This window comes from Acinetobacter sp. 8I-beige (assembly GCF_902505955.1).
Taxonomy (GTDB): domain Bacteria; phylum Pseudomonadota; class Gammaproteobacteria; order Pseudomonadales; family Moraxellaceae; genus Acinetobacter; species Acinetobacter johnsonii.
This window is the reverse complement of the sequence record NZ_LR732792.1, coordinates 723,437-781,107: the sequence shown is the minus strand read 5'-3', so window position 1 is coordinate 781,107 and position 57,671 is coordinate 723,437. Positions and strand designations below refer to the sequence as shown.

The window sequence follows — 57,671 nt, the reverse complement described above, 5'->3', positions numbered from 1 at the left end:
CCGCGGATGGCAGGCGGTGAAGTGACGCCTGACGGTTTAATTGCTGTGGGGCAAATTGCTAAAGAATATGGCTTATATACCAAACTCACTGGTGGGCAACGTGTCGATATGTTTGGCGCGCAAATTCACCAACTTCCTGAAATTTGGGAAAAGCTCATCGCTGCGGGCTTTGAGTCAGGCCATGCGTATGGGAAATCGTTGCGTACAGTGAAGTCTTGTGTCGGCAGTACATGGTGTCGCTACGGTGTGGATGACTCGGTTGGTTTAGCCATTTTTCTAGAGAACCGCTACAAAGGCTTACGCTCACCACATAAATTAAAAATGGCGGTTTCGGGTTGTACCCGTGAATGTGCCGAAGCGCAAAGTAAAGATGTCGGTGTGATTGCCACTGAAAAGGGTTGGAATTTATATGTCTGCGGTAATGGTGGGATGAAACCACGTCATGCAGAATTATTGGCTTCAGACCTCGATACCCAAACTTTAATTAAATACATCGACCGATTCTTTATGTTCTATGTGCAAACCGCAGACCGTTTACAACGAACTTCGGTATGGCGCGACAACATGGAAGGTGGTTTAGATTATCTCAAAGATGTGGTTGTGCATGATTCTTTAGGTCTAGCTGCTGAACTAGAACGCCGTATGAGCCATGTGGTGGGGACTTATCAAGATGAATGGCGTACGGCTGTTGAAGACCCAGAAGTACGTAAACGCTTCGTGACCTTTATCAATGCCAAAGCTGAGCAACAACAAGATCCACATATTCAGTTTGCAGAAGTTCGTGGCCAGATTCGTCCTAAAACTACGGCTGAACGAGATCGTAGCCGTATTCCAGTGGTTGAAGCTTAACAAATTAGGGTATTCAAACTTCTTTCTTCAGCACTCTCTCAAAAGCAAAGATAGAGGGAATAAATGAATGAAAAAGTTTAAAAAGGATCAAGATGATGACAATTTTAAAAGAAATGAATGAGCTAAATTGGGTTGATGTCTGTGCACTAGATGATGTAACACCAAACACTGGCGTAGGTGCACTTATTGAACATCAGCAAATTGCTATTTTTCGTGTCGGTGCTGAAAAGCGGGTGTATGCTTTGAGTAACCAAGACCCATTTAGCCAAGCTTATGTCATGTCGCGCGGCATTATTGGTGATTTACAAGGTGAGCGGGTGGTGGCATCGCCCATTTATAAACAGCATTTTAGTTTGGCGACAGGACGTTGTTTGGAAGATAAAGATCAAAAACTATTGGTTTTTCCAAGCAAAATTGAAAATGGCCGAGTGTGGATTAGTCCGACACCACAAAAAACCTATATCACCAACACAGGTGCATCTCAGGAAAAAATGAAGTTGGTGCTGGTTGGCAATGGCCTAGCGGGGATGCGTTGTTTGGAAGATTTACTCGACATGGCACCAGACCGTTATGAAGTGACGGTGATTGGTGAAGAGCCTTGGGGGAACTATAACCGTATTATGTTATCGCCAGTGTTGTCAGGAGATAAAACCATTGACGACATCATGTTGCATCCACATGCGTGGTATAGCGACAAAGGCATTCGTTTTATTGCGGGTGATCCTGCGGTACGTATTGACCGTCCTCGTAAGCAGGTCTATACCGAAAAAGGCGAAGTGGTCGATTATGATCGTTTGATCCTGGCGACAGGTTCGAAACCGTTCATTCCTCCAATTGCTGGAGCGGATTTGAAAGGTGTCATTAGTTTCCGAGATATCTACGACATCAACACTATGTTGGATTACTGCAAGACCAAGAAAAATGCCGTGGTAATCGGTGGTGGTTTGTTGGGACTTGAAGCTGCATATGGCCTCAAACAACGCGGGATGAATGTCACCGTTTTACATCTGATGGATCGCATTATGGAGCGTCAATTAGACAGCAAAGCCAGCCAAATGTTACGCCATAGTATTGAACAAAAGGGCATATCCATTATCACTGAGGCCAATACTGAAGCATTGGTGGGTGTGGATGGTCATGTCACTCAAATTCGCTTGAAAGACGGTACAGTCCTAGAGGCGGATCTTGTAGTTTTGGCAGTTGGTATTCGTCCGAACATGGCACTTGCACAAAGTGCAGGACTGCGCTGTAACCGTGGTGTATTGGTGAATGACACCATGCAGACTTTTGACCCAAGTATTTACGCCGTAGGCGAGTGTATTGAACATCGTAGCCAGACTTTTGGCTTGGTTGAGCCACTTTGGGGGCAGGCGTTCATTTGTGCCTCACATTTGGCGGAGCATGGCAGCTTAACGTTCAAAGCACCAACTGTTCCAACACAGTTAAAGGTAAGTGGCTGTGATGTGTTCTCAGCGGGTAATTTTGAACCGAAGGATGACTTTGAAGACATTATTTTAAATGATGAAAAACGTCAGATTTATAAACGCATTATTATTCAAAAGGATAAGGTCGTTGGTGCGGTGTTGTTTGGGGATACTGAAGATGGTGTCTGGTATGCAGAACTTATTTCAGATCAAACCCCAATTTCCTCAATTCGAAATAAACTGTTATTTGGTAAAGATTTTGCATTAAAAAAAGCAGGGTAAAATCTCCTCTTAAAAGGAGGGGATAGATTTTCTAATAGTTAATTTGATACGTGGAAACGTCATTCACAACTTGTTTGAGGTAGGGTTACTTATGAAAATTAATGTTTCTGCGAATAAGTTGGGATGAAGCTGGTATGGGACGAGTTTTGTGAATGACAATGGTTTTGCCTACTTTTCCCAAAAGAAAAGTAGGCAAAACCGAAGGTTAATCATAAATCTAAACACAAAAGAAAAGACGCCGTTGTGAGTGATTCAAAATAAATGAAAGGCAAATAGGAGCGAAGCAGAAATGAATAGTATCCCTGTAATGGAACTGCATAGCTCCACAGAAAAAATGATGACAACTACACAAACCACCTGCCCATATTGTGGGGTGGGATGTGGGGTAACAGCAACTGTTGAAGAAACGGCTTTAGGGCAAAAAGTCTCTGTGGTGGGTGATGCTCAGCATCCTTCTAATTTTGGAAAGTTGTGCATTAAAGGCAGTAATTTAGCCGATACCGTAGGTTTAGAAACACGTGTCTTACATCCCATGTTAGGGCGTAAACCGCAACGTGAGGTAAGTTCATGGGATACCGCAACAAATTTAATCGCCAATAAATTTCAACATTATATCGATCAATATGGGCCTGAAAGTATTGCTTTTTATGTGTCAGGTCAGCTGCTGACTGAAGATTATTATGTGGTCAATAAATTTGTTAAAGGCTACTTGGGTACGGCCAATATCGACACTAATTCACGGTTGTGTATGTCGTCAGCCGTTGCTGCGCATAAACGCGCTTTCGGGGAAGACTTAGTTCCAGCCAGTTATAGTGATTTTGAACACACTGATATGGTGATTTTGGTGGGTTCAAATACAGCTTGGTGTCATCCTGTGCTGTATCAACGCATCATGAAAGCCAAAGAGGAGCGAGATATTTTTGTCGTCGTGATTGACCCGCGTTTTACAGCCACTTGTGAGGCGGCTGACTTACATTTACCGATTTTACCGGGTCAAGATGTCGCGCTGTTCAATGGTTTATTACAGTATTTAGCAACCAATCATTATACCGATACCGATTTTATTGCAAAGCATACTCAAGGCTTAGAACAAGCGCTGGCAAGCAGTGCTTCTGAAGCATCAATAGCGAGTGTGAGCGAACGGACGGGGATTTCTGTTGAAAAATTAGCACTCTTTTTTGAAAAATTTGCTCAAACAGAAAAAGTGATGAGCTTATTTTCAATGGGGGTGAATCAGTCTTCACGTGGAGTAGACAAAGCCAATAGCATTACCAATTGTCATTTGTTAACTGGCAAAATTGGGAAATTGGGCGCTGCGCCTTTTTCGATGACGGGCCAACCGAATGCAATGGGCGGACGTGAAGTGGGTGGCCTTGCCAATATGCTGGCTGCGCATATGGATTTAGATAATCCACAGCATCAACAATTGGTACAGCAGTTTTGGCGCAGCCCAACGATTGCAAAGCAAGTGGGTTTAAAAGCTGTCGACCTTTTTGAAGCAGTTGAAAGCGGTAAAATTAAAGCCATTTGGATTATGGCGACTAATCCTGTGGTGAGTTTACCCAATGCCGATCAGGTGAAACGCGCACTAGAGAATTGTGAGTTTGTGGTGGTGTCAGACATTTGTCTAGATACCGATACCACGCAATATGCCGACGTGTTGCTACCAGCATTAGGTTGGGGTGAAAAAGACGGCACGGTGACCAATTCAGAACGCCGTATTTCCAGACAGCGTGCCTTTCTAGAACGCCCAGTCCAAGCACAAGCGGATTGGTGGTCAGTTTCACAAGTGGCGAAAAAATTAGGATTTCAGGGTTTTGACTTTGAAAGTAGTCATGACATTTTCAAAGAACATGCACAACTTTCAGCTCATCAAAATGCAGAAATCGATTTACGTTCATCGACTGAAACATTTCGTTATTTCAATTTGGCAGGTCTGACGAATCTTTCATTTGATGACTACCAAGAACTTGAACCGACGCAATGGCCTGTGCTTGCACCTTTGAAAAATGGCCAAACCAAGCCAAACACTTTTGCCCAATTATTTAAAGATGGTCAGTTTAGTCACCCAGATGGTAAAGCCAAATTTATTGCAACAACAGCAGTTGGTGCAGTAAATCCAACCAGCAGTGAATATCCATTGGTGCTGAATACAGGACGTATCCGCGATCAATGGCATACCATGACACGTACAGGTTTATCAGCCAATTTAAGCACACATAAAGCAGAACCTTATTGTGAAATTCACCCAAATGATGCCCTGAAATATGGTTTGAAAGATGGGGAACTGGTAGAGATCAAATCGGCTTGGGGAAATTGCGTACTGCGTGCCACGGTCAGTGACAATATCCGCCGAGGACAGATTTTTGCACCGATTCACTGGAGTGATCAATTCGCATCTGATGCACGGATTGGCAAAGTGGTGAATCCTGTAGTGGATGCTATTTCGGGAGAACCTGAGTTCAAACATACCCCTGTGATGATTCATCCGTTTTATACGCAATGGCAGGGCGTGTTTTATGTCAGAACGGGCTTTGAACATTTGGTGCAACAAAGCATTGAACAAAGCATTTGGTGGACCAAAATCAAAACGTCCAAAGCTATTCGTTATGAGTTGGCAGACCGTCGACGTTTTACGGAAACGACCGAACAACTCAAAGCTTTATTGCCTTTTGATGATGAAAGTTTTGAATGGCTCAATGTAGAAGATCAAACCGCTCATATTAGTCATAGTTTGGTGTTACAAGATGGCCACCTCATTGCGAGTCTGTATATTGCGCCCAAAGCCTTATTGCCAGATCGAGACTGGGTGGCAAGTCTGTTTAAGCGCGAACGCTTAAGCGCGATGCATCGGAAGGCTTTATTGGCAGGGCAAGCCATGTCAATGACTAATAGCGATGGCCCACTGGTCTGTAGCTGTTTTAAAGTTGGGAAAAATCGTATTATCGATGTCATTAAAGAAAAAAATATCACCCATGAAAAACAAGTCACTGCATGCTTAAAGGCAGGAGGCAATTGCGGTTCCTGCTTACCTGAAATTCGAGGTCTGATCAAAGCTTGTCAAACGGAGGATGTCGAATGAAAAGAAAAATATTCAAACCCGTGAGCTACCCAGAAACTGAAGTTGTCATTTTGGCGGGCGGTCAGGCGCGTCGTATGAATGGCATTAATAAACTCTTGCAAAAATTTGATGATGAAATTCAACTTATCAAAATTCATCAGCAGTTAAAGTCACGTGCAACCAAGGTATGGGTCAACAGCCATAGGGATCATTCCATTTATGAGCGGTTGATTCCGTCGATTGGTTTTTTTGAAGATGAGACAACAGGCTTTCAAGGGCCTTTGATGGGGATGAAAAGTGCATGGACACATGTGCAATCAGACTATGTGCTGTTCGTACCCTGTGATGTGACTTTTATTCCTAAAAAAGTGTTTTCACGGTTACATCAGGCGATGCAACAAGATCCGAACTGTGGTGTCGTTATTGTAGAAATCAATGACCGTGCACTGTATCCGTTTTGTTTGTTAAAACGGAGCAGTTTACCGACATTGATTCAGCACCTTGAGCAAAATCAGAGCAGTTTAAGGCAGTGTTTTACAGATCTGCACCCACAAGTGGCACGATTTAAAAATCACGCACTGTTTTTTCACAGTATTAACTCGTTGGATGAGTTACAGCAGCATCGGCAACTTAATTTTTTATAAATACCTCAGATATTGAAGAGAGGAGGTTTGTGTTGAGAGCAAAAGATGTTGCTATAAACCGATTTGACTGTTTAAATAAAAATCTATAAAAGAATCAAATAAGTATTCATTTTGATGTTAAATTTATTATAAAACAATAATTTGAAATAAATTTGGAGGGAGTCGTTATTTTATTTAGATTATAAATGTATGCAGCAGTGATCACTCATTGCGGCGGTGAACTGAAATACTCAAAATTTAGAAAGTGCACAAAGTTGGAACAGTTATTGCAAAATATACTTCAGAAAATAGGGTGTGAAATATGAACTGCACCGACACCGCTCAAAGGACGCATAGGCAAGACAGATGAACAGCATGACCCATGTATCCGCAGTTAGAGTATTCCAAGATCAGTTTGGACGTGAAAAGCGCAAATTACGAATCTCTGTGACGGATCGTTGTAATTTTAAATGCGTCTATTGCATGCCCGAACATCCCGAATGGATGAAAAAGCACGACTTGCTCAGCTTTGAAGAACTCTACCATTTTTGCAAATTTATGGTGCAGCATGGCATTGAGCAAATTCGTATCACGGGGGGTGAACCGTTGATGCGCCTAGGTGTGGTACATTTTATCGAACAGTTACAAAGCCTAAAAAAACAGGGGCTGAAGCGTATTTCCATGACCACCAATGGTCATTATTTAAAACAATATGCCGCCGCTTTAAAGCAAGCAGGGCTGGATGATTTAAATATTAGTCTAGACAGTCTAGATGCCGAGCAATTTCAACACCTCACAAAAAAACAACTACATACAGTGCTGGAAGGCATTCATGCCGCACAACAGCTTGGTTTTAACATCAAAATCAATACCGTGCTGATGAAAGGCATCAATGAGGATCAAATTGTCCTTTTGGTGCAGTGGGCAAAGCAGCAAAAGGTAGAACTGCGTTTTATTGAGTTTATGCCTTTAGATGGCGATCAAAATTGGTCGCAAGCCGATGTCGTCACTGAACAAGAGATTTTGTCCCAACTCAGCTCGCAATTTACGGTGCAAGTGCTTGAAGGACAAGGCGCCAATCCAGCACGTAGTTATCGGGTAGATGGTGAGAAGGTTGGGGTTATCTCTACCATTAGCAACTCGTTTTGTGGGGAATGTGACCGACTACGGTTGAATGCGCAAGGTGAGTTTTATAATTGTCTTTTTGCTAAGCAAGGCTTAAATTTAAAATCAGACATTCAACAACTTGCTCAAATCAATCAGCATGAACCCTTTGTTTTAGAGGGGAAACTTTCAACTTATGTTTGGCATAAAGAGCAAGGCTTTTATGCTATTCAAAAACAGCAATTGCATCAGCCCGTGCGAAAAATCAGTATGCATATGATTGGAGGTTAGGATGACTCAGGAATTAAATAACGTGATTAGAGTGAAGATCGAAGCTTTTGGTGCGATTGAACGACAGTTACCCCCCAATTTAATGCTGCAATGTGAGCCTGATTCATCGGTTGCAGCGGTATTAAAGGATGTCGTTGTTCAGTACCCAGCTGTCCATACATTATTGGAGCGCTGTGCCTGTGCAATGGGTGAAGACATTATTCCAAGGCAGACTATTTTAAGTCGAGATTGTACTTTGGTGTTGTTGTCCCCAGTGGCAGGAGGTTGATATGGACTTAAAACAATTTCCGCGGATTCAAACCGTAGTTTTTAGTCAAAATGACTTTGATGGCATCCAACATTTTCCTGAGTGTGGTGGCATTGGCATATTCATTGGTACGGTGCGAAATCATCATCAAGGTAAAGCTGTAAAAGCGTTAAAATATACCGCTTATGCACCTGTCGCTGAAAAAATGATTCGTCAAATTGAACAAGAGATCCAATTAAAATATGGCGTGTCCTACGTTCGGGTGGTGCATCGCATTGGTGCTTTAGATATTGGCGATACTGCGATTATTGCGATGGCGTACGCCGCGCATCGCCGTGAAGCCTTTCAAGCCTGTGAGGAAGCGGTAGAACGGGTCAAACATGAAGTTCCTGTCTGGAAAGAGGAATTTTATGTGGATGGCACCAGTCAGTATGTCGAGGGCTGTTGTATTCGAACAGATCATGAGGCGCCAAAACCTCATAGCCATGAGCATTGTGAGCATGCACATGTTCATCCCTAGCAAATGCATCATGCTATGCCAATATTCACCAGTAACCCCTTTAAGACCTGAATAAAGGAAATTTAGTAATAGTTGAGTATGAATGAAAAGTAGTGAGATAATTGAAAGAAAAATCTTCTGAAAACTTTATGAAAAATAATGCTTAGGTTAAGATGATCCATTCTTATATTTGAAGTCTTTTGAATCGCTATGCAACCATTTGTTCTATATAACTCAGAGCAACGCAAAAAAGTAGAATTCGTACCTCGTGTTGAGGGACATATTGATATGTATGTCTGCGGTATGACGGTTTATGACTACTGTCATATTGGACATGCGCGCGTGATGGTTGCATTTGACTATATTATTCGCTTCCTGCGTAGCCAAGGTTGGAGCGTGAAATATGTACGTAACATTACCGACATTGACGACAAAATCATTAAACGTGCCAATGAAAATGGCGAGTCGATTACTCAACTGACAGACCGCTTTATTCAAGCGATGAATGAAGATGCTGAAAATCTAGGCTGCCTACATCCAGACGAAGCACCGCGTGCAACGGATTATATTGATCAAATGCAAAGCATGATTGGTAATCTGGTTGAAAAGGGCACAGCTTATCCATCTGCCAATGGTGATGTGTATTTCCAAGTGGAAAAATTCGCTAAATATGGTCGTCTTTCAGGACGTAAACTGGAAGATATGCAGGCGGGTGCATCTGAACGTGTCGATGTCGAAGTTGAGAAAAAACATCCCTTTGACTTTGTACTTTGGAAACATGCCAAAGAAAATGAACCTGCATGGGCTTCGCCGTGGGGCAAAGGTCGTCCGGGCTGGCATATTGAATGTTCTGCAATGTCGACATGCTGCCTAGGGAACCATTTTGACATTCATGGCGGCGGTTCAGACTTGATGTTCCCGCACCATGAAAATGAAATTGCACAGTCTGAGGCTTCAACCGGCGAGCAGTATGTTAACTACTGGATGCATGTCGGTTTCATCAACGTTGATGGCGAGAAAATGTCGAAGTCATTGGGCAATTTCTTTACCATTCGTGATGTGATGGATAAGTTTCACCCTGAAGTGATTCGCTACTTCATTGTGTCATCACACTATCGTAGCCCTGTGAACTTCTCTGATGTTGCTTTAAAAGAAGCAAAAACAGCGCTGTCACGTTTCTATCATTCATTCAAAGCTTATCAACAAGCCTATGGCGATACACAAGTCGATACCTTAGATGAAACATTGCTTGAACGTTTCAATAGTGCCATGCGTGATGACTTCAATACCGCTGAAGCCATTGCGGTATTGTTTGAAGTGAACAAAGAATTGAACCGTGCCGTGAAAGAGCAACAAGCGGAACAAGCGGCGATTTACTATGCAACTTTGCGTCATTTAACCAATACTCTAGGTTTGGTTCAGCACAATGTTGAAGAATTCCTGAAGTCTGATATTGGGCAAGAGGCTTTGGCTTTGTCTGAAGAGCAAATTGAAGATTTGATTCAACAACGTCAAGATGCGAAAAAAGCCAAAGAATTTGCCAAAGCGGATGAAATTCGTCAGTCTTTGTTGGATCAAGGTGTGGTTTTGGAAGACACTCGCCAAGGGACAATCTGGCGCCGTGCTGATTAATTCAGCAATTGCATTATAGAGTGTTGACAGTTTGATGAAACTCTCTATAATGCACATCCATATTGCGGGAATAGCTCAGTTGGTAGAGCACAACCTTGCCAAGGTTGGGGTCGCGAGTTCGAGTCTCGTTTCCCGCTCCAAAATTTAAAAAGCCTCAAGTTCAACTTGGGGTTTTTTTATGTCTGTAATTTGAGTGTATTGAAAATAATTCATTTAAATGTGAAATTATCTCGGCATTTCAGCCCATAATTTTGACAAAAATATGCTTAAATTATTCATCTTCATTTGTGAATAAAATTGTGTTTCTTCAACCCCATAGCACTGTAGTACCGACCGAAGCTCGAGACTATCCTGAATGGCATTTGGGACGAGAACGCTATGCACTTTGGTATATTGAAGTGGATGATCCCGTTTTGATCAGCTATTTAACAAAGCTTCGTGAGCAGTTCTCAGATTTGCTTTATCAACCAAATCAACGGCAGTTTCATATCACTTTATTTGTTGCAGGTTTTTGGGTAGAACAGGCGGCACAGTCGGATGACTTTAGTCGAGTGCAACTGAATCAGCAGCTTGAACGCCTTAAAAATTTAAAACTAGAATCTTTTCAGTTACAGATGGGTGCATTAAATAGTTTTGAAAGTGCCTTATTTTTAAAAGTGGATGATACCGCAGGCGTGTTGGATCAAATTAGAAAAACATTGCTGCAAACCTCGCAGGAAGTCGCGGCATTGAGTTATTGTCCACATATTACATTAGGTCTATACCGTGAAGCAGTGTGCAGTGATCATGTATTGGAACGTATGGCTGAAATTGAAGATATCAACTCTAGCTTAAACATCTCAAAGCTCACGTTTGGTTTTTATCAGGCACATGTCCTACAAGGGCTATTGTTTTCACATGCACAAATTGAGTTGGGGAATGCGCAATGCAGCTGATTTTAGGTGGTGCACGTTCGGGGAAAAGCCGCTTGGCGGAGCAGATTGCACAACAGTTGGTGCAGCCTGTGGTTTATGTGGCAACTGCACAAGCCTTGGATGGGGAGATGCAAGTGCGCATTCAACACCATCAGCAACAACGACCCGAAGATTGGGGGCTGTGTGAAGAACCCATTTATCTTGCAGCGCAGTTGCTCAAATTAGATCGCCCAAACCAAACCATTTTGGTCGATTGTCTGACTTTATGGATGAGTAATTTACTGATGCATGATGACCCAGATTTGCAAGTTCAAGAATGCCAGAAGTTGTTAGATGTTGTCGGAAATTTACAGTCCGAGCTGATTTTAGTGAGTAATGAAACAGGCCTAGGTGTGGTTCCAATGGGACAAATCAGCCGTCGCTTTGTTGATGAAGCAGGGCGATTGCATCAGCAGTTAGGTCAAATTGCAACAAAAGTGGTGTTCTGCGTAGCAGGATTTCCAATGATTTTAAAAGGAGAGCAAGTGTGAGTTGGTGGTTAGAAGCATGTCAAAGTCCGAGTGAGTCTGTATTGGCTCAAGCCCTAGCACGCCAGTCACAGTTGACCAAACCGACAGGCTCGTTGTCGGAGCTTGAATCGGTTGCAGTGACTTTAGCCAGTTTGCAAAACACTGTAAAACCCAAGATTGACCGCCCATGGATTACGATTTTTGCAGGTGATCATGGGGTGATGGAAGAAAATATTTCTGCCTACCCACAAGTGGTGACACGTCAAATGTTGCAGAACTTCGCAACTGGCGGGGCGTGTATTAGTGTGATTGCCAAAGAGTATCAAGCCAAGTTACAAGTCATCGACTGTGGTTCAGTCGGTGAAGCTTATGAATATGTCGGGGTTGAACGCCACTGCATCCGCGCGGGGACGGCTAACTTTGCTCAAACCCAAGCCATGACTGAAGCTGAATGTGAAGCAGCTTTTGCTTTGGGGCAAAAAAGTGTGGAAGATGCCATCGCTTATGGGGCAGATATCTATGTCGCGGGGGAGATGGGCATTGGAAATACCTGTTCAGCCTCAGCTGTCGCTTGCTTTTTATTGGCTGAACCCGCTGAAAAGCTCACGGGTGTTGGAACGGGTATCCGTACTGAACAATTAATACATAAAAAACAGGTGATCGACCAAGCACTTGCATTGCATGCACAATATGTCGGGAACGATCCGTTTAAAGCCTTATGTGCCGTGGGTGGACTTGAAATTGCAGCCATGACAGCTGCGTATATTCGCTGTGCACAATTGGGTCTACCGATAGTGGTGGATGGGTTTATCAGTACTGTTTCGGCATTGCTCGCAGTACGCTTAAATCTACAGGTTCGTGCTTGGATGCTCTTTGGGCATCAGTCGGCTGAATATGGTCATGTACGTTTGTTAGAAGAACTTAAAGCGATGCCTTTATTGAAGCTGAATCTGCGTTTAGGTGAAGGCAGTGGAGCAGGGGCCGCACTGGGGTTGATCAAGCTAGCCTGTCGCTTACATAATGAAATGGCGACATTTGCTGAAGCAGCCGTGATTGGTGAGAAAGTTTAGAGATGTTGTATTTAGATTTTCTGCGCCACGGCGAAACCAGCTTAAGTCATACTCTACGGGGTAAAACGGACGATGCTTTGACGGCGAAAGGATGGATGCAAATGCAGTCTACTATTGCTCATGCTGAGCAGGTTAGTCAGGCGTGGGATGTCATTTATAGCTCACCATTACAGCGCTGTCGTCTGTTTGCAGAGGAGTGGGCGGAGCAAAAACAGCTCCCTTTGTATATAGAACCGAATTTGCAAGAAATGGATTTTGGAGAATGGGAAGCTCAGCCGACCGAGCGACTCTACCAACTCTTTCCAGATGAATTGGCTCAATTTTGGCAAACGCCGTTAAGTTTTACACCGCCTCAGGCAGAAAGCTTATTGGCATTTAAAAGCCGTGTTCTCGAGTCTGTAGAGACCTTGACCCAGCAAATGCATAAGCAGGGCTGGCAACGGGCGTTGATTATTTCTCATGGCGGCGTAATCAAATTATTAAAATGCCAAGCGCTGAAGCAAAATGATAACGATCTTTTAAAAATGTCAGCAGAGTTGGGACAATTGAACCGCTTTGTATTCGATCAAGGACAACTTCAGTTTATTCAAAGTGAGGATGTGTAATGACACCTTTTTGGATTGCACTGCAGTTTTTAACGACGTTTCCAGTTCGTTTAAGCACAATGCCAACGCCTCAGCAAAATGCGCAAGCACTGTTATTTTATCCTGTGGTGGGTTTGCTCATAGGAGCCATTCTGTATGGGATAACCCTGTTATTGTATGCTTTGCCACTTGTGCTGTTAAGCAGTGTGATTCTGGTGCTATGGATTTGGCTGACGGGTGGTTTGCATCTGGATGGTTTGGCCGATACCGCAGATGCTTGGGTCGGTGGTTTTGGCGATAAAGCACGCACACTTGAGATCATGAAAGATCCGAGTTGTGGGCCGATAGGTGTACTCAGCCTTGTCATTGTATGCATATTAAAGTGGTCTGCACTGTATGTGTTATTGCAGCAGCAGTGTTATAGCACACTCATTTTATTTCCTGTCTTAGGGCGTCTTGTGCCGCTATTTTTCTTTTTAAGCACAGACTATGTGCGTGCTAAAGGACTCGGCAGCCAGTTGGGCCAACATTTAGCACGACCAATTGCAATGGCACTTTTACTGCTGATACCTTTGGTGGCTTTGTATTGGACATGGATTGGTGTTGTGGTGATTGCCACTTTTTATCTGGTATTATGGTATTTGCGGTATAAATTTATACAGCGTATTGGTGGTGTGACGGGAGATACCATTGGTGCCAGTATTGAAATAATTGAATTAGCGACATTGTTTAGCTTTGTGGTGGCTACTTTTTATTTCACTTAAGTTAAGAAATTAATAAGAGCCTCTCAGCGTGAAAGATGTGCAGTCATACGTGGTCGAAAGAAAAAATAATAAAAAGGGAGCGAGCTATATGCACTTGAAACAAAGGTCTTCCATCATCAGCAAAACACATTTGTAGATATGTTGTGAAAATCCAAAGATTTCCACGCTAGTTGTCTACAGAGATATGATAAAATTGCGAAAATTATTTTTTATGTGCTGACGTTTCATTTCGTCACACGGTTCAGGTAAAACAACGTTGAATTCTGAAAATATGTCAAATCCCATTGATTTCCAAAAAGTTGCTTTAGAAACACTAGAGATAGAGCGTCAGGCACTCTCGGTACTTGCTAAGCAAATCGATGATCGTTTTAGCCGTGCTTGTGAAATTATCTTAAAGTGCAAAGGTCGCTTAGTCATTACTGGCATGGGTAAATCAGGGCATATTGGCCGAAAAATGGCAGCTACATTTGCCTCTACAGGTACGCCATCATTCTTTATGCACCCAGGTGAAGCGGGGCATGGTGATTTGGGGATGTTGGTTGCAGGTGATGTGCTGATTGCGATTTCAAACTCGGGCAAGAGTGATGAAATCATGATGCTGATGCCTTTGATCAAATATTTGGGTGTGCCTTTAATTACCATCAGTGGTGATGAGCGTGGGCCGATGCCACAAAATGCTGATGTGGCACTGACATTGGGCAATATTCAAGAAGCTTGTCCATTGGGGCTAGCACCAACATCGAGTACAACGGCGACTTTAGCTTTGGGTGATGCATTGGCTGTTGCACTATTAGATGCACGCGGGTTTACTTCCGATGACTTTGCACGCTCGCATCCTGCGGGTGCTTTGGGTAAACGCTTGTTATTACATGTGAAGCATTTAATGCACACTGGAGACGAACTACCGAAAGTGTCTCCAGATACAGCAATGAACAAAGTTCTGTACGAAATCTCTAACAAACGCCTAGGTTTAACCACAATTGTGGATGAAAATGACTGTCTATTAGGAATTTTTACTGATGGTGATTTACGCCGTTTGATTGATAAACAGCAAGGATTTGATGTGAATTTGGCGGTGTCTGATGTGATGATTAAGAGCCCGCTGACGATTTCACCGGAAGCACGTGCTGTTGAAGCATTAGAGCGAATGAATGAAAAGAAAATTAACCAATTTGTCGTTGTTGATGAGAGCAATAAAGTCATTGGTGTTTTGAGTATGCATGACCTGATTCAAGCTGGGGTAAATTAAAAAATGGCTTCTTATATTTTGTTAGAACAAGCGCGTTATGTAGAAGCTCTAGTTTTGGATGTTGATGGTATTTTAAGTGATGGTTTTGTGACTTTGACCAATTCTGGAGACGAAATCAAATCTTTCGATATCCGTGATGGCTTAGGCATGAAACTGGTTCAGCAAGCTGGTGTGAAAGTGATTATTATCACAGGGCGTAAAAGTCAGATCGTAGAAAAACGGATGTCTGATTTGGGTGTGGACCTTGTCTATCAAGGCCGTGAAGACAAAGGTGTTGCACTGCGCGAGGCTTGTGCAAAATTTGGTATTTCACCCGAAGATTGTTTATACATGGGTGATGACTGGCCAGATCTATCTGCATTTGCCATTGCAGGCATGAAAGTGACCGTGCCAAATGGTCATTTAGAAGTACGTCGTCGTGCCGATTTGGTGACTCAAGCGATGGGTGGACGTGGCGCGGTACGTGAAATCTGCGATATGATTTTACAAGCCAAAGGTGTATACGAAACTTTACTTGAAAAGTACACCGCAGTCCCGCATTAATCTGTATGCATGCATGAGAGTTTAGTTAACATTTATGGATACTAAAGTTTTATATATCACTGCTGTAGCCATTGCGGCTATCAGTAGTGGTTATTACTATTACAGTGGAAAAGGGCAAAAGCTCGAGGTCGATGGTGCGCAAAGCATGACCTATTCTGCTGAGCAGATCCAACTGACTCAAACAGATGAGCAGGGTAATTTATACGTCCGCGCAAAAGTAGACCGTCTTGAGCAGGATATGCAAAAGAAGACCTCTAAGTTAGAGAACTTAAATGCTGAGATGTATAAAGATGGAAAAGTGGATGCGACTTTCTATGCCAAGCAAGCCAATGGTATCAACGACAACGAAAAAGTCGTTCTGACAAACCAAGTGGTTGCAAAGAAAATGTTAGATCAAGGTCAGATGCAGTTTGAGACCGCAGAGCTGACTGCATTTCCACAGACGCGTGAACTTGAATCTCAGCATCAAGTGGTTGTTACGACACCACAAGCCGAATTTGTTAGTCAGGGCTTAAAAGCGAATTTAAATACGGGTCAATATGACTTTTTCCATATTCGAGGGAAGTATGAACCATAATCCAAAATTTTCTATTTCGAAAACTTTCCTCAAGCAAACACTTGCACTGAGTTTAGGTGTGGCTGTTTCAACTTTTGCTTTGGCGCTACCAAGTGACCGTAGTAAAGCGATTTCGTTGGTGGCAGATCGTGCGACTTTTAATGAAAAAACGGGTGTTACGACATACACAGGTAATGTCATCATTGAACAGGGCACGATGAAACTACAAGCGGATTCGATTGTTGCCAATTTAAATCAAACTCGCCAAATTAGCACCATTACGGCCAATGGTAAGCCTGCACGTTTCCAGCAGCAAGTCAGTACCAATAAAGGTATTGCCAAAGGTCAGGCGCAAAAGATTATTTATAATGCAGAAACAGGCATTATTACCTTATCGGGCAGCGCACTTTTAGAACAAGATGGTGCCAGTATTCGCGGTAATACATTGCGCTATAGTATGAACAAAGGTGATATCGAAGCGATTGGCACACCAAACAACAGTGGTTCGTCGAGTGGTCGTGTTCAAATTGTGATTCCACCTTCAGGTTCTCAATCCTTCCCAGGAGCGCGTGACTAATGGAGCAAACTCTCAATCAGCCACAAACCCTATGTATTAAGCATCTCGCGAAAAACTACAGTAAGCGTTGGGTAGTGAAAGATGTATCTTTTAGCATGCAAAGCGGACAAATCGTAGGTTTACTTGGCCCTAATGGTGCAGGGAAAACCACCAGCTTTTATATGGTGGTTGGACTGGTGCGTATGGACAAAGGTGAAATTCATCTTGATGACCTAGACATGTCTGATTTGGCCATGCATGAACGTGCGCGTAAAGGCATTGGTTACTTACCTCAAGAAGCCTCAATTTTTAGAAAACTCACCATTTCTGAAAATATTATGTCGATTTTGGAAACGCGTAAAGACCTGAACAAAGAACAACGTAAACAGCGTTTGCATGAGTTGCTGGCCGATTTTAAAATTAGCCATATTAAAGATTCATTGGGTATGAGTGTGTCTGGTGGTGAACGTCGTCGTGCTGAAATTGCACGTGCGCTGGCAGCCGATCCAAAATTTATGTTACTCGATGAGCCTTTTGCTGGGGTTGACCCAATTTCAGTGGGTGACATTAAAGATATTATTCGTACTCTAAAAGACCGTGGTATTGGCGTTCTTATTACGGATCATAACGTTCGTGAGACTTTGGCGATTTGTGAACGTGCTTATATCGTGAGTGAAGGGGCGGTGATTGCTGAAGGTTCTCCAGATGAAATTTTAGCCAATGAAACCGTGCGTCAAGTTTACCTTGGTGATGACTTCACTGTATAAGCTTTTTCTGCGCCAAGAAAATAATTGGCGCAGATATCCCTCTCATATTTTTAATCCATCGCTTTGCATTGAATTAAGAATAGGGCATTCCTTTATATTCAAACTACGTGCTCTACCATCCTTTTGAAATCGCTTCTTTCAGCATGCTACATAGTATGCATATCTGTTTATTTTGTATGGGCTTAAAGCGAAAAGTCATTTTCATACGATAGCTGATTGAAAATACGTTATAATTTTTTGTGAAATTTTTAAAATTACGCTATGCCATTTACCATCTCTAGTTTAGTGAGTTATGAAGAAGACATTAAGAAAAGTCGTTTTCAAGCTTTTGCTGTGCCTGTTGAAAATGAACAAGCCGTTAAAGATTTTCTAGAGCAATATAAAGATATCAGCACCACGCATCAGTGCTGGGCATGGAAAATTGGCCATAATGTTCGTTTTAATGATGACGGTGAACCCTCAGGTACTGCAGGTCGTCCTATTTTAGCGACCATTGAAGGCAATGAACTGACCAATGTTTTGGTTTTAGTCAATCGTTGGTATGGTGGTGTCAAGCTAGGCACAGGCGGGCTGGTACGTGCTTATGGTGGAACAGCAGGACAGTGTTTACTGTTGGCTGAAAAAATAGAGCTCATTGAGAAGAAAAAAGTGCATTTTGCCTGCCAATTTAATGAATGGGCGATTTTCCAGTATGAGCTGAATAGCCAGCAGATTGAGTTTAATGAGCAATATACTGCGGATGGCGTGCTTGTAGAAGCATTATTACAAGTGCATCAGATTGAAGTGCTCAGACTTAAAATACAAGACGTAACCCGTGGGCGTGAAGTGTTAAAAATTGTGGATGACCATCATGACTGATCCCTTATTAAAATATCGTGAGCAGCATAAGCACCGTTTAAACTATATGCCCTGGTTGTATTGGTCGCTCAAGCCTAAAAACCGCGTGTGGGCGGAAGTATGGCAGCAAGAATACCAAACTTATTTAATGGAAATGGAAACCGTTGAAATTGGTCAAAACTGTTTTATTTCTCCATTGGCACACATTTTTGCAGAGCCTGGTCGCCAAATTGTCATTGGCGACAACACGTTTATTGCTGCCGATTGTACTTTGCATGGGCCTTTAGATATTGGCAGCGAAGTCGCGATCAACCACCATTGTATTTTAGATGGTGGTCGTGTGGGGATTAAGTTACATGATCAAGTGCGTATTGCGGCTTATTGTCACTTATATGCCTTTGACCATGGTATGGCACTTAGCGATCCGATTTATCAACAGCCCGTGCGTTCACAAGGGATAGAAATTGGACGGGATGTTTGGTTAGGTGCACATGTGGGCGTGAAAGATGGGGTGAAAATTGGTGCACATGCAGTGGTGGGAATGAATAGTATGGTGACCAAAGATATCGCCGAGCAATCGATTGTTGCTGGCAATCCTGCTCAGTTTATTCGTTTACGTGATTAAGATATCAAAGAATATTGAACATTTATCAATACTTAATTACATAAAAACCTGCCATCAAAAAAAAAGATATGCTAAGTTTAGAACAACAATGAGACCTTATACCAAATGCGGTGTAATGAGAGGCGATAATGAAACGAGTCATTGCATGTATTGATTCTTCCCCTTGTATCAATGCTCTAGCAGAAGCTGCGGCATGGATTGCAAAACAGACGGGGCGGGAATTGGTCCTTTTACAAGTTTTGGATTATTATCCTGCAAGTTATCACTTAGGTGAAATTAGCGGGGTAATTGGATTTGAAAGCAATGCAATGTTGCTCAAAGAGCTGGCTGAATTAGAGCAAAAACAAAGTGAACTTGCGCTCAGTTATAGCAATAATCTACTCGATCATATTTCTAAACTCATTCTCGAAACGCATGGCCTACATACAACGCATATTCAAGAAAAGGGTGACTTTCTAGAGCAAAGTTTTAACTTATTGCATGAAGATGACATTGTGGTGATTGGCCGTGTGGGTGAGAAATCGGCTGAACGCAATAAACCGTTGGGCAGTAATGTTGAGAACTTTATCCGCGGAGCAAATTGTACCGTCATGACGGTAGGCGATAGCTTTAAGCCACCTACGCGCTTTATCTTTGCCTACGAGTATTCACCGACGTGTGTGAAGATGATGAAGCGGATTGCCCAAAGTGATCTGCTGCGCCTCTTACAATGCCATTTGGTCTATGTCGGTGATCATCCTGAAATTTTAAGAGAGCCTGAACAATATCTGAAAGATGCGAATTTGGATGTGATTACAGAATATCGTTATGGCGACGTGGCTGAAAATATTCTGGAATACCAAAATGAGCATGGCATACAACTGATTGTGCTCGGTGCGTTCAGCCACAGTAAGATTCATCAGTTCTTCTTGGGCAGCATTGCAACCACCATTTTTAGAAATGCCAAAGTTTCCTTACTGGTTGCCCGTTAATTTAGAGTGATTTCTCTAAATTGGAACTGTTTTATCCATAGTTATCCGCATTAATTGTGGATAACTATATGGACAGTAAATGTAAGTTTATAATTTATATAAGCTTAAATTAATCGATTGTTTTTTAATCTAATTTTTAGCTTATTTTACAATGGCTAAGGCAAATCCATCATGTCCTTTGCTGCCGACAGTTTGAAGTGCAGTGCACGACAAAATTTTCGGATGGTTTTGCATCGCTTTGAACATATCTCGAATTCCTTCAATACTTGGTTTATGATTTTCAGGATTGATAATATCGCCTGCACGAATCACGTTATCGAGGAAAATCAAAGTACCTGAATGAGATAGGTTCAGGCTTAATTCTAAATACTCTGGGTAGCTTTGTTTATCGGCATCAATAAAAATAAAGTCGAAAGGTTCAATGTCTGCAGGCAGTGATTTAAGGATATCTGCTGCACGTCCACATTTGAGTTCAACGGTTTGTTTAAGCTGAGCTTTGTCGATATTTTCTTGGCCCATCGCGGCATGCGTATCACGTCCTTCAATCGTTAAAATATAACCATCTTCAGGTAAGGCGCGCGCTAACCACATGGTGCTATAGGCGGCAAAAGTGCCGAGTTCTAGCACACGTTTACACTGATTCATTTGAATCAACATCTGTAAAAGCATACCTTGGTTGGGTGCAACAGCTAAGTGATCTGGAAAACCATGCTTCTCAGTATTTTCTAAAGTTTGCAGTAGAATTGGGTCTTCAGGAATTAAATGTGCATCGATATAGTTATCAATCTCTGTCCACATTTGTTGCATAGCATGTTCACCTTGGTTGCGATGAGGAGCATTTTAAACTTTTATTTTCAGAGTGCAATTTTTCCGACCATATTTGTTGAAATCAATGCTCAAAAAAAAGAGGTCATATTGACCTCTTTTAATTTTTAAAAACTAGTAACTACACATCGAAGAATTGCGACTGAGGTCTGGGCCCCATGTACGATATCCTTGGGTATCAATGTGAATCTGACCGGAAGCATATAAACCTAAGCCCATGTTCAAGCTCTGTCCATGTTGGGTCCAAAATTGGCATAGACGATATTTTGTATTTTCAATATAAGCATAATCTTCAGGTTGCGGGTTTTCAGACCCAATTCGAAAATCGATGGCAGAATTGAATAAGTGGCGTGACGAGTTTGCACCGCCAGCACATTGGTTTAAAGGCAGATCACGATAAACCGAAGTGACTTCAAAATCGGTCAGTACTTTGGCTGCAACTAAATATTTAAATACTTTTAAGGTCGCAATTTGGTTTTTCCAAAGTTCACGGTTCGGGATCATATATTGTGAACGACCACATTTTTGCCAGTCACGTGCTGTTCTGAGCAGTTCAAAGCTTGGGATGATATTTCCCACACCATTGCGTTCAAGAAAAACTTCATACTCACGTACGCGTGCTAGCGTGTCACCGACAGACATCCAAGCATTGTAGGTATAAGGAATAATTTTAGGTGGAGCAGGGCGGTCAAAACTAATTTTCTCTTGCGGGATAAAAATACGTTTTCCATCAGGCGTTGTGATGGTCTGACCTTTGTGGGATGACGTCGTACAGCCAATCATCACCAAGGGGATTATGCTAACCGCAAATAATCCCTTTAAAAATTTCTTCATTATAGAAATCAAATATTTAAAAAATACGCCTATTATTTTAATCCAAATTTGTGAGGAAAAATTGGAAATATTGCAATCAAATGTGTGTTTTAGGTATAAAAAAAGATCAGCTTATGCTGATCTTTTTCTGGCTTACTTTTCTAAGTATTGTAACTTATCTGCTTTACCGTTCCATTCTTCACGGTCAGCAGGTTGGTCTCCAATCTGGGTAATGTTCGGCCAAGTTTGTGATAACTCAGCATTTAGTTCAATAAATACTTCTTGACCTTCTGGCAGTTCATCTTCAGAGAAAATTGCATTTGCTGGACATTCAGGTTCACACAGTGCGCAATCGATACATTCGTCTGGATTGATCACTAGAAAGTTTGGACCTTCATAGAAACAGTCTACTGGACAAACTTCTACGCAGTCTTGATATTTACATTTAATACAATTTTCAGTGACAACAAAGGTCATGGCGAAGGCTACCTAAAAATATGGTTCTAATAACTAATGTGTATTTTAGGCAAAAACAGCACCAACTAACAATTGCTTTTATTGATATTTGTTATATGCACGGCTGTTAAATTTGATAAAAACTGAACATTCTGCTGAAAACTGCTTTTAACAATAAAAAAGACCGTCATTTTGACGGTCTAGATGAGTTGCGAAAATGCAAATCCATTATGAATGTAACTGATCTTTCAATGCATAAAGCTGCTGTAAGGCTTCACGTGGACTTAAATTATCGACATCAATGCTCTTGAGTAGTTCAAGTGCGGCAGAAGGTTTCTCAATTTCGACCACACGTTCAATGATTTCAAGTTCAGGCATTTCTATTACAGCAAACAAATCATTTTGAACGACTTTAGGTTTTTGCAGTTGTTGCTTCTCTAAAATTTTCAGACGATTTTGTGCTTCTTTGATCACACTGGCAGGAATACCTGCTAATTTTGCTACTTGTAAGCCGTGACTTTGGCTTGCAGGTCCATGTTGGACTTTATGTAACAAAATGAGGTTGCCGTTGAGTTCTTTTGCGGTGACATGGTAGTTATCAATAGCAGTTTCTTTGGCCAGCTCGGTCAGTTCAAAGTAGTGCGTGGCAAATAAACATAAGCATTTAATGCGTTTGGTTAAGTCAAGTACGCAAGCCCATGCCAAAGATAAACCATCATAGGTACTGGTGCCACGACCAACTTCATCCATCAAAACCAGTGACTGATTGGTTGCATGATGCAGGATTTGCGAGGTCTCGGTCATTTCCACCATAAAGGTCGATTTGCCTGTAGATAGGTCATCTGCAGAACCAATACGGGTAAAAATTCGGTCAATTGGACCTAATACTGCCGATTGGGCAGGTACATATGAGCCACAATAGGCCAATAGGCTAATTAAAGCCGTTTGACGCATAAAGGTTGATTTACCGCCCATGTTAGGACCAGTAATAATGGCCATGCGGTGGTTGAAATCAAGTGTCGTGTCATTCGGTGTAAATGTAGCTTTGTTCAACGCCTCAACCACTGGATGACGTCCCGCAATAATTTTAACCCCAATTTCTGGACTATACTCAGGACGTAACCAATTGCGTAAGCGAGCCTGATGTGCAAAGTTAGCTAAGAGGTCGATCTGCGCAATAGCACTGCTCATCATTTGTAAATGACCAATATCGGCTCGGAGTTCATCTAAAAGCATTTCGAACAGCATTTTTTCGCGGGCTAATGCACGGGACTCACTCGAAAGTACCTTGTCTTCAAAGGTTTTCAGCTCAGGCGTGATATAACGCTCAGCATTTTTCAAGGTTTGACGACGAATGTAGTGATCAGGTGCTTGCTCGGCTTGCGCGCGGGTCAGTTCAATGTAATACCCACTGACACGGTTATAGCCAATTTTTAAGGTCGAAATTCCAGTATTTTGACGTTCTTGAATTTCAAGGTCGATCAAGTACTGTCCTGCATGATCACGGATTTTACGGAGTTCATCGAGTTCATGATCAAAACCTTCCGCTATCACATTTCCATCTCGTAAAAGCACAGGTGGATGTTCAACGATGGCAGACATTAAACGTTGATGTAAGCCATGGAAATCACCCAATTCCTCATTCAATTGGGTAATGAGTGCGGACTGTTTGCTTTGGATCACGGGCTGAATGGCATGACGTAAATAAGGGACTTGTGCACAGGCTTGACGCAGCTGCACTAAGTCACGTGGACGGGCACTGCCTAAAGCCACACGGCTGAGAACACGTTCAATGTCTCCAATCTCTTTTAATACTAAACGGACTGGTGATTCATGGTAGCCATCTACAAGACTCTTGGTGGCATCTAAACGTGCGTCTAAGAGCTTGGTATCACGTAACGGTTGCATCAGTGTACGGCTAAGTAAACGTCCACCCATTGCAGTTTGACAGTCATTGATGAGTTGGAATAATGATGTGCCGTGTTCAAACAGAGGCTCAACCAACTCTAAGTTTTTCCGCGTCACAGGATCAAGCGCAATGAAATCACTGCTTTGTTCAAGCTGAATAGAGCGAATATGCGGTAAGGCTGTTTTTTGCGTTTCTTTGGCATAATGAATCAGGGATGCTGCTGCTGCTTTAGCAAGCGGCAAATGGTCAATACCGAAACCAGCTAAAGTCGATACAGTAAACTGATCGCATAAGGTTTTTTGTGCGTTGTTTAGGTTAAAGTCGACATTCGGACGGCGTGTTACAGGGCAGTCGAGCAGTTTTTTAATGTGTTCAATAATGTTGGGGTCGACAATATTTTCATCGACCAAAATTTCACTTGGCATGAGGCGAGACAGTTCAATACCCAGTTGCTCAAGCTGAAACTCTTGTTGTTGAACTTTGAATAAACCTGCACTTAAATCTAACAGCGCAATACCAATTTCGTTTTGTTGTACGCAAAGCGCGACAAGGTTCGAACTTTGATGTGCCGTCAGTAAGGCATCGTCAGTTAGCGTCCCTGGTGTAATAATCCGGACAACGCCACGTTCAACAGGTGCCTTACCTGTAACTTCACCAATTTGCTCGCAGATGACGACGGTTTCGCCTTTTTTCACCAAGCGAGCAAGGTAGCCTTCAGCTGCATGGTAAGGAACACCTGCCATAGGGATGGGTTCACCATTGGCTTTGCCACGATGGGTCAGAGTAATTCCGAGAAGTTTAGCGGCCTTGTGTGCATCTTCAAAAAATAGCTCGTAGAAGTCACCCATACGATAGAACATCAAAGAGTGCGGATGTTGCATTTTGACGCCCATGTACTGTTGCATCATGGGAGTGAGGGTGGACAAATCAGTGATGATTCCCGAATTGCTCATGTAGGTGAAATCCTTAAATCTTTGAAAATGCACAATATAAAAATAGACCGAGCGACACCGCTTACCGTGTGTATTTATGCGCTATGAACAGCTATTGTATGAATGGCAATATCTTAGCAAAATTGAAAACGACTAAACAATAAATCATCTATAAAGCGAACAGTTGTTAAACAGCCAAGTGATTATTGCTGTAGGCGTTAGGCGTTAGGCGTAAAGCAAAAATAAAAAAGCCTAAACATCTGTTTAGGCTTTTAAAGATTTAAGGCTTATACAGACCGAGTTCAGTCAGGTGCAACCGCAGGATACGACGTAACTCAAGAACGGCTTCAGGCGTTTCTTGAATAGAATGTCCCCCTTTAATAATCTTCTCAGACAATGCACCATCTAGATGGGCACTCGTATAAGGCACGACATCATCTGTAATGATATTGAGGTCATCACTTTTAGTCGCATTCCCCATGATGCTGTGGAATTTCATGCCCTTGTATGGAACGACGTTTTTAGTTAACCGAGTAAAGTTAGAGTTTTTGCTGAGATCACTTGGCCCATTTTGAATGAGTCCATTATCGACATCTTTAATGAAGGCTTGTAGGTCAGGGTCACTACTTTGTATAACATCGGTCAGTGCCCCCAAAAACGCACCTGGTAGACGAATGACTTTACGTGCCGCAAGGGTAAACCAGCGGTCAGCAAACTCTGTCCCACGATGTGGTGCTGCCAAGAAAATGGCCCGACTAAAGTTTGGAATCGGTTGAATGTCGAGGCGTGATTTAAATAGAGGGTCATTTTTAAATTGTTGCACACGTCGATTGGGTAGCAGTTTCATTGCAGCAGGGGTTAAGTCAGCATCGCTCACTAAAAGCCGCGCAATAATGCCGCCCATACTATGACCCACTAGCACGGCATCCTTTTTGGCAGGTGCTTTGCTGTCGACCAAATTAAAACTTTGTTGAATGATTGCATAGATTTGGAAACGACTTTCTAAAATTGGCATATTGGTCGAGTAGAACACTTGCCAAACTTGATAGTGCTCACGTAGCACGGGGTCGCCCATGACATCATTCGTCAAACGAATCCATGCCTCTGGACTGCTGGCTAGACCGTGAACGAGCACCACCACTTTTTTATTTGGGTTGTACGGCTCAAGCATGTATAGATGCGGCATGGTGAGGCGTGCATCACGATCAATCAGTGATAAATACGCGGCTTTACCTAAATTGTTTTGTGCCAACCATAAGCCATAAGGCGCAGAAAAGTTTGCAGCAAGAGGGTAACTTTTGCCTGCAATTTTCGCAGATTCAAACTTATAGGGATCATAAGCTGAGATTTCAAACTCAGGGTTGTTTAAGATCTCATCGATACTAGATGCAGAGCGTGGCTGTGCGGTAATAGTCGCTGCTAAATAACGGGCATTGTGAATGTTGGGATTACGACCATTGGTGTACTGATAATGCAGTGGATCGACAATATATTTGGCTTTTTCGGGTGAGGTGTCGTTGTGCTCGGGTGGGAGGACAATCAGAAACTCTGACCCAAAACCATCGCGACGTGTGATAGAGCGCAGGCCTGAGAAGTTCATATTGTAAGTTGACATCAGTTGTTCAACTTGACGGTTTTTTAAAAGTGGGTAGTTATCATAATTTATGCGGTAAATACTTTGTCCCACTTTTATTTGATTACCGACTTCAGATGGTCCATGGCGTAAGCCATAACTATTTACAAGCTTAGCGATAGCTTGGTTATAAAAGTCACGCAGTTGGACTTGTCGGTTATCAAAAATACGGTCTTGGGGGCCACGTTTGGTGTTAAACATGTAGGCATAACTGTAGCGAATGCTTTTATCCAGCATACCGAGTTGTTGATCTAAGCAGCTTTGGTAGTTTTGTTTTTGCAGCGCCTGTTTTTCTTCAGACTGGGTCTTGGCTAAAATACTCACTTTACAGGCTGATGATTTTTCTAAGGAAAGTGCTTTAGCGAGATACAGTTCGCTGGCAGTAGAGAGGAGCTGTTCATCCTGAATTTGTGGAATCTGTTTGAGTTCGCTGACACATTCTTCAGGTTGCTCTGAACAGATTTTTGCTTCTCGGCCTGTCATAGACAGCACGTTTAGACTCGCTTCACTGAGCTTATCCCGCGTTAAAATACTCTCACGCTCATTGGTAATCGTGACGTTCAGTGATTGATTTTTCACACTGACCACTTGGCAACCACTCAAAAGCGAAACGAGAGTGGTCATCATCAAGGTGCTACGGATGTATTTAGGCATAAAAAGCGTCGACTACCGTTTATTCTTTTGAATTTTTTAAATCATACGATAATTCTCGGATTTATCAATTCGCCTAAAATAAAAATAGACCGAAAATTCGGTCTATTTTTAGGTACATCAGAAGTGATGGGATTATTTTGCAGTATTTAGAACTTGCCAAACATTCCAACGACCTTGTTTTTCTATTTCATTAATCAGGCGATCCGCAACTTCAGCTTCTTGCGGATATTTCAGCTTGTAGTTTTTCAAGGTTTGTACCGCATTTTTCTTTTGTTCCATCGCGATGTAGTTATTTGCGGTCGCTAAATAGGCTTCTTGAACACCAGCTTTCATTGCTTTATCGAGGTATGGCATCGCTTCGCGTTGACCACCACCTTCAGACAAAGCAAAACCGAACCAGAAGTTTGCTTCAGGGTCTTCTTGGTTAATTTTTAAAATACGCTGTGCATATGCCAAAGATTTGGTGGTATAGACTGAACCGAGGTCTAAATTACGTGCCATAACGCTGGCTTTGAACGCACGAACCAGCACATCAAATGAAGCATTGTCTTTCGACGCTAACGTATCGAGCTGTTGTGTCACTTCTTTTAGTTTTAACTCAAAACCTTTCCGTTCTTGGCGTTCTGTAAAGCGTGGTGGGTAGTGACGCGCTTTGCCTTCAACCAACTGTAAAAAGTCATCAATTTCAGTAATGTCGACTTCATTGTCGCCTGCCAGTACGGCAAACTTCAACTGACGGTCTTTGCTGTTTACGGTTGGAATAATCAGTTTATTGGTGTCTAAAACCAGTTTTTTAGATGGATCGTCAGAGCGAGTCACTTCCATTTTAGTTACGGGTTGAGCTGCTGCTTTTTTTAAGTTAATTTCAAATGGAGGTGGCGCATCATAATTAAATGGATTGAGTGCATAAAATGGTGCGGTTAATTCAGGCTCTGTAAAAACGATGGTATCACTATTGTTCTTCGTTGGGTTTGAGCTACACGCTGTTAAAAACGAGACAGCAAGAACAGCAACCGCTAAGGGTTTAAGCATCATAAGGTTCTTCCATTCATTATTTTAAGAAGTGGTATAAAAGGCATGTTCGTCAGTCTAAAAAAACTCTGATGAACATGCAAGGTTTGCTATAGGCAGGTTTTCAAAAACTAACACTTTTCATGTTTAGTCGTTGGATGGCAGGCTTTGAGCTTCACATTCGCGGCGTACATCTTCCAAAATTTTCAATTCTTCAGCACTAAAAGGTTGTTCATTTTGTTGTTGCTTTTTAAAAGTTGGATCAAGCAAAGACAAGCGTTGGCAAAGAGTATTCATCCGTTTTTCATTCAGCTGAATGCGGTCAAGTAGAACACGCATACCTTCAAGAATTGGATCAGACTGGTCTTGCGTTGCAGCATAAGGTTGGAAACCAATACTTTCTGCATAATCGCGACGACGTGTTTCTGCTTCATCTTTCGGTTTATCTTTAGAAATAAAGCGCGCAGGGTTACCAACTGCGGTCGTGTCGGCTGGAACTGCTTTGGTGACGACTGCATTTGAGCCGACTTTCGCATTTTTACCGACAGTAAAAGGGCCTAAAATTTTAGCACCAGCACCAACCACCACGCCGTCTTCTAAGGTCGGGTGACGTTTGCCTTTATTCCATGTAGTTCCACCTAAAGTGACACCGTGATATAGGGTCACGTCGTCACCAATTTCAGCGGTTTCACCAATCACGACGCCCATGCCATGGTCAATAAAAAAACGACGACCAATTTTAGCACCTGGGTGAATTTCAATACCTGTTGCAAAACGGCTAAAAGAAGACAATAAACGTGCTGAGCCTTTACATTCTTTTTTCCATAACTCATGCGCCATACGGTGCATGATCAAGGCATGAATGCCTGGATATGTGGTTAGAACTTCTAAAGTGTTTCGTGCCGCAGGATCGCGCGCGAATACAGCTTGTATATCTTCTTTGAGCTGTTTAAGCATTAGATTGATCCTCTGTTTGATCCGTATTTGACTTTTTCCATGTGCCGTTATTTAAAGCTTGTACACGACTAAAAATACCACGAAGTAAATGATATTCCATACGATCTAATTGTATACGTCCAAAAAGACGACGCAAGCGTAAAGGCAGTAATCGAGGATTTTTTGGATCTAAAAATTCAATCTCAGCCAACATTTTTTCAATGTGCGGGTAGAACTGTTCCATTTGCTCATGTGTGACCAAAGGCTCATCCCACTGCATAGACTCAGTATCTGTTACAGGCATGGTTGCAGCTTCATTTTCAGCGCTTTCCACAGCAGCCAGTGTGGCCATACGCATTTCATAACAAATCACTTGAATGGCTTGAGCCACATTTAGTACACCATAGTCTGTATTTACAGGAATGGTGACATGGTAATTGGCCATGGCGAGTTCTTCGTTGGTCAGTCCGCGGTCTTCACGGCCAAATACAACAGCAACGTCTTGCTGATCATTCACCACTGCTGAAATTGATTTTTCAGCTGCGGGACGTGCGTCTAGCAAAGGCCAAGGAATGGTACGACTACGCGCACTCGTGCCAAACACTAAATGGCAGTCTTTGATGGCATCTGCAAGGGTTTCAACGATTTCAATCTGCTCGATTAAATCAGTTGCACCCGCTGCCAAAGCATCAATATCGGGATGTGGATAGGTTTTTGGCGCAACCAACACTAGCTTTGAGAGTCCCATCGTTTTCATGGCGCGCAGTGCGCTACCAATGTTCGCAGGGAGTGTGGTATTGACCATGACAATACGCACATGGGAGAGATGCGCTGAAACAGCGGCATTGTCAAATTGGCTCATGATTTTTCCAATGAATCTTTAAAATTTAAATAATTAAGAGAATTGACCGACTTCAGCCTGATATAAGTCCATGGCATCATCCATGCTCATATCCGCAGGGGGCGGTGGTACATCTACAGGTTTGGCTTCTTCATAGCTCACCGCTTTGGCTGCTTTGGATTTGACTTGATATTCCACATGAAGATTTTCTTTACCAAAATAGTCACGGAGTTTAGAAAGTAGTTCATCCTGCGGCGCCACTTTCCAATTAATCCCTAAGTGTAATTCAGCCGTGGCATACGGGTAGTCCAACAGCAATTGCAGCGGGATGTGATTACACATATCGACATTACAAAAGGGTGCAAGAATATTTTTTAAATCTTGGCTCAGTGTTTTTGTGCTGTGTGTTGGGTCGAGACGAATTTGAATACAGTTGGCGCGTTTTTGACGAATTTCATTTAGGGTAAATGCTTTGGTTAAGCGACCCATTGGACGGTCAAAACCTTCACGCTCGTAAATTTCGCCCTCAATTACCACCACTTTTTCATTTTGAATGATGTCTTTAAAACGCATAAAGCGTTCATGGTTTGCAGAGACTTCGATCCGTGAGGTACCATCATCTAAGGTCACCATCATTCGGTTCGGGAAGTTAGCTACATCAACCACGAGACCAGCAAAAACGGTAGTGACGCCACGACGAGTTGGGGTGAGTTCATTAATTTTGTTTGGAATAAACGCTTTCAACTCAGTGCGATAGACATCAATTGGGTGACCGGTTAAATACAACCCTAGAGTGTCTTTTTCACCTTTGAGACGGACTTCATCTGACCAAGGTTTAACAGGTTTGGCGGGTTTACGTTGTACTTCTTCAACCTCACCAAACAAGTCCATGATGCCTGTTTCACGGTTTGAGCGAGCTTGATCCGCTGCTTGTACCGCTTCAGGTAGCTGCGCCATTAGACTTGAGCGTTCAATGCCGAGGCAGTCTAAAGCACCTGAGCGAATCAATGCTTCTAAAGTCCGTTTATTGATTTTTTTCAGATCAATACGATGGCAGAAATCAAACAAGTCACGATACGGCCCATCTTGAATACGCGAGTCAATGACCGACTGCATCGCCGCTTCACCGACGCCTTTAATTGCACCGAGTCCATAAACGATCGTTTTGTCGTCCGAAGCATGGAATTGATAGATAGACATATTGACCGAAGGCGGCAATACCTCTATATCATTGTGTCGACAGTCATCAATCAAGAACACCACGTTATCGGTGTTTTGCATTTCCGATGACATCACCGCAGCTAAGAATTCAGCTGGATAATGCGCTTTGAGCCATGCCGTTTGATAGGCCACTAAGGCATAAGCTGCGGCATGCGATTTGTTAAAGCCATAACCTGCGAACTTTTCCATATAGTCAAAGATATGGTTGGCAGTGGCTTCATCAATATCTTTTTTGGCTGCACCTTCCGTGAAAATTTGGCGCTGTTTGACCATTTCTTCGGGCTTTTTCTTACCCATCGCACGACGTAGTAAGTCCGCACCACCCAAGCTATAGCCCGCACAATACTGTGCTGCCTGCATTACCTGTTCTTGGTAAACCATAATGCCGTAAGTCGGTTCAAGTACACCTTCAAGTAGGGGATGGAGATATTCAAACTCGCCACCATGCATACGGTGGATAAAGTCAGGAATCAGGTCCATCGGACCCGGACGGTAAAGAGATACGAAGGCGATAATTTCTTCAAATTTGCTTGGACGTGCTTCCTTGAGCATTTTTTTCATGCCCACGGATTCAAACTGGAAGACCGCTGTGGTGTTGGCATTGGCAAAGATGAGGTATGCATCTTTGTCATCAAGCGGAATGAAAGCAATGTCTAAAGGCACATCTAGCTTAATGCGCTTATTGATATTCTTCACGGCATCTTCAATGACCGTTAAGTTACGCAGACCCAAGAAGTCGAACTTCACCAGACCTGCAGATTCAACATCGTCTTTATCGTACTGCGCAACACGGCCTGTACCATCTGCATCACACAGCACGGCAGAAAAGTCGGTAATTTTAGTCGGGGAAATGACCACGCCACCTGCGTGTTTACCTGTGTTACGGGTAATGCCTTCGAGTTTTAATGCCATTTCCCAAATTTCAGCCGCATCGTCATTATCTGGGTTGGATGGGTTAGTGACAATGTCTTTAAGCTGTGGCTCTGCTTCAATCGACTCTTCGAGGCTTAGACCTAAAGGCTTGGTTGGAATCATTTTTGAGATTCGGTCTGCCAAACCATAGGATTTACCCAAGACACGTGCCACATCACGAATGGCACCTTTGGCTGCCATAGTACCGAAAGTGGCAATTTGTGATACTGCATCGCGTCCGTATGTACGCGCCACATAGTCAATCACACGATCACGACCAGCAATACAGAAATCGACGTCGAAATCGGGCATTGAAACACGTTCTGGGTTTAAGAAGCGTTCGAACAGTAGTCCGTATGGGAGAGGATCTAGGTCCGTAATTTTTAAGCTGTAGGCAACAAGCGAACCTGCACCTGAACCACGGCCTGGACCAACGGGAACGCCATTACCTTTGGACCATTGGATGAAGTCCATGACAATCAAGAAGTAGCCCGGGAAACCCATTTTAAGAATGGTCCCGATTTCATACTCTAAACGATCATCATATTCTTTACGTTTTTCAGGCCAGTATTCATCACGCGTTTCAGGTGGGTACAAAAAGTCTAAACGTTCTTCTAAACCTTCTTTAGATAAATGTGCAAAGTAGGTGTCGATGGTATGGCCTTCAGGAATAGGGTAGTCAGGCAGGAAGTATTTACCTAATTGCAGCGTGACGTTACAACGTTTGGCAATTTGATAAGTATTTTCAATTGCAGAGGGAATGTCTGCAAATAACTCCGCCATTTGTTGGCCAGATTTAAAATATTGCTCTGGAGAGTAATTTTTTGGTCGGCGGTTATCCCCTAATACATAACCATCGGCAATACAGACCCGAGCTTCGTGTGCCTCAAAGTCAATTTCTTTCATGAAGTGCACATCGTTGTGCGCAACTACACCAATATTGTATTTTTTAGCCAGTTTTAAGGCTTCATAGTTGAAGTCATCTTCACCTGAGCGTTCTGTTCGACATAGAGCCAAATAAACACGATTGCCAAATTTTGCAATCCATTCTTCGAGTAAAGGTTCGGCTTTTTGCGGATTCGATGTACAGAGCATTTTGCCGACATCAGATCGCATGCCAAGTAGCGCAATCAGGTCATGGTTTTGTTCTAAAATCCAGTCTTTTGCAACGCAAGGAATATCAAGCTGTTGACCACGGATAAAACCTTCTGAAACCAGTTCGGTTAGATTACGCCAGCCAACATTGCTCATTGCTAATAAAGTCACGCGATGTTCAGCATCGTTCAAGCGAACTTCTGAACCCATAATCGGTTTGATGCCATTATCTAAGCATTTACCATAAAATTTTACAGCAGCGTGTAAGTTAGATAAGTCAGTAATGGCAAGGGCTGGCATACCTTCTGCCTTAGCAGCTTTGACTAAATCAGGTATACGTACAATTGATTCTGTGATTGAAAATTCTGTATGAATACCAAGATGTACAAAGTGCATAAGTGAGTCCCTGCAAAAACCGCTGAATAGTTTAACATGCTCTGCCTTCATTCTGAGTGCGATTCAAATGAATTGGCAAAATTTAATAGGCCGCAGTGTTTGGACTGTTTATTTTATTGTCAGTAAGTTTAAAACGACTTAGAAAAGGCAATTTTAGTCGCATTGTTTCTTGGCATAAAAGCCTTCAGCAGGCCACTGCTTGCTGAATGGCAAAGCTGCTTAACCGTCCATTCTTAAAACCAAAGTTGAGATAAGCCGTGTAGGGTGGGGCAAAGTCTTGTGGTTCTTTCAGAAAGGCTTTGATTTCATTGGGCTGCAAGAGCAAAACTTGGGCTTCACCTGATGCTGCCATGCCTTGTGCACTGTATGTAAAGTCTTGTTTAAACTGCTGCAAAGTATAATTCGGTGTGATCTGAATATTTTGCACGCGTATATTTTCGCTCATCGTTTGAGTGCTTTTCCAGTCAAGCCAAACACGGCCTTTGGTTTGACCGAGTTGTTTTAAACTCGTTTTGTCTTTATAGAATTTTTCAGTCAGAATCTTTGGATTATCTTCGTTAAAAATCTCAAACTTTAGGCTTTTGGGCTGGGTACTGGTAATACTGTATTCATAGTTGCCTGTACATTCGGCATGTTGTTTGCTGGTTTTTCCATTCGGAGGAGCGAGTAATTGACTGACTTGATGTGCTGTCACAGGTGCATTGAGTTCAACCTGATTCACTTTCACACTGGTGACGTAGTTATAGGGATTTGAAGCTGCATGGCTGAGCATCGGCAAAAGACTTAGACTGATCAATAGAGTTGTTATTTTCATCGTTATAGCTTTTAAAAGTTTTGTTTGCCGCATTATATAAAACTTAGACCTGAAAAAAGCTCCCAATATTGAGAGCTTGATTTTGTTAGCGTAGTTTAGACAGCCAATCCCCAACGGATTGTACAATTTGTACCATGATCAACAGCACAATCACTGTGAGTATCACGACACTAGTGTCAAAACGTTGATAACCATAAGATATAGCAAGGTCACCAATACCGCCTGCACCCACTGCACCGGCCATCGCGGTTGCACCAATTAAGCTAATCGTGGCTGTGGTTAAGTTCAAAATCAATGAACTGCGTGCTTCAGGCAGAATAAATTTGAAGATGATTTGTAGTGGCGTTGCACCCATTGCTTGTGCAGATTCGATAATCCCCTCATTCACTTCAAGTAATGAAGTTTCCACCAAACGACCAATATATGGTCCAACATAAATGGTGAGCGGAACAATCGCAGCCCACGTGCCAATCGATGTGCCGACGATGAGTTTGGTCAAAGGTAAAACCGCAATCAGCAAAATAATAAAGGGCAGAGAGCGTAGAGCATTCACAATCGGGTTCAGGCTGTGATAAATCGCTTTGTTGGGCAAAATACCATCAGGACGTGTGACCAATAAAATGATGGCCTGAATAAAGCCCCAAATACAGCCGAACAGCATTGCAAAAAACACCATATGAAATGTTTCTTGCAAAGCAGTAATAAACTGATCAATCGATAAAGAGCTTTTCCAAAAAGGTGCTGTGATTTGAGTTAACCACTGGACAATTAAATCTCTCATGCCAGCTCTCCTGATTGTTCAACAGCCACACCATGTTGTTTTAAAAACTCAACCGCTTCAGCAATCAGGCTTTCATTACCCAAGAGCTGAACAAACATTTGTCCAATCACATTGCCATCAATTTCAATCATGTTGGCAAACAGGATATTGAGACTAATATCAAACTGTTTAATTAAGTTTTGAATTACTGTTTCGTGTGCAGAGTTACCAAGGAACTGTAAGCGGTAAATACTATGATGATGCTTATGTTCGAGGTTATTCAGAAGTTTAATTGGTAGCTGTTGATGCAAAATCGTTTGAATAAAATTCTGTGTCGTTGCATGTTGCGGACGACTAAATAAGTCCACCGTTTTTCCAGTTTCAACTACTTTGCCAAGTTCCATCACGGCCACATGTGAGCAGATGCTTTGAATCACATCCATTTCATGTGTCACCATGACGATGGTAATGCCTTGCTCTTGATTGATTTTTTTGAGCAAGTCTAAAACAGACTTGGTGGTTTGTGGGTCTAGTGCAGAAGTCGCTTCGTCACAAAGTAATATTTTAGGATGGTTGGCAAGCGCACGTGCAATACCGACACGTTGTTTTTGACCACCCGAAAGTTCGTCTGGATAAGCTTCTTTTTTGTGTTTGAGATCAATAAACTCAAGTAGCTCATTCAAACGTTTTTCACGTTCAGCTTTGCTATAACCTAAAAGTTTCATGGGCATTTCAATATTGGCTGCAACGGTTTTGGTTTGCAGTAAATTAAAATGCTGGAAAATCATGCCAATATTTGCACGTTCTTGACGTAATGCTTTTGCATCTAATGCAGTAAAGTCTTTCTGATTGATAATTACTTGTCCTTCGGTTGGACGTTCAAGTAAATTGATCAAACGAATGAGGGTACTTTTACCTGCACCACTATAGCCAATAACGCCAAAAATACTGCCTTCTGGAATGTCCAAATTGATTTGGTCCAGTGCAGGAATGATTTGGCCTTTCAGCTGATAGTGCTTTGAAATGTTTTTAAATTGAATCATATCGTCAAAAACTACACAAAAATGAAAAAACAGGCAAAGAGACTTTGCCTGTTTCGTTGATTTGATTATATTACTATTTAGCTTGAGTAAGGTAGCTTACTGGCTTGTTCACATCAATTTTTGTGCCGCCAAAATGTTCTTGAACATATTTGCCTACTGCAGCGACATGGTAAAGCTCACCGACTTTTTTCAGTACAGGGTCATTTTGACGCGCTTCAGCCACCGCAAGTACGTTCACATTCATTTTTGTGGTTTGATCGATTGGCTCATAGTAAATCGCATCTTTCAATACGTTTAGACCACCTTCCATTGCAAGGGTATTACCCAAAACAATTGCATCAACTTCGTCTTTCACACGTACAGCTGTTGCCATTTGAATAGGCTTGATGACGAGAGCTTTGTTGTTTTCAACGATGTCTTTCGAAGTGCCTTTCACGAAGTCAAAGTCATTTTTTAACTTCACTAGACCCGCAGATTGTAATAATAACAATGCACGTGATTCGTTCGCACCATCATTTGGAATCGCAATCGTTGCACCATTTTTAAATTCAGCCAGTGTTTTTACTTTGCTTGAATAGATGCCCATTGGCTCTAGGTAGGTCGTTGAAAGAGGGGCAATCTTCGCTGTGTTCGCTTCATTATATGCTACAAGGTAAGCATAAGATTGGAATGCGTTGACATCGACTTCATTGTTTGCAACAGCAGTGTTCATTGCAACATAGTCAGTGAAGTTTTTAATGTCTAACTTTAAGCCCGCTGCTTTAGTCTCTGGCAAAGTTGCAATGTGGCGCCAAATATCAGCATCAGAGCCAGTCGATGCGATGGTTACTGTTTGCTCAGCTGCTGCTGTATCTGTTTTAGCCGCATCTGTCGCAGGTGCTTCGGGTTTGCTACAACCCGTTAAAACAACAGATAAACCCAGCGCAATTCCTAGAATTTTTTTCATTTTTTCTTCCCGATTAAGCATCTAAACGAGGCTTAACTTAGCTGAACAATAGAGAGATCAATTGATTTTAAATCAGGCATACCTGATTTGATGCATATGACTGTAATGTGAGTTTTGCAAGTGTGCAATTCGATATCAGTCGAATATGTGCTTTCACTTTGGAAAAGATTAACTTTTTCAACTCACTAGAAACATCTCTGCTCAATCGTTAAATTTTGCACATCATATCAACAAAGTAATATTCGATATAGAGCATAAAAGTTCAATACTTATCTTATTTAAAGATTAGTGATTTGCATTTTGTTTGTAATTTTATAATGAAAACAATATATTATTTTTAATTAATCTATTTAAAAATAAGAATTTGCATAAATTTTGTGCTTTATAAGATTTTATCTAAACTAAATACAAAAAATAGATATAACTAATTTATCTAGCGAAATAGTCTATGGAAGAGAAGTAATCCTAAACAGTCAAAGACGCTTAGCTGCTCATTGAGCACAGCTAAAAGGAATGCCACAAGGTAAGCATAAGGGCTTTTATCGTAGATTGTGAAAACCGATGATCTATCTGTAATTTCTAAGTGTTATGGAATAATTAAAGCGATATAAAAATAATACCGCTTTAATTTGAGCTATGTACTGAAACATCAACGCTTGAGTTCACATTTCAAGATGCTATTACTTTAAAAAGTTAGCCGTTTCGTATGCAGGATTTGGGTAATTATAAAAACCTTTACCTGAAAACATACCTAAATAACCCGGTCGAATAAATTCTGCATCTAGCTTTTCTAAAAGTGGTGCCATATTTGGGTTGGTGTCGACATTTAATTTTGCAACATTGTAAACAGTGTTAATCCCAATAATATCTAAGATTGCAAATGGGCCTAGTGGTGAACCAAAAGATTTCATCCATGCTTTATCAATCATCTCAGGATCAGAAACTTCTTTCACCCAAAGCTCTGTTGCAGAAATTAAAAATGGAACTAGCATTGAGTTGAGAAGGTGACCAGGTTGTTCTTTATAAATTGGTAAAGCCAACATACCAATGGCTTTGGCAAACTCAACCAAATTATCGAACACTTTTTTATCCGTTTCAGCATGTCCCATAATTTCTGCCATGTTATTGACCCAGATTTTATTGGCAAAGTGTAGAACCACAAATTTTTCTGGTCGGCCAGTTAGGTCTTTGAACTGACTCGGGAGCATAGTCGATGTATTTGTTGCAAATATGGTTTTTTCAGGTGCAACTTGGCTGAGTTGCTTGTAAAACTCTGTTTTAATACCTACATCTTCAGGTACGGCTTCAATCACCAAATCAGCATCTTTTACAGCCTCTGCCAAATTTGAACAATAGCTGAGGTTATTAAATGTGTTGTCCAATTGCTCTTGAGTAGCATTCAAATCATGCTTATAACATTCGCTTAATTCAAAAAACTTAGCTTTTACTTTAGCTAGTACATCATCATTGATGTCATAAACCGAAACTTTAAAGCCATGAAATGCTGTTTGAAACGCGATTTGATAACCGAGTACACCACTGCCAGCGACAGTCACATTTTTAAAATTCATTCTATTTTCCTTGTTTTATCCTTGACTAAAAATGTAGCGTCCATATCCATGTGCTACATTTGTTCGCGCCATCGTTTTGTGTATTTGATGTGCAAAATCTATGAACAAATAAATTACTCATAGGGACTATTCTGCCGTGGCTTTTTTATGCTAACTTGACGTAATGAGTCAATTTTTTGACGTATTGAGACAAGGATTGTTGGAATGGATCAGGAAGATTCACTCGCAGTTGAGTACCCGAAAAATATCCATGAGGATATGGTGCATAGTTCAGGGCTACGTGGCTATTTAGAGGTAATGCAACAATTGGGCACCGACCCAATGCCGTTGTTGAGCAAGCATGGAATTCAACTTGCACAATTACAAGATGATAATGCATGGATTTCGCATACAGCACTAATCCAACTTTTAGAAGAAAGTGCGCAACAGGCCAACTGTGCAGATTTAGGTTTGCGGATCTCACAGTATCAAGATATTGGCATTTTGGGTGTACTTGGGCTGATCTTACAAAGTGCATCGACACTGCGTGAAGTGATTAAATACAGTTCAGATTTACTGTTTTTACATGGTTCTGCTTTACGTTTATATATCAATGACCGAATGAGTTCTGAGCTGTTTGGACCGCATGCAGATATTGTAGAGCTTATTTTTGATATTCAATTGAACGATGCTACAGATATTGTGAGTAAACGACAGGCCATGGATTTGGGGCTCGCTGTTTGTCATCGGGTGCTTCGTTATTTAAGTGGTGAGCAATATCAGCCGCTTAAGGTTGCATTACCCCATAGTCCCATAGCATCTTTAAATGTATATAAACGGTTTTTCCATACAGAAGTCGTGGCAGACCAACAACATGCGGCATTGTTTATACATAAAGATATGTTGAATATTACTATAGATAGTATCGACCATGGCTTACGTGAAATTGTAGACAGCTATTTGGAGCAGAGTTTTCGCAGTCACCGAGGCTCGTTTAGCGATCGTGTGCGACATGCGATACGCATTCATTTATCAGGTCCAAAAGCCAATAAAACAGATATTGCAAATATGCTTGCGATGCATCCTCGAAGCTTACAACGAAAATTAGATGAAGAGGGTACTAGCTTTGAGCAGATTCGAGATAAGCTCAGACAACAACTGTTGTTACAATATTTAGCAGACTCAAAAGCATCGATGAGTCAGATCGCTTCTGTACTGGGTTTTTCCGAGCAGTCCGCATTAAGCCGTGCCTGTAAGAATTGGTTTGGTGTAACACCGAGACAACTAAAAAAGCTTCGCAGCGGTTTGCAATAAAAAAACCCGCATTTAGCGGGTTTTTAAAGTATGAATGTTTTTAAGCATTTTCACGCGCAATAGCACGATAACCAATATCTGTACGGTATTGCATACCCGTAAATGTGACTTGACCACAAACCTCTAAAGCATTGACTTGCGCTTCAAGTACGGTATCACCAAGAGCTGTGACACATAAAACACGACCACCTGCAGTCAAGATGTGACCGTCGGCACTCATTGTTGTGCCCGCATGGAAGATTTTTGTGTTTTCAGGAGATTGGCCAAGACCAGAGATGACGTCACCTTGACGAACGGTTTCTGGGTAGCCTTCAGCTGCAAGAACAATACCAATTGATTTGCGTTCATCCCATTCAGCTTCTGCTGGAAGATTACCTGCAATACCAGCTTCAACCAGATCGATCAATGATGATTTTAAACGCATCATAATCGGCTGAGTTTCAGGGTCACCAAAACGACAGTTGAACTCGATCACTTTTGGTTGACCTTTGTCATCAATCATCAAGCCTGCGTATAAGAAACCTGTATAAATGTGACCGTCTTTTTTCATACCTTCAACGGTAGGACGCATCACTTCATTCATGGTTTTTTCAAATACATCTGCAGTCACCACAGGAGCAGGAGAGTAAGCACCCATACCACCCGTGTTTGGACCTTGGTCGCCTTCAAAAATACGCTTATGGTCTTGAGATGTTGCCATTGGTAAGATGTTGTCGCCATCAATCATACAAATGAAAGACGCTTCTTCACCAGCAAGGAATTCTTCGATCACAACACGAGAACCAGCATCACCAAACTTGTTGCCCGCCAACATGTCATCAATCGCATCAAAAGCTTCTTGATTAGTCATGGCTACAATTACGCCTTTACCCGCAGCAAGACCATCGGCCTTGATCACGATTGGCGCGCCATTTTTTTCAACAAATGCTTTCGCTGCATCGACTTCAGTAAATACATCGTAGAACGCAGTAGGAATGTTGTGGCGTTTTAAGAAGTGCTTAGCAAAAGCTTTTGAGCCTTCTAGCTGGGCAGCAAATTGAGTTGGGCCCCAAATTTGAAGCTCAGCCGCGCGACAAGCATCAACTACACCATTTACAAGCGGTGCTTCTGGACCCACAATAATCAAATCTACTGCATTATTTTTTGCAAAGTCGATAATTGCAGCATTGTCTAAAATGTTGAGAGCAACATTTTCACATTTGTCTTCTGTTGCAGTTCCTGCATTACCTGGTGCAACAAAAACTTTTGCAACTTTTTCATCTTGCGCGATTTTCCATGCCAACGCATGTTCACGACCGCCATTACCCAAAACTAAAATGTTCATCTAAAAATCCCTCAAAGAAAAGAATCCCTCCCGACCTCCCTTTAAAAAAGGGAGGGGATCACGCATGAAAACCAAGGTTTCTTACGTGAAAAGTCCCCCTTTTTACAAAGGGGGATTTAGGGGGATTAATAAATATGACTTCTAATCAATTAATGACGGAAGTGACGCATGCCAGTGAAGACCATTGCAATACCTGCTTCATCTGCAGCAGCAATGGTTTCTTCGTCACGCATAGAACCGCCCGGTTGGATAATACATTTAATACCTGCTTTTGCTGCATTATCAATACCATCGCGGAATGGGAAGAATGCATCAGATGCCATTACAGCACCTTCAACCACTAAGCCTGCGTGCTCCGCTTTAATGGCAGCAATACGCGCTGAGTTAACACGGCTCATTTGACCTGCGCCTACACCAATGGTTTGACGACCTTTAGCATAAACAATGGCATTTGATTTTACGTATTTCGCAACTTTCCATGCAAAGATCAAATCATCAATCTCAGCATCCGTTGGTGCGCGTTTCGTCACGACTTTTAGATCATCTTTGGTGATCATGCCTAAGTCTTGGTCTTGAACCAATAAACCGCCATTTACGCGTTTATAGTCAAGTTGTGGCGCACGCTCATCAAGTGCAGGTAATTCACCACAAATGAGAACACGAACATTTTTCTTCGCGCCAGTGACTTCAAGCACACCTTCAGCAATACTTGGTGCAATGATCACTTCAACGAATTGACGGTCAACAATTGCTTGTGCAGTTGCAACATCTAATTCACGGTTAAATGCGATGATGCCACCAAAAGCTGATTCAGGATCTGTCGCATAAGCCAAGTCATATGCCGCTTGAATGCCATCCAAAGACACCGCAACGCCACATGGGTTGGCATGTTTAACGATGACACAAGCAGGTTTTGCAAATGATTTCACACATTCAAGTGCGGCATCTGTATCTGCAATGTTGTTATAAGAAAGTTCTTTACCTTGAAGTTGTTTCGCTGTTGAAACAGAGGCTTCAGTTGCTGTGCTTTCTACATAGAATGCTGCTGACTGATGCGGGTTTTCACCATAACGCAAGTCTTGAGCTTTATTTAATTGTGTATTGAAGGTACGTGCAAACTTGTCTGCTTGACCTTCTTCCTTGCCTACGCGAGCGCCTAGGTAAGAAGCAATCATGCCGTCATATTGTGCTGTATGTTCAAATGCTTTAACGGCTAAGTCAAAACGAGTTTCGTAAGACAAAGCACCATTTGTTTTTAGTTCAGCAACAACAGTGTCATAGTCTGTAGCATTTACCACAATACCGACAGATGCATGGTTTTTCGCAGCAGCACGCACCATAGTTGGGCCGCCGATGTCGATATTTTCAATCGCATCAGCAAGTGAGCAGTTTGGTTTAGCTACAGTTGCAGCAAATGGATAAAGGTTTACAACGACAAGATCAATCACATCGATATTGTGTTCAGCCATCACAGCTTCGTCTAGACCGCGACGAGCTAAGATACCACCATGAATTTTCGGGTGTAGCGTTTTTACACGACCATCCATCATTTCTGGGAAACCAGTATGCTCTGAAACTTCGACTACAGCGATATTGTTGTCTTTTAACAACTTATATGTACCGCCAGTAGATAAAATTTCTACCCCTAGAGCAACAAGGTTTTGAGCGAACTCAACAATGCCAGTTTTATCGGAAACAGAGATTAAAGCGCGTTTAATGGTCATGATCTTCGTCACAGTTATCAAGAATTAAAACAAAAAGCCAAAAATAGCAGGTAAAAAAAATGCCCGCGGAAGCCGCAAGCATTTTATCATTTATTCACTCATTAAACCGTGAGCTTTTAACTTTTTACGTAAAGTTCCACGGTTAAGTCCTAGAATCTCCGCAGCACGTGTTTGGTTACCGCGGGTATATTCTAAAACTACAGATAGAAGAGGTTTCTCCATTTCTGCCAGCACCATGTCGTAGACCTGAGATGGTTGCTCGCCTTGCAGTTGTGCAAAATAGTGGCGAACTGCGCGATCTACGTGAATACGAAGAGCGACATCAGACTGTGCAGTAAAAATAGGAGATTTGCTATTCATGCGAAGTAATCCGAAAAATCTAAATATCACTTGGGTAAAGTGACATATATAAAGTGGTCTAAAATTAAAATGAACTTCGTTTTAGATCCTAAAACGACTAGTTCTAAAACTGTACATTTAGCATGCCACAATATCGCTAAGTTGGTCGAAATATAAGCGTAACAATAGTTAAATATTTGTTACCGACCTTTTTTAAACAAAAAAATCTGCTCAATACGCGATATTTCGATAACGCGCATTTTTGCTGATGTTCTATTTGTATTAAAAGACTGAGGAGATTGCAGCACTAAGCTTTTGTGGCGCGTATCATACCATTGTCTAAGAAAAAGTGAGCAAGAAAACTGCATTTTTTTTCACTTTTTTTACATTTTTTTTAAATTTTAGGGCTGGACTATTTCTAAACTGTAATGATTGAAGCTTTTACGGCTGACTGGCAGGCTAAATTTGAATTTGAACGGACTATTTTTAGGAATTCGTTTGATTCCAACCAGACTATCAATCAAATATTCATTTGCATGTAGTTGATAGGTTGAATCGACTTCACCATCCACTTTTAAAATGACCTTAAGATCTGGTAGCGGAAGACTGGTGTCATGATAATTGATCAGTTCACCTGAAAATTGAGTTTTCTGTGCGTCTACACGTTTTACTTTTAATTTATTAATGCTGATCAGACTATAACGTTCTTGTAGGCTGCTACAGTTCAGTACGAAACAAATTTTATTATAGGTTGCACCTAATGCGGGGCTGTTATTGAGGATATGTGGGTTAAACCATAAGTATTGGAAACACAATAAAGCCAATAAGCTGAAGTTAATCATACCCCAAAGCATATAGTACATCGGGCTTTTTTGCGGTTTCGCTGGATTGTTGTCTGCCAAATTCATGGCAGGATAGTTACCAATCGGGTCGGTACTAAAATAGTTTAAATTGTTTAAATAGGTTTTGAGGTCAATGTTGGAGTGCTCAACTTTCAGGTTGAAAATATCAAGCAAATTTGATGTCGACATTGAAAGCGCAGCAGATTGTGATAAATCAAAATGAATGCTGTCTACACGAGGAGAGGAAAATGCTGAATTTGAAGACAGGCTCTTGTCATTCTGATTCGACGATCTTTCCTCACCTGTGTCAAAAGTATGACCCGTGGTTAAATGCGAGAGCGCATTAAAGGTCATCGAACACTTTGGGCAACAAACCATACCTTGCGCAACAGTGAGTTGTGCAACACTTACTTTGTAGATGGTTAGGCATTTAGGGCAAGAGGTTTGTTTGTCGCTCATAGTGTATTAAGAGTTCATTTAAAGGGTGTGGCGTTTACCCGAGATTCGGCACCAGTTTTCATCACGTTTCTCGACCTCTAATATATCAAAAAACTCAGAATAAACACTAGAAACATCAGAAACTTGCTCTTCAATTACACCTGCAAGTGCGAACTCTCCCTCAGATTTGACTAAAGTTGCGAATTCCGGCGCTAACATCATAAGCGGGCCTGCCAAAATATTTGCAACAAAGACATCTGCTTTTTGGTCAGCCAGCTCTAAATTAAACTCATCTGGTAAGCCGACATAAAGGTTCTCAGCCACGCCATTGAGCGCCGCATTTTGTTCAGTGGCTAAAATTGCTTGAGGGTCAATGTCTGTGGCATAGACTTTTTTTGCACCTAGAAGTAGAGCAGCAACACCTAAAATACCTGAACCACAACCATAGTCGATCACGATTTTATCTTTAACATCAGTTTTACCTAACCACTGCAGGCAAAGAAAAGTAGATGCATGGTTCCCCGTACCAAACGCTAAGCCTGGATCAAGTTTAATGTTCACTGCATCTGGTTCTGGTGCTTCCATCCATTCAGGCACAATCCAGTATTTGTCAGCAATTTGAATTGGTTCGTAGGCATCCATCCAGGTGCGTTCCCATTCTTGGTCTTCAAGAAATTCGCTACGCATCGGTGCATCAGGCATTTGAGTGCGAATAAACGTTTCTAATGCATTGACATCAATTTCTTCATCGTCTTCTTGCGCATAAATACCTGTCACAATGACTTTATTCCAAAGTGGCGTTTCACCTGGAAGTGGTTCAAGTAAGTCTTGGTTTTCTGCATCATCTAATGTGACACTGACTGCACCCAAAGATTCTAAAAGGGTTTCAGTAAAATCGACTTGCGCTTGATCAACCGTAATATGAATTTGTAGCCACTTCACAGGAATAACCTAATATTTATGTATAAATAAATATTGTAGCGGAACGGGGGACAGTTCGACAGCATTCCTCAAAATAAAAAAGGATGCCGAAGCATCCTTAGACCTATATCAGTTCTAGGCTTGTTCTGTGCTGGTTTGAACCGATGGGGCATAACGGTTGAGTAATGTCCCAAAGATGGCAGCAAAGATATACATAAAAATAGAATAGACAGCTGCGGGCATGGCAATGGTGGTACTGGCCATCACGGTGAGTGCAATGGTCATGGCAAGGGTACTGTTATGAATGCCAATTTCAAAGGCACAGGCCCGAGCTTGAGCACTGTTGATCCCCAGTAGTCTCGGTACAAAATAACCAATCATTAAACTACAAATACAGAAAATGACTGTGGCTAAACCGACCTGAGTCAGATACTCCAGAATATGTGCGCGTTCTTTGGCTATTGCTCCAACAATGATTAAGACCAAAAATACAACAGAAAAAATACGTAATGGCTTATTCAGCTTCTTGGTAAAAGAGGGTGCATAGTGGCGAATCAACATACCAATACAGACAGGGATAAGAATAATTGAGAAAACTTGTAAGATTTTACTAAACTGCATACTGACGTGTTGTCCATCCTGCATAAAGTATTGAATGGCAAAGTTGACAATTAGCGGCAAGGTAAACGCTGCAATAACGGAGTTAATTGCGGTTAAGGTAATATTGAGCGCAATATCACCTTTGAACAAATAGCTAAATAAGTTTGCAGTACTGCCACCAGGAGAAGCGGCTAAGAGCATCAAGCCGACGGCAAGCAGTGGCGGTAAGTTGAGTACTATGCAAATTACAAAGGCAATCCCAACAAGAAGTACCAACTGACAAAATAAAGCAACCAATACTGCTTTGGGATGCTTGCTGACGCGTGCAAAATCCTTCGGGGTTAACTCTAAGCCCAAGCCAATCATGATGATGGCAAGAGCTAGGGGTAACATAATAGTTATAATTCCTGAATCCATAGGTGCATATTCTCCTTAAAATTATATAAATCATGACCGTGAACTTATTCAGCTACGGTCTCTTTCTTAAAAAATAAACTGTCATTTCTTCGCGAGATTAATAGGCCTAATAACGCAGCAAATACAAACATGAAAATAGAATAAATACCGGCAGGAATGGCCATGGCAGTGTTGCCTAAGACTGACAGGGCAACCGTAATGGCAAGTGCGGTGTTATGAATGGTGATCTCAAAGGAGCAAGTTAAGGCTTGCTTTTCTGGAATATTGGCAAGATGTGGCACAAAAAAACCAATAAACATGCTACAGAAGCAGAATAAGGCTACGGCAGGCCCAATCTCAAACACATATTCGACAAAATTATGTCGCTCTAAGTACAGTGCGAGAAAAAAGATAAAAAGAAGACAGCTTGCAGACAAAATACGCATTGGGCGGTTTAATCTGTCGGCAAGTTTTGGAAAGTAATAACGTAAAAACATGCCCATACTGACTGGAAGTAGAGTGATGAAAAATACCTTCATCATTTTCATGGCGGGCATGTCAACAGGTTGTGATGTTTGCAGAAAGTACATCAGTGAAAAATTAATAATAAAAGGCAGGGTTAGTGTTGAAATGATGGAGTTCGTGGCTGTAAGAGTAATGTTGAGCGCAACATCACCTTTAAATAAATAGGTCAATAGGTTTGACGTTGGCCCACCTGGTGAAGCTGCAACGAGCATCAAACCAATCGCGAAAATAGGCGCTAAATTTAAAAACTGGCAAATGAGGAACGCAATGCCCACCAGCAGTACCAACTGTGAAAATAACGCGATGAAAATGACTTTAGGGTGCAGGGTGAGGCGATAAAAATCGGCTGGGCGTAGGTGTAAACCAAGACCCATCATCATCAATGCCAAAGTCAAAGGCAAAAAAACTGTAAACAATTCCGAATCCATGGAATACCTTTTTTATTCGTTTTTATCTTTTGTGTTTTTTGAGTGTATACAGAATTCAATAATTTACAAGGTAGAAAAAAGGGTAAAAAATGGACTATTTTTTACCCTCAATACAGCATGAAATTTAAGTTGTTTTGATTACATTCTTGGTTTAGGTGCTACAAAACCAAGGGCACATTTGCCTTTGATTTCTTTACCTTCGATATTGATTGATGTCGCATTAGAGTCACCTTGACAAATACTGGTTAACTCAGCTTCATCACCATGAATATTGGCATTTTTTGAGCTTGGGAAAAATTGGGTTTCACAGGTACCATTCCAAATAATGCCTCTATAGGCAAAACTAACCGCTGTTCCTTGTGACTTACCTTTACAGACTTGTTGATAACGTTGACTGTCATAAACCTTTTCAACTTTGTCGTTGGCTGATACAAAAGGCGAAAAAAATAAACCGCAGAGAATGGATGAAAAAAGAATTTTCTTATTCATAATGCTTACCTTTGGTTGTTGTTTGATCAACTTATAGGATAAAAAATGATCAAATTAATACAAGGCTTTTCAGGTAACAAAACGCATCCTTTGTTGAGTTTTTGCTACTGCTCTGCAAGTAAAATTACATAAACCTAGCGCTGGCGCAGTAAGCACAGCACCGCATATACAATAAATTCCACGGAATCTGTCAACTTACAATCGAAAATTTGCTATAATCTTTCGTTATCATTTTTTAATCTCCTTTACCACTATGCATTATCCTAAAGTTTACGATGTCATTGTTATCGGCGGCGGTCACGCAGGTACAGAAGCAGCATTGGCTGCGGCACGTATGGGGCGACAGACTTTACTCTTAACTCATAATATTGAGACTTTAGGGCAGATGAGCTGTAATCCAGCAATTGGTGGTATTGGTAAATCGCATTTGGTGCGTGAAATTGATGCCTTGGGCGGTGCAATGGCATTGGCTGCCGATAAAGGTGGTATTCAGTTCCGTATCCTAAACTCACGTAAAGGTGCAGCCGTTCGTGCAACACGTGCACAGGCAGACCGTATTCGCTATAAAGCCGCGATTCGTGACACTTTAGAAAACCAAACAAATCTCGATATTTTCCAACAAGCCGCAGACGACCTGATTGTTGAGGGTGATACTGTCAAGGGCGTTGTAACTCAAACGGGTATTCGCTTTGATGCGAAAACAGTTGTACTCACCGCAGGGACGTTCTTGGGTGGTGTAATCCACGTTGGTCTTGAAAAATCAAGTGGCGGCCGTGCAGGTGATCCACCTTCAATTTCACTGGCACACCGTTTACGTGAATTGAATTTGCCAGTCGGTCGTTTAAAGACAGGTACGCCACCACGTATTGATGCGCGTTCGGTTGATTTTTCTGTGATGATTCCACAGCCGGGTGACTTCCCATCACCGACCATGTCATTCATGGGTGATGCGTCTATGCACCCTGAACAAGTGAATTGTTATATCACACATACCAATGAAAAAACCCATGACATCATCCGTGGTGGTTTAGATCGTTCTCCGATGTACACTGGTGTTATTGAAGGTGTGGGGCCACGTTACTGCCCATCCATTGAAGACAAAATTCACCGTTTTGCCGATAAAGACTCACACCAAGTATTCTTAGAGCCTGAAGGTCTAGATACACATGAGCTTTATCCAAATGGTATTTCAACGTCACTTCCGTTTGATGTGCAGTTTGAGTTGGTTCGTTCAATTCGCGGAATGGAAAATGCGCACATTTTACGTCCGGGTTATGCCATAGAATACGATTATTTCAACCCGCAAGCGTTGAAGTTTACTTTAGAAACCAAAGCCATCAATAACTTGTACTTTGCCGGCCAAATCAATGGTACGACAGGTTATGAAGAAGCGGGTGCACAAGGTTTACTTGCAGGCTTAAACGCTGCGCGTCGTGCGTGGGATCAAGAACAATGGACACCAAAACGTGATGAAGCCTATATGGGCGTATTGGTAGATGACTTGATTACGCTCGGTACGAAAGAACCGTACCGTATGTTTACTTCACGTGCCGAATATCGCTTAATGTTGCGTGAAGACAATGCGGATCAGCGCTTAACGCCAGTTGGCCGTGAAATGGGCTTGGTGGATGACGAGCGTTGGGCTGCTTACTGTGAAAAAATGGAAGCCGTTGAACAAGAAACAGGCCGTTTACAACACCTTTGGGCGGCACCAAACAACCCAATGGGCAAAAAGTTTGTCGAAATGACTGGCGCAGATTTGTCGAAAGAGTGTTCTGCGATTGATTTGTTAAAACGTCCGAATATTTCATTTGCTCAAATTGCGGAGCTCACAGGTTCTGAAGTCTCTGCACAAGTGGGCGATCAAATTGAAATTGCGGTGAAATATGCAGGTTATATTAACCGTCAGCATGAAGACGTCGCGCAAATGAAGCGTTTGGAAGAAACTAAAATTCCTGCCGATTTTAATTATGATGTGGTTTCAGGTTTATCTCGTGAAATTACTTTAAAATTGAAAGATGTACGTCCTGAGACATTAGCTCAAGCAAATCGTATTCCGGGGGTAACACCTGCAGCAGTGCAATTAATCATGATTACGATCCGTAAAAATGCACAAGCGAAAAAATCTGCTTAATCTTTGAAAGTTATTGAAAAAGTCCGCTTTATGCGGGCTTTTTTTTGGGTAAAATCTGTGCAGGGGAAATATACAATAAAAAATAAGGTGAATTATGTCATTACATTATAAAAGTGGAGAAGAGATTCGCGCGGGTGATGTGGTTATCTGGCTCAATCAAAGTAGTGAGTTTTATCAATTTGATCAAGCCATTATGAAAGTTTGGGAGGTTGCTAAAACCAATGATGGAGAACTGGTTGGGGTAAATTTAATGCCACCAGAAGCAGAATCTCCTATGCAGATGCTGAGAGCATTGGTTCGACCCGAAGATCCTGAGCCATCTGCTGATATTGTGAAAATGAAAGATGTTCCGGGACTCTATACCATTACACGATGGTTTTTACCCTTGGAGCAGGTGTCTAAAAGTTTGGGATTGATTGAACGTATTGATTATTTTGCTGAATATAAAACAGGACATGGAGCGTTAATCCTTCAATTAATTAGAGGTAAAGCCGAGCAATATCGGGGTATTTATCAATATTATTTGGCAGATCAAGCCTACCAAGAGCGTGAGTTTCAGCTCTATATTGATTTACTACGTCAATCTGCTCAGTCGGGTTATACCCCTGCGATGTGTCAGTTAGCGCAGCAATTATTCATTGGTGGAATTTTACAAAAAAGTCTGGAAGGAAGTTTTAACTGGTATCGAGAAGCCGCAGCCAAAATGGATAGCATTGCGCTATATCAGTTGGGGGGATGTTATGCACGAGGTCATGGCACCGAACAAGATTTACAAAAAAGTTTGCAGCTCTTGGAGCAGTCCTCTGAACAAGGTTGTTGGGCAGCCACATTGGGGTTGGCGGCTTATTATCGTTTTGGCTGGTTAACGTGTTTCTTGGTCAATTCAGTTTATCCAAATTATGGTGTGGTGAGCGAACATGTGATTCACTCGGCACGAGCATTCTATCTGTATCATCGAATCTCATCACAAGCACCTGAAACTGAAAAAGGTGTTTTAGCAAATGCTTATTATCATTTAGGCTGGATGTATCAAGATGGTATTGGGACACAACAAGACTACGAGCAGTGTGCATTTTGGTATCAAAAATCTGCTGATCTGGGTAATCCCGTTGCGATCAATAATTTAGCGGATAAGTATGAGCATGGTTTAGGTGTACCACTGGATTTAGATATGGCTATTGGACTGTATCAACAAGTAGCAGGTCAGGTCATAGCGGCAGATTTAAGTTTGGGTCGTATGTATTTAGAAGGACGAGGTGTTGAGCAAGACTTCGAATTGGCTCGAAAATATTTAAATGTCGTACTGGATGCACGCATTGAGGGTATAGATGAAATGCAGGCAGATGCGATGCAATTAATCGCATCCTTTACCGAAGAAAGTCCGCTGCAACTGGCTCAACACGTTCTCAAAAATGCACGGGACTACTCAATTGATCAGATTAATGAACAGATCCGAAAGATTGATTCATTTCTGCATATGGATGAAGCCAAACAACTATTCTTCAAACTATTTTTACTGAATGCCCAAAAAGGAGAAGCTTCCTCACAGTACCAAGTGGGTTATTGGTATTTAAATGGCTTGTACACTGAGAAAAATTTGGAAGAAGCCGTATATTGGATTCAAAAAGCGGCTGATCAAAAAGACCAATATGCGGAATGTAAAATTGGCTATTTGTATGAAAAAGGGCTCTATTTTAATGCCGATTTAGACGTTGCACAAAAATGGTATGAGCGGTCATTACGAAAACCTTGTACATCGTATACGCCTGAATATATCGGAGAGCAGTTGAATCCTGAGTATTTAAAAATGTATGACAGAATCAATAATGAAGCCCTCAAAGGGTTAGTGCGTATTGAAGACAAGCGGCCTAAACGTAGCAAGTGGCAATTTTGGAAGAAATAAACGCGGATGATTTGTAACGATTGCTGATGAGGACGGTTTTTGCGATCGGCATTTGGAAATGCAGAAGGCTAATCATAAGCCTGCTGACCATAAGGCCTGCTTTTTGTTTTGGCAGATAAACAAAGCAAAATAGTTGTTTAAGATAAAAACAGATAAAAATAGCCAATCATGTTATTTCACAAAAGTATCGCCGTCTTTTAAATTGATTTTACGTTCTTAACATGAGGTCAACACCATGACGATGAAATCGATCCGTTTTAACAGTGGAGAGCTTGCATGCCAATGCTAGTTTGTATCAATCACCAAAAACAGCGCACTTATCTTGGTTTAGGGGAGGCATTAAACCAAGATGAGCAATGAAAACGACAAACCCAAGCAATTCAAATATCTAATACCAAAAAGACTGTAAAGCCCCTAATACTTGGGGCTTTTTTTATTTTAGTCGGTGATAGTTTGATTAACTGCATCACGAACTTCTTTTGGTTCAATGTGACTAATTTTATGCCCAAAACTACGTAACCACCACACCAGTTGATTGGTAAAAGGTACGGTAGCATGAACCAAGATTTGCCCATTTCCGAGCGGTTCTAAAATCTGATTGGTACTGAGTTTGGTTTCTTCCAAATACAGCGCATCTATTTCAGTCATAGTCAGGGTAAGTGCAACGGTTTCTGTAGGTTTTGAAAAGTCTACACGGAAACCTAATGCACCTGATTCGATGTATTCATCGATATCGAAATTGACTGGGTGTAAGGCACGAGTGTTTAAAACCGTCGCTGATTTGAAACGGTGAAGTGCAAAGGTTTGAATATCGGTTTTATCGTGACGGGTACAAATCAGATAAATAATTGCACCTTTTTGAACCAGTGCCAGAGGGTTGAGCGTATAGGTTTTTGCTTCAGCCGCTTGGTTTAAACCTTGATAAACACATTCTAGCTGTTTGTCTTGGAGCAGTCCTTCATAGATGGCTTGCTGTGCTGTTTTCTCCACAATAGGAGGAATCAGCGGTTGTGTAGCAGGAACAATGCGTACACGGTTAATCCATTGGCGCACATTGTTTTGGGTAGAGAGGCTACGACGTGCTAAGTCAAACCATGGATTCATTTCTTCAATTAAGCTTGGAGGAAGAAGATGTTTAAGGTGTTCTTCAACCATCATAAACGTCACCGCCTGAGAGCTGGTCATGTGCGGTAAGCTTTGAATCGGGGCATCAGAACGCCAACGCCAACCTTGAGGTACAGCGCCATTGTTTTCAATCGGGAAGCGTTGAGAGATTTGATTTAAATCACGTTGAATGGTTCGCAAAGTAATATCGATGCCTTCACGTTGTAAAATCTCTTGCAGCTCTCGAGTTCCCATCCATTTTCCAGTGGAAAGACGAGACAAAATTTGCCATTGGCGGTAGAGACTATTGGACGTTTCTTTTTCTTGTATAGACATAGTTTAATAAAATATAGGAGTCGAAATTACTTACTTGAATGTGAACACAATAAGAAAACTCATTCGTTTAAGCAAGCTTTGCTTGAAATTTTTCAGTTATATTTTTTGACACAACTTAATGCGAAATAGAATTGAAGCAATGTGTTTTTTATCGATTAATAAACAAAGCATCTTTAGAAATCCATGGCATAGATATTGCTACGTATGGGTTACATATCGATAACAATTGAGAGGTTTGTATGTTTAAAGAAGATAAAGATACAAATGTAAATACGATGTTGGACGGATATAAGCTTAACTCTCCTGTATTAAATCCGATTCACTCTCATGATCGTCTATCGAGCCAGTCTGTTGGATTGTTTCATCAAATGACCTCGAATTTCTTTAATGAAATGACAGATGACCAAGCGATGTCTGGTGAGGCTTGTGCACGTATTGAGCACTGGTTGTCACAGCATAGTGTGCAAGAACTCGAAGAACTAAACCAAATTGCCAAACAGCATTTTTTATATGAAGGTATTACGTTTACTGTATATGGTGAATCTGAGGGCATTGAGCGTACCATCCCTTATGATTTAATTCCACGTGTGATCGCTAAACAACAATGGAATAAAATTTCCCTTGGCTCTGCACAACGTGTACGGGCTTTAAATCTATTTTTACATGATATTTACCATCAACAAGACATTCTCAAAGCGAGAATTATTCCAGAGCTGCAAGTATTGACGCATGAAGCTTATCAACCGCATATGTATGAGCACCGTTTAAAAGGTCAGATTTATAGCCAAATTAGTGGGATTGATATTATCCGGGATGGGCAGGGTGAGTTTTATGTACTCGAAGATAACTTAAGAACGCCGTCGGGTGTGTCTTATATGCTTGAAAGTCGTAAGATTAGTGAAAAACTCATGCCTGATTTAATGCAGAAGAACCATATTTTAGGCATAGAACAATATCCACAATTACTTAAACAAATCTTGGCTGAAAATGCTTATGTCGATCAGCCTTTCATCGTGGTGTTGACACCGGGGCGTTTTAATAGTGCCTATTATGAACATGCTTTTTTAGCCCGTGAAATGGATGTGCCTTTGGTGACATCGCGTGATTTATTTGTGGAGCATGATAAGGTCTATGTCAAAACCATTCGGGGCCGTCAACGAGTGGATGTGGTTTACCGTCGCTTGGATGATGCATACCTTGACCCACTGTGCTTTATGCCGAATAGCACTTTAGGTGTCGCAGGGTTGATGTCGGCTTATTTGAGTCATAACGTGGTTATTGCGAATGCACCAGGCACAGGAGTTGCTGATGATAAGTCGATTTATCCTTATGTCGATAAAATGATTCAGTTTTATTTAGGTGAAAAACCTATCTTAAAAAATGTTCCGACATATCAATGCCGTAACAAGCAAGATTTGGCTTATGTACTCGAGAACCTTGAGCAGTTAGTGGTCAAAGAGGCGCAAGGTTCGGGTGGGTATGGTATGCTGATTGGACCGCAAGCTTGTAAAAGCCAAATTGAGCAATTTAGAGATAAGCTCATGGCGACGCCGCATTTATATATTGCCCAGCCCACTTTAGAGCTTTCAGTCAGTCCAACCATGACTGAATCGGGTGTGTCTGAGCGTCATATTGACCTTAGACCGTTTGTACTCAGTTCACCGTATCGTACCGAAATTGTCCCTGGTGGTTTAACACGTGTTGCGATGAAAGAAGGTTCGTTGGTGGTCAACTCATCCCAAGGAGGAGGAATTAAAGACACTTGGGTCGTGGAAAATTTACATTCATAAAATAAACAAATATGAGGGTAGAACTATGCTTTTATTAAGCACCAATGCTGAAAATATTTTTTGGTTAGGGCGTTATTTAACACGTACTCAATATTTGTGTGCTCAGTTTCCTTTTACCCAAGACCAGCCTGCAATGGATTATGCGCATGCATTTTGCTTGCCTGCTTTTGATGCGTGCTCACTGAATGAGCTGATTTTAAACCCAAACAATCCTGCTTCATTTAACCAGCAATTTCAAAGTGCCAAGAGTAATGTGCAAGACTTGCGTGGGATTTTATCTGCAAAGGCCTATGCGGAACTGAATCAATTTATCAAAAATGCCACTGAAAACACTGCGTATATTTGTGATGTGGTTGGAGAGTGTCAGGATGTACTTGAGTCAGAAGCCAGTGATGTCTTTCTATTCTTTAGTTTGGGGCAAATGATTGAGCAGCTCGACCGTCAAATTCGCCTGAAACAAGATGCACAAAATACTTTAGTTGAAATAGAAAACATCGTCATATTGTTAAAAGAAATGGGCTGGCTAAATCTGGCACAAGCTTGGCTAGAGCTCAAATCGCAACCTGATGCGATGAATTTTTATCATTTTAGTGATTATATTCAACAATTGTTTGAGGTTGATGTATGAAACTTATGATCAATCATCAAACGCATTATCAATATAGTGAATTGGCGCTGAATAGTATTCAATATATCAAAATGACACCTACGAATAATTCACACCAAAAGGTATGTCATTGGCATGTGAGTGTGCCAGGAGAGCGTGAAGAAAAACGGGATGCCTTCCAAAATATTTGGATTACCAGTTCGCAACGTGAAGCCTATCAACAGCTGACCATAATGGCGCAGGGCATTGTTGAAATTAATAGCTTGGCAGAACATGGCATACAAGATCGGCTGAATCCCAATTTATTTTTACAGCCGACGCCCAATACCCAGTGCAATGCCGAAATGAAGGCATTTGCACATCAGTATGTGCCTGAGCTGAATCGGGAAAGTTTGATGAAACTGTCAGAAGCAGTTTTAGCGCATATCCCTTATGTACCTGCTGAAACCTCGGTGCTAACTTCGGCAATTGATGCATTCAATGGGCAGCAAGGCGTATGTCAGGACCATAGTCATGTTTTTATTGCCATGTGTAAGCATCTTGGCTTACCGGTACGTTATGTATCAGGGTATTTGCATGTGCCTGAAACTTCACACCTTGCCAGTCACGCGTGGGCCGAGGCGTATATTGATGATGCGTGGTATTGTTTTGATACCAGTAATCAATTGTTCAAACCACAGTCACATATCTATGTAGCTATTGGGCGCGATTATTGGGATGTAGCTCCCGTTCGTGGCGTACGTGAAAAAGGTGGGGTGGAATCGATGCATTCCATGGTACAAGTTTTAAGTTGTTAAGGTTTAGCTGAAAAAGGATGTTCTATGACCTATTGTTGTGCACTTCGTCTGCAAGATGGTTTGGTTTTTATAAGTGATACGCGTACGAATGCAGGTGTAGACCATATATCTGTGTTTAGGAAGCTGTATACCTTTGGTGTAGAGGGTGAACGCTTTATTGCGATTCAAACCTCAGGAAACTTAGCAACGACCCAAGCGGTGATTGGACATTTAAAAAATCATCTGGAGTTAAGCCAAGAACCCAATTTATATAGTGTCAATACCATGTTCGAAGCGGCTGAGTTGGTCGGGCATACTTTGAAAAAAGTCTTGGCGGATATGGCACCGGACACGCAGGAACAGAGTAATTACTACTGTAGCTTATTGGTCGGTGGACAAATTAAAGGGGCAGAAATGCAACTTTATAATATTTATCCGCAGGGGAATTTTATTTGTGCGACCAAAGATACGCCGTATTTTCAAATTGGTGAAAGTAAATATGGAAAGCCGATTCTAGATCGTGCATTACGGTATGACATGCCCTTAGATGAAGCGGTGAAGTGTAGTTTGATTTCTTTTGATTCAACCTTACGCTCCAATGTTTCTGTAGGTTTGCCCTTAGATGCTTTGGTGTATACAAGAGATAGTTTACATATTCCAGTGGGTAAGCGGATTGATGAAGAGGATCCGTATTTTTCAAGCATCAGTAAGCAATGGTCGGATACCTTAAGAAAAGGATTACAAGAATTGGCAAAGCCGACGGATGACTATTTAGTATAAACGTGTTAGATGCTAAAAATAATGAAATCAATCAATTGGGGAAGTCTATGCGGCAAATTTGCTATGCAAGTACTTCAACTTCGGATCAGGTGCAGCTTCTTCAAGATGTTCGGGACATTTTAAGCGAAGCGCGTGATTTTAATGCAGTACATAATATTTCAGGCGTTCTTTATTATGCAGATCAGCATTATTTCCAG

52 protein-coding genes and 1 tRNA gene (2 of these 53 running past the window's edge) are annotated in these 57,671 nt (G+C 41.7%); 30 read left to right on the top strand and 23 right to left on the bottom strand.

Annotated features, from left to right (window positions below; all coding sequences use genetic code 11):
- The 22 genes from nirB to GVX98_RS13965 form a co-directional block, all read left to right on the top strand.
- A protein-coding gene (gene nirB, locus GVX98_RS14070) for a nitrite reductase large subunit NirB (RefSeq protein WP_159128439.1) crosses the window boundary here: on the top strand, positions 1-849 show its 3' portion. 1,698 nt of this gene lie to the left of the window's left edge; the window shows 849 of its 2,547 coding nt (coding positions 1,699-2,547); the start codon falls outside the window, past its left edge; the stop codon is at positions 847-849.
- Between the two features lie 95 nt (positions 850-944).
- A complete protein-coding gene (gene nirD / locus GVX98_RS14065) occupies positions 945-2,555 on the top strand; it encodes a nitrite reductase small subunit NirD (protein ID WP_159128726.1) in 1,611 nt (536 codons plus the stop codon).
- A 289-nt stretch (positions 2,556-2,844) separates the two neighbouring features.
- Positions 2,845-5,637, top strand: coding sequence for a nitrate reductase (locus GVX98_RS14060; protein ID WP_159128438.1), 2,793 nt, complete (start codon positions 2,845-2,847; stop codon positions 5,635-5,637).
- On the top strand, positions 5,634-6,260 hold the full coding sequence (locus tag GVX98_RS14055) for a molybdenum cofactor guanylyltransferase (RefSeq protein WP_159128437.1): 627 nt from the start codon (positions 5,634-5,636) through the stop codon (positions 6,258-6,260). Before GVX98_RS14060 ends, GVX98_RS14055 begins: the two co-directional genes overlap by 4 nt.
- 345 nt (positions 6,261-6,605) lie before the next feature.
- A complete protein-coding gene (gene moaA, locus GVX98_RS14050; RefSeq protein WP_159128436.1) occupies positions 6,606-7,634 on the top strand; it encodes a GTP 3',8-cyclase MoaA in 1,029 nt (342 codons plus the stop codon).
- A 1-nt stretch (position 7,635) separates the two neighbouring features.
- Complete coding sequence (locus GVX98_RS14045) at positions 7,636-7,902, top strand: MoaD/ThiS family protein (protein ID WP_159128435.1); 267 nt, start codon at positions 7,636-7,638, stop codon at positions 7,900-7,902.
- A 1-nt stretch (position 7,903) separates the two neighbouring features.
- Positions 7,904-8,401, top strand: coding sequence for a molybdenum cofactor biosynthesis protein MoaE (locus GVX98_RS14040; RefSeq protein ID WP_159128434.1), 498 nt, complete (start codon positions 7,904-7,906; stop codon positions 8,399-8,401).
- A gap of 189 nt (positions 8,402-8,590) precedes the next feature.
- Positions 8,591-10,012 carry a cysteine--tRNA ligase gene (gene cysS / locus GVX98_RS14035; protein ID WP_159128433.1) on the top strand — a complete coding sequence of 474 codons (1,422 nt, stop codon included), beginning with the start codon at positions 8,591-8,593 and terminating at the stop codon, positions 10,010-10,012.
- 64 nt (positions 10,013-10,076) lie between these two features.
- Positions 10,077-10,152, top strand: a tRNA-Gly gene (locus GVX98_RS14030).
- A 147-nt stretch (positions 10,153-10,299) separates the two neighbouring features.
- On the top strand, positions 10,300-10,947 hold the full coding sequence (locus GVX98_RS14025) for a 2'-5' RNA ligase family protein (RefSeq protein ID WP_159128432.1): 648 nt from the start codon (positions 10,300-10,302) through the stop codon (positions 10,945-10,947).
- Positions 10,938-11,456 (top strand): bifunctional adenosylcobinamide kinase/adenosylcobinamide-phosphate guanylyltransferase, encoded by a 519-nt coding sequence (gene cobU, locus GVX98_RS14020; protein ID WP_159128431.1) that lies wholly within the window; start codon positions 10,938-10,940, stop codon positions 11,454-11,456. The genes GVX98_RS14025 and cobU overlap by 10 nt, the downstream gene beginning before the upstream one ends.
- Positions 11,453-12,505: a nicotinate-nucleotide--dimethylbenzimidazole phosphoribosyltransferase gene (gene cobT, locus GVX98_RS14015; RefSeq protein WP_159128430.1), complete on the top strand. Its 1,053-nt coding sequence runs from the start codon at positions 11,453-11,455 to the stop codon at positions 12,503-12,505. The genes cobU and cobT overlap by 4 nt, the downstream gene beginning before the upstream one ends.
- A 2-nt stretch (positions 12,506-12,507) precedes the next feature.
- Positions 12,508-13,110, top strand: a complete 603-nt coding sequence (locus GVX98_RS14010; protein WP_004982129.1) for a histidine phosphatase family protein — start codon at positions 12,508-12,510, stop codon at positions 13,108-13,110.
- Positions 13,110-13,853: an adenosylcobinamide-GDP ribazoletransferase gene (locus GVX98_RS14005; protein WP_078425898.1), complete on the top strand. Its 744-nt coding sequence runs from the start codon at positions 13,110-13,112 to the stop codon at positions 13,851-13,853. Before GVX98_RS14010 ends, GVX98_RS14005 begins: the two co-directional genes overlap by 1 nt.
- Positions 13,854-14,124: 271 nt before the next feature.
- Positions 14,125-15,102: a KpsF/GutQ family sugar-phosphate isomerase gene (locus tag GVX98_RS14000; RefSeq protein ID WP_004696341.1), complete on the top strand. Its 978-nt coding sequence runs from the start codon at positions 14,125-14,127 to the stop codon at positions 15,100-15,102.
- A 3-nt stretch (positions 15,103-15,105) separates the two neighbouring features.
- On the top strand, positions 15,106-15,645 hold the full coding sequence (locus tag GVX98_RS13995) for an HAD family hydrolase (RefSeq protein WP_004982122.1): 540 nt from the start codon (positions 15,106-15,108) through the stop codon (positions 15,643-15,645).
- A gap of 34 nt (positions 15,646-15,679) precedes the next feature.
- A complete protein-coding gene (gene lptC, locus GVX98_RS13990) occupies positions 15,680-16,222 on the top strand; it encodes an LPS export ABC transporter periplasmic protein LptC (protein WP_004696345.1) in 543 nt (180 codons plus the stop codon).
- Positions 16,212-16,778 carry a lipopolysaccharide transport periplasmic protein LptA gene (gene lptA, locus GVX98_RS13985; RefSeq protein WP_004696346.1) on the top strand — a complete coding sequence of 189 codons (567 nt, stop codon included), beginning with the start codon at positions 16,212-16,214 and terminating at the stop codon, positions 16,776-16,778. The genes lptC and lptA overlap by 11 nt, the downstream gene beginning before the upstream one ends.
- Complete coding sequence (lptB, locus tag GVX98_RS13980; protein WP_004696348.1) at positions 16,778-17,524, top strand: LPS export ABC transporter ATP-binding protein; 747 nt, start codon at positions 16,778-16,780, stop codon at positions 17,522-17,524. The genes lptA and lptB overlap by 1 nt, the downstream gene beginning before the upstream one ends.
- Positions 17,525-17,785: 261 nt before the next feature.
- On the top strand, positions 17,786-18,382 hold the full coding sequence (locus tag GVX98_RS13975; protein WP_159128429.1) for a YigZ family protein: 597 nt from the start codon (positions 17,786-17,788) through the stop codon (positions 18,380-18,382).
- Positions 18,375-18,986 (top strand): DapH/DapD/GlmU-related protein, encoded by a 612-nt coding sequence (locus GVX98_RS13970; RefSeq protein ID WP_159128428.1) that lies wholly within the window; start codon positions 18,375-18,377, stop codon positions 18,984-18,986. Before GVX98_RS13975 ends, GVX98_RS13970 begins: the two co-directional genes overlap by 8 nt.
- Before the next feature lie 128 nt (positions 18,987-19,114).
- Positions 19,115-19,957 (top strand): universal stress protein, encoded by an 843-nt coding sequence (locus tag GVX98_RS13965; RefSeq protein WP_159128427.1) that lies wholly within the window; start codon positions 19,115-19,117, stop codon positions 19,955-19,957.
- Between the two features lie 141 nt (positions 19,958-20,098).
- Here GVX98_RS13965 and GVX98_RS13960 read toward each other — a convergent pair whose 3' ends face one another.
- The 14 genes from GVX98_RS13960 to GVX98_RS13895 all read right to left on the bottom strand — a co-directional run bounded on the left by GVX98_RS13960 (position 20,099) and on the right by GVX98_RS13895 (position 38,725).
- Complete coding sequence (locus GVX98_RS13960; protein WP_004982107.1) at positions 20,099-20,764, bottom strand: O-methyltransferase; 666 nt, start codon at positions 20,762-20,764, stop codon at positions 20,099-20,101.
- A 132-nt stretch (positions 20,765-20,896) separates the two neighbouring features.
- A complete protein-coding gene (locus GVX98_RS13955) occupies positions 20,897-21,616 on the bottom strand; it encodes a D-Ala-D-Ala carboxypeptidase family metallohydrolase (RefSeq protein WP_004982106.1) in 720 nt (239 codons plus the stop codon).
- Between the two features lie 132 nt (positions 21,617-21,748).
- Positions 21,749-22,072, bottom strand: a complete 324-nt coding sequence (gene fdxA, locus GVX98_RS13950; protein ID WP_004696359.1) for a ferredoxin FdxA — start codon at positions 22,070-22,072, stop codon at positions 21,749-21,751.
- A 207-nt stretch (positions 22,073-22,279) separates the two neighbouring features.
- A complete protein-coding gene (gene mutS / locus GVX98_RS13945) occupies positions 22,280-24,913 on the bottom strand; it encodes a DNA mismatch repair protein MutS (RefSeq protein WP_159128426.1) in 2,634 nt (877 codons plus the stop codon).
- 259 nt (positions 24,914-25,172) lie between these two features.
- Positions 25,173-27,179 carry a triacylglycerol lipase gene (locus tag GVX98_RS13940; protein ID WP_159128425.1) on the bottom strand — a complete coding sequence of 669 codons (2,007 nt, stop codon included), beginning with the start codon at positions 27,177-27,179 and terminating at the stop codon, positions 25,173-25,175.
- Positions 27,180-27,311: 132 nt separating this feature from the next.
- Positions 27,312-28,214 (bottom strand): ABUW_2363 family tetratricopeptide repeat lipoprotein, encoded by a 903-nt coding sequence (locus tag GVX98_RS13935; RefSeq protein ID WP_062033562.1) that lies wholly within the window; start codon positions 28,212-28,214, stop codon positions 27,312-27,314.
- Positions 28,215-28,337: 123 nt separating this feature from the next.
- On the bottom strand, positions 28,338-29,147 hold the full coding sequence (gene cysE, locus GVX98_RS13930; protein ID WP_004696365.1) for a serine O-acetyltransferase: 810 nt from the start codon (positions 29,145-29,147) through the stop codon (positions 28,338-28,340).
- Complete coding sequence (locus tag GVX98_RS13925; protein WP_159128424.1) at positions 29,140-29,988, bottom strand: RNA methyltransferase; 849 nt, start codon at positions 29,986-29,988, stop codon at positions 29,140-29,142. Before GVX98_RS13925 ends, cysE begins: the two co-directional genes overlap by 8 nt.
- A gap of 33 nt (positions 29,989-30,021) precedes the next feature.
- Positions 30,022-33,591, bottom strand: coding sequence for a DNA polymerase III subunit alpha (dnaE, locus tag GVX98_RS13920; RefSeq protein ID WP_159128423.1), 3,570 nt, complete (start codon positions 33,589-33,591; stop codon positions 30,022-30,024).
- A 184-nt stretch (positions 33,592-33,775) separates the two neighbouring features.
- On the bottom strand, positions 33,776-34,405 hold the full coding sequence (locus GVX98_RS13915; protein ID WP_159128422.1) for a hypothetical protein: 630 nt from the start codon (positions 34,403-34,405) through the stop codon (positions 33,776-33,778).
- Between the two features lie 85 nt (positions 34,406-34,490).
- The gene (locus GVX98_RS13910) at positions 34,491-35,186 is read right to left on the bottom strand and encodes a methionine ABC transporter permease (protein WP_004696373.1); all 696 of its coding nucleotides are present in this window, start codon (positions 35,184-35,186) and stop codon (positions 34,491-34,493) included.
- Entirely contained in the window at positions 35,183-36,208 is a 1,026-nt protein-coding gene (locus GVX98_RS13905) for a methionine ABC transporter ATP-binding protein (RefSeq protein ID WP_159128421.1), read from the bottom strand. The genes GVX98_RS13910 and GVX98_RS13905 overlap by 4 nt, the downstream gene beginning before the upstream one ends.
- A 73-nt stretch (positions 36,209-36,281) precedes the next feature.
- Positions 36,282-37,154 carry a MetQ/NlpA family ABC transporter substrate-binding protein gene (locus GVX98_RS13900; protein WP_004982088.1) on the bottom strand — a complete coding sequence of 291 codons (873 nt, stop codon included), beginning with the start codon at positions 37,152-37,154 and terminating at the stop codon, positions 36,282-36,284.
- Between the two features lie 680 nt (positions 37,155-37,834).
- A complete protein-coding gene (locus GVX98_RS13895) occupies positions 37,835-38,725 on the bottom strand; it encodes a 3-hydroxyacyl-CoA dehydrogenase (RefSeq protein ID WP_159128420.1) in 891 nt (296 codons plus the stop codon).
- 204 nt (positions 38,726-38,929) lie between these two features.
- On the opposite strand from GVX98_RS13895, the gene GVX98_RS13890 reads away from it, so the two are divergent.
- Positions 38,930-40,018, top strand: a complete 1,089-nt coding sequence (locus GVX98_RS13890; protein ID WP_159128419.1) for an AraC family transcriptional regulator — start codon at positions 38,930-38,932, stop codon at positions 40,016-40,018.
- A 40-nt stretch (positions 40,019-40,058) separates the two neighbouring features.
- On the opposite strand, the gene purD is transcribed toward GVX98_RS13890, so the two are convergent.
- From purD to GVX98_RS13850, 8 genes are all read right to left on the bottom strand, one after another.
- Positions 40,059-41,342, bottom strand: coding sequence for a phosphoribosylamine--glycine ligase (gene purD / locus GVX98_RS13885; RefSeq protein ID WP_159128418.1), 1,284 nt, complete (start codon positions 41,340-41,342; stop codon positions 40,059-40,061).
- 149 nt (positions 41,343-41,491) lie between these two features.
- Entirely contained in the window at positions 41,492-43,066 is a 1,575-nt protein-coding gene (gene purH / locus GVX98_RS13880) for a bifunctional phosphoribosylaminoimidazolecarboxamide formyltransferase/IMP cyclohydrolase (RefSeq protein WP_004982079.1), read from the bottom strand.
- Positions 43,067-43,156: 90 nt separating this feature from the next.
- Positions 43,157-43,426: a DNA-binding transcriptional regulator Fis gene (gene fis, locus GVX98_RS13875; RefSeq protein WP_001086304.1), complete on the bottom strand. Its 270-nt coding sequence runs from the start codon at positions 43,424-43,426 to the stop codon at positions 43,157-43,159.
- A 380-nt stretch (positions 43,427-43,806) separates the two neighbouring features.
- Positions 43,807-44,706 carry a DUF3426 domain-containing protein gene (locus tag GVX98_RS13870; RefSeq protein WP_004982077.1) on the bottom strand — a complete coding sequence of 300 codons (900 nt, stop codon included), beginning with the start codon at positions 44,704-44,706 and terminating at the stop codon, positions 43,807-43,809.
- Positions 44,707-44,724: 18 nt separating this feature from the next.
- Entirely contained in the window at positions 44,725-45,627 is a 903-nt protein-coding gene (gene prmA, locus GVX98_RS13865; RefSeq protein WP_004696394.1) for a 50S ribosomal protein L11 methyltransferase, read from the bottom strand.
- Between the two features lie 114 nt (positions 45,628-45,741).
- Positions 45,742-46,623 (bottom strand): bile acid:sodium symporter family protein, encoded by an 882-nt coding sequence (locus GVX98_RS13860; RefSeq protein WP_004982075.1) that lies wholly within the window; start codon positions 46,621-46,623, stop codon positions 45,742-45,744.
- Positions 46,624-46,667: 44 nt separating this feature from the next.
- Positions 46,668-47,555: a bile acid:sodium symporter family protein gene (locus GVX98_RS13855; protein ID WP_159128417.1), complete on the bottom strand. Its 888-nt coding sequence runs from the start codon at positions 47,553-47,555 to the stop codon at positions 46,668-46,670.
- Positions 47,556-47,693: 138 nt separating this feature from the next.
- Positions 47,694-48,044 (bottom strand): hypothetical protein, encoded by a 351-nt coding sequence (locus tag GVX98_RS13850; RefSeq protein WP_159128416.1) that lies wholly within the window; start codon positions 48,042-48,044, stop codon positions 47,694-47,696.
- A 253-nt stretch (positions 48,045-48,297) separates the two neighbouring features.
- On the opposite strand from GVX98_RS13850, the gene mnmG reads away from it, so the two are divergent.
- Entirely contained in the window at positions 48,298-50,178 is a 1,881-nt protein-coding gene (gene mnmG / locus GVX98_RS13845; protein ID WP_159128415.1) for a tRNA uridine-5-carboxymethylaminomethyl(34) synthesis enzyme MnmG, read from the top strand.
- Between the two features lie 94 nt (positions 50,179-50,272).
- Positions 50,273-52,081, top strand: a complete 1,809-nt coding sequence (locus GVX98_RS13840; RefSeq protein WP_159128414.1) for an SEL1-like repeat protein — start codon at positions 50,273-50,275, stop codon at positions 52,079-52,081.
- Positions 52,082-52,519: 438 nt separating this feature from the next.
- Here the strand turns inward: GVX98_RS13840 and GVX98_RS13835 are convergent, their stop codons facing one another.
- Positions 52,520-53,521, bottom strand: coding sequence for a YafY family protein (locus GVX98_RS13835; protein ID WP_159128413.1), 1,002 nt, complete (start codon positions 53,519-53,521; stop codon positions 52,520-52,522).
- Between the two features lie 239 nt (positions 53,522-53,760).
- Here GVX98_RS13835 and GVX98_RS13830 point away from each other — a divergent pair, with 239 nt between their 5' ends.
- The 5 genes in view from GVX98_RS13830 to GVX98_RS13810 are tightly spaced (at most 47 nt apart) and all read left to right on the top strand, a layout consistent with a single transcriptional unit that may run on beyond the window.
- Positions 53,761-55,311: a circularly permuted type 2 ATP-grasp protein gene (locus tag GVX98_RS13830; protein ID WP_159128412.1), complete on the top strand. Its 1,551-nt coding sequence runs from the start codon at positions 53,761-53,763 to the stop codon at positions 55,309-55,311.
- A 25-nt stretch (positions 55,312-55,336) separates the two neighbouring features.
- Positions 55,337-55,939 (top strand): alpha-E domain-containing protein, encoded by a 603-nt coding sequence (locus GVX98_RS13825; protein WP_159128411.1) that lies wholly within the window; start codon positions 55,337-55,339, stop codon positions 55,937-55,939.
- Complete coding sequence (locus GVX98_RS13820) at positions 55,936-56,715, top strand: transglutaminase family protein (RefSeq protein ID WP_159128410.1); 780 nt, start codon at positions 55,936-55,938, stop codon at positions 56,713-56,715. Before GVX98_RS13825 ends, GVX98_RS13820 begins: the two co-directional genes overlap by 4 nt.
- 24 nt (positions 56,716-56,739) lie before the next feature.
- A complete protein-coding gene (locus tag GVX98_RS13815) occupies positions 56,740-57,474 on the top strand; it encodes a proteasome-type protease (protein ID WP_004696423.1) in 735 nt (244 codons plus the stop codon).
- Positions 57,475-57,521: 47 nt separating this feature from the next.
- Positions 57,522-57,671, top strand: the 5' portion of a protein-coding gene (locus tag GVX98_RS13810; RefSeq protein WP_159128409.1) for a BLUF domain-containing protein. 276 nt of this gene lie beyond the right edge of the window; only the first 150 of its 426 coding nucleotides appear in the window; its start codon is at positions 57,522-57,524; its stop codon lies beyond the right edge, outside the window.

Bases quoted from the DNA above. Each gene is read 5' to 3' on its own strand.
- fis (WP_001086304.1), bottom strand. From the start codon at position 43,426: ATGAATAGCAAATCTCCTATTTTTACTGCACAGTCTGATGTCGCTCTT.
- GVX98_RS13975 (WP_159128429.1), top strand. From the start codon at position 17,786: ATGCCATTTACCATCTCTAGTTTAGTGAGTTATGAAGAAGACATTAAG.
- cobU (WP_159128431.1), top strand. From the start codon at position 10,938: ATGCAGCTGATTTTAGGTGGTGCACGTTCGGGGAAAAGCCGCTTGGCG.
- mutS (WP_159128426.1), bottom strand. From the start codon at position 24,913: ATGAGCAATTCGGGAATCATCACTGATTTGTCCACCCTCACTCCCATG.
- GVX98_RS13835 (WP_159128413.1), bottom strand. From the start codon at position 53,521: ATGTCTATACAAGAAAAAGAAACGTCCAATAGTCTCTACCGCCAATGG.
- lptC (WP_004696345.1), top strand. From the start codon at position 15,680: ATGGATACTAAAGTTTTATATATCACTGCTGTAGCCATTGCGGCTATC.
- GVX98_RS14010 (WP_004982129.1), top strand. From the start codon at position 12,508: ATGTTGTATTTAGATTTTCTGCGCCACGGCGAAACCAGCTTAAGTCAT.
- GVX98_RS13905 (WP_159128421.1), bottom strand. From the start codon at position 36,208: ATGATTCAATTTAAAAACATTTCAAAGCACTATCAGCTGAAAGGCCAA.
- GVX98_RS13890 (WP_159128419.1), top strand. From the start codon at position 38,930: ATGGATCAGGAAGATTCACTCGCAGTTGAGTACCCGAAAAATATCCAT.
- GVX98_RS14005 (WP_078425898.1), top strand. From the start codon at position 13,110: ATGACACCTTTTTGGATTGCACTGCAGTTTTTAACGACGTTTCCAGTT.
- purD (WP_159128418.1), bottom strand. From the start codon at position 41,342: ATGAACATTTTAGTTTTGGGTAATGGCGGTCGTGAACATGCGTTGGCA.
- mnmG (WP_159128415.1), top strand. From the start codon at position 48,298: ATGCATTATCCTAAAGTTTACGATGTCATTGTTATCGGCGGCGGTCAC.
- GVX98_RS14045 (WP_159128435.1), top strand. From the start codon at position 7,636: ATGACTCAGGAATTAAATAACGTGATTAGAGTGAAGATCGAAGCTTTT.
- GVX98_RS13940 (WP_159128425.1), bottom strand. From the start codon at position 27,179: ATGCCTAAATACATCCGTAGCACCTTGATGATGACCACTCTCGTTTCG.
- GVX98_RS14060 (WP_159128438.1), top strand. From the start codon at position 2,845: ATGAATAGTATCCCTGTAATGGAACTGCATAGCTCCACAGAAAAAATG.
- GVX98_RS13860 (WP_004982075.1), bottom strand. From the start codon at position 46,623: ATGGATTCAGGAATTATAACTATTATGTTACCCCTAGCTCTTGCCATC.
- GVX98_RS13925 (WP_159128424.1), bottom strand. From the start codon at position 29,988: ATGAGCCAATTTGACAATGCCGCTGTTTCAGCGCATCTCTCCCATGTG.
- GVX98_RS13995 (WP_004982122.1), top strand. From the start codon at position 15,106: ATGGCTTCTTATATTTTGTTAGAACAAGCGCGTTATGTAGAAGCTCTA.
- GVX98_RS13935 (WP_062033562.1), bottom strand. From the start codon at position 28,214: ATGATGCTTAAACCCTTAGCGGTTGCTGTTCTTGCTGTCTCGTTTTTA.
- GVX98_RS13830 (WP_159128412.1), top strand. From the start codon at position 53,761: ATGTTTAAAGAAGATAAAGATACAAATGTAAATACGATGTTGGACGGA.
- GVX98_RS14040 (WP_159128434.1), top strand. From the start codon at position 7,904: ATGGACTTAAAACAATTTCCGCGGATTCAAACCGTAGTTTTTAGTCAA.
- GVX98_RS13900 (WP_004982088.1), bottom strand. From the start codon at position 37,154: ATGAAAAAAATTCTAGGAATTGCGCTGGGTTTATCTGTTGTTTTAACG.
- GVX98_RS13915 (WP_159128422.1), bottom strand. From the start codon at position 34,405: ATGAAAATAACAACTCTATTGATCAGTCTAAGTCTTTTGCCGATGCTC.
- GVX98_RS13965 (WP_159128427.1), top strand. From the start codon at position 19,115: ATGAAACGAGTCATTGCATGTATTGATTCTTCCCCTTGTATCAATGCT.
- GVX98_RS13840 (WP_159128414.1), top strand. From the start codon at position 50,273: ATGTCATTACATTATAAAAGTGGAGAAGAGATTCGCGCGGGTGATGTG.
- GVX98_RS13870 (WP_004982077.1), bottom strand. From the start codon at position 44,706: ATGAGCGACAAACAAACCTCTTGCCCTAAATGCCTAACCATCTACAAA.
- cysE (WP_004696365.1), bottom strand. From the start codon at position 29,147: ATGCTTAAACAGCTCAAAGAAGATATACAAGCTGTATTCGCGCGCGAT.
- GVX98_RS14000 (WP_004696341.1), top strand. From the start codon at position 14,125: ATGTCAAATCCCATTGATTTCCAAAAAGTTGCTTTAGAAACACTAGAG.
- lptA (WP_004696346.1), top strand. From the start codon at position 16,212: ATGAACCATAATCCAAAATTTTCTATTTCGAAAACTTTCCTCAAGCAA.
- GVX98_RS13955 (WP_004982106.1), bottom strand. From the start codon at position 21,616: ATGAAGAAATTTTTAAAGGGATTATTTGCGGTTAGCATAATCCCCTTG.
- GVX98_RS13970 (WP_159128428.1), top strand. From the start codon at position 18,375: ATGACTGATCCCTTATTAAAATATCGTGAGCAGCATAAGCACCGTTTA.
- purH (WP_004982079.1), bottom strand. From the start codon at position 43,066: ATGACCATTAAACGCGCTTTAATCTCTGTTTCCGATAAAACTGGCATT.
- GVX98_RS13820 (WP_159128410.1), top strand. From the start codon at position 55,936: ATGAAACTTATGATCAATCATCAAACGCATTATCAATATAGTGAATTG.
- fdxA (WP_004696359.1), bottom strand. From the start codon at position 22,072: ATGACCTTTGTTGTCACTGAAAATTGTATTAAATGTAAATATCAAGAC.
- nirD (WP_159128726.1), top strand. From the start codon at position 945: ATGACAATTTTAAAAGAAATGAATGAGCTAAATTGGGTTGATGTCTGT.
- moaA (WP_159128436.1), top strand. From the start codon at position 6,606: ATGAACAGCATGACCCATGTATCCGCAGTTAGAGTATTCCAAGATCAG.
- GVX98_RS13895 (WP_159128420.1), bottom strand. From the start codon at position 38,725: ATGAATTTTAAAAATGTGACTGTCGCTGGCAGTGGTGTACTCGGTTAT.
- GVX98_RS13960 (WP_004982107.1), bottom strand. From the start codon at position 20,764: ATGCAACAAATGTGGACAGAGATTGATAACTATATCGATGCACATTTA.
- lptB (WP_004696348.1), top strand. From the start codon at position 16,778: ATGGAGCAAACTCTCAATCAGCCACAAACCCTATGTATTAAGCATCTC.
- GVX98_RS13855 (WP_159128417.1), bottom strand. From the start codon at position 47,555: ATGGATTCGGAATTGTTTACAGTTTTTTTGCCTTTGACTTTGGCATTG.
- dnaE (WP_159128423.1), bottom strand. From the start codon at position 33,591: ATGCACTTTGTACATCTTGGTATTCATACAGAATTTTCAATCACAGAA.
- GVX98_RS13850 (WP_159128416.1), bottom strand. From the start codon at position 48,044: ATGAATAAGAAAATTCTTTTTTCATCCATTCTCTGCGGTTTATTTTTT.
- GVX98_RS13910 (WP_004696373.1), bottom strand. From the start codon at position 35,186: ATGAGAGATTTAATTGTCCAGTGGTTAACTCAAATCACAGCACCTTTT.
- GVX98_RS13825 (WP_159128411.1), top strand. From the start codon at position 55,337: ATGCTTTTATTAAGCACCAATGCTGAAAATATTTTTTGGTTAGGGCGT.
- GVX98_RS14055 (WP_159128437.1), top strand. From the start codon at position 5,634: ATGAAAAGAAAAATATTCAAACCCGTGAGCTACCCAGAAACTGAAGTT.
- GVX98_RS13815 (WP_004696423.1), top strand. From the start codon at position 56,740: ATGACCTATTGTTGTGCACTTCGTCTGCAAGATGGTTTGGTTTTTATA.
- cysS (WP_159128433.1), top strand. From the start codon at position 8,591: ATGCAACCATTTGTTCTATATAACTCAGAGCAACGCAAAAAAGTAGAA.